We start from the raw sequence: 41,843 nt of genomic DNA, 5'->3' as shown, positions 1-41,843 counted from the left end.
GCCACCTTTCGGAAACCGTTGCTGCCATCCAGGTAGGCTGTAATCGCTGTGAGCTTGAATTGCTCGGTGTACTTACCCATAGATCCCCCAAGGGTTGGATTGGTGTCCAACTTCTTGGGGGCAGTCCACCAGGTGGGAGCCGGCTTGCCGGCGATTGGGCTGCGCAGCGGCCCCGGCCACTCAATCGCGGACCTGGTCCTTGACCCAGTCCAGCATCCCCCCCGGCACGATCAGCTCATGCCGCGCCCGCGAACACGCGGTGTACAGCCCCGCCAGCATCCGGGCCCGCTCGTTGCGATTACCGGCCGTTACCGGCGCAACCATCAGCTCCGGCGAGACCATCACCCGGGCGAACTCCATGTTCTTCACATCGCGCACGCGGCCAAGGAACAGCTTGGGCGCCTTGTCCCAGCGGTAGCGGCTCTTGGCCTTGGCGAAGTGCTCCGGGGTGTAACCCTTGCGCAGCATGTTGGCCACGGCAACGAACGCCTTGTCCTCACCCTTGTCTTGCTCGAGGGCCTGCCAGCTCGGGTAACGAAACAGCATCGGGTGACGCGGCCGCGTGCCGTAGCGGTACAACTCGATGCAATCCTCGACGAACAGCTCGAAATCCTTGCGTGCGCTTTGCAGCAGCACGAATGGCACGCCCTGATGGGTAAGGCGCTGGAACCAACCGAACAACCCCCACTCGTCATCGACGATCAACGCCGTGGGCTGCGCCGGTACCGTCACCGTGTCGAAGAAACTGACCCGCGTGTAATGCTCGGCACTGCCGCTGAAGGCTGCCTGGATGGCCGCCGGGTGGGCCTGGATCAACGGGTTGAGCACGCTGTCCATGGCAGGCCCTGCGCGCAATGAATGGTCGATGTAACGCTGGCGGATGAAGCCGCCATGGTGCGGGCTCAGGCCATTGAGGTTCTGCAACTCATCGCCCAGGGCAATGACCGACTGCGGGCTGCGATCCAGCACGGCGACCATGGGGGCAGACAACTCGTGGGCTTCATCGACGATCACATGGGTATAGCGGCTGTCGATAAGTTCGGCCGTCAGCGACAACAGTTTGACCCGATGATAATCACGCACCGGCAACTGGATCTCGCGCGACGATGGGCGAATCAGTTCCTGCCAGTACAGCCTGGCCTTTTCCAGCAGCACTTCCTGATCCAACGGCGAGGTTCCCGGGCCCGCCCAGGGCAGGTGATGCAGCTGCATCTGGCTGTCGCCGCTACGGCAAAAGCTGCGCACGGCCTTGATGCAAAGGGCGACCACGTCCCGGGCGGCCAAGGGGCCGATATCAGGGATGGCCAGCCATTTCACCACCTGCGCCTCCTGCGGGCGCCAGGACAACTTGGTCCGGTAAGGATCACGCAGGCGCCAACCGTTGCTGGTGAGGTCGCGGTTGAGAATCTCGTCGGCCAGTTGGCCAAAGGTCATCGCCGTGTACGCCTCAGCGTCCTTGACCCGTGCCCGCAGTGCCCTGAGCTGGCTTTCGGTGAGCGCCAGCAGCAACGTGCGTTGCGGGTCGAGCAGGCGCGCGAACTGGTGAATCAGGAAGGTTTTGCCAGTCCCGGCAAAGCCCTGCACCGCCACCGACTCGTCCACCCCGGACAAAAACTCGCGCAGCAGGCGGTTCTGCTGATCGCTGAGCATGAGGTCGCTGGCCAACGACGGCAGGTACACCGGGTGCAACGGCGTGACCCGTTGCCGGTAGCTGTCAGCGAACTGGAAGTTCCACTGGCCTTCGTCGTCCTGAAAATCCTCTGCAGCGTAGTCGACCTCGGGTGATACCAGCGCGACGCCGTTCTCACCCAGCATGCCAAGGCCCATGGCAAACGCTTCGCGGTCGAAATGCTGCGCTACCTGCCCCTGAAAACGGCCCGGTGCTGCCGCTTCGACCTCATTGGCGATGCGCACGATTTCAGCGAAGCGGCGTTCCTGTGCGTCCGCTGAAAGGCTGGCAGGCTGGCGCGGCAGGTTCTGCACGAACAGCACGGCGGCCGCCTGCAGCACGCTGGCGTCAGGGAAAAAGTCGGTGACAGGGGGCGCGCTGGCGAGGCGCTCGGCCTGATCGCTGGGCAAAGGCAGGTAGAACATCGGGACCTCGGGTGGAAACTGGCGGGCACGATAGCAACTTTGGCGAAGCAATGCTGGGTTTAACCGCGAACCGGCCGCCCCCGCTTGAGCGTCTCGCTGGGCAACTCCCGGAACAACTGTCGGTAGCTTTCGGAAAAGCGCCCCAAATGCCAGAACGACCAGCGCATGGCCACCTCGGCCACCGTCACCCCGCCCCTGCGCAATAGGTCACGCCGAGCCCCGTTGAGCCGGCGAAGCCGCAGCCAATGGGCCGGCGGCATACCGGTAAAGGCCTTGAATGCCTGCTGCAACTGGCGCAGGGAAACGCCGGCAACGTCCGCCAACTCCACCAGGTTGAGGGTTTCTTCCGGGCAGTCGGCCGCCCACTCGCTGACCCGCTGCATGATCGCCCGCTCCTCCCCACGCCGCCCCAGCGCCCCGCCCTGCAGCCGCTGGCAGGCGTTATCCAGGATGAACAGGCAGTCTTCGAGCAACTGCTCGGCCAACGCTTGCCCCGCCAGCGGGCAATCCGCTTCCCCCAGCCGGGTCAGGGTAGCGCTGAGCCAACTGCCGAACAGCGCATTCTGGCCGCTGCCCAGCGGCACCATGAACAAGCCGTCAAGGCGCTGCGGGTCGAGGCCGTGGCTGGCCAGGAAGGCCTGGTCGAACACCACCGCGACTTCCTGGTAGTTCTCCGGTGTGATCCAGATATTCCGGCTTTGTTCGTTGAGCAGGTACAGGCTGTTTTCGCTGCGATCGAAGCAGAACGCCAACGCGCCGCTGGGGGCACGGAAAAACTGCTCGACCCGCGTGTTCAGGCGCTCTTCGTACACCTGCACGCCATCCAGGCCCAGGCAACGCAGCTGGCCGCTGAAGTTGCCGGGTGACATCTGCCGGTACTGCTGCTGCCAACCGGGGGTGGCGCGCACCTGCTCGGTGACATCGGTGGTGTGGAAGGCCTGGACCTGCAAGGCATTGGGCGTTGTCACGCTGCGTCCTAATTGCACTCTTTTGGTGCATTCATTACCGAAGAAAGTGGATAGATTGCCCATGGGGGCTGCGCCCAAGATAGCCCTCAGCACGGCATGTGGGAAGGCTCCTGCACACCAGTGCCACAAAAACCCAACCAAGAGGTCTGTATGAACGCCCCCTTCGATCAGCTTTCCACCTGGCTGAAAGAACACCGGATCACCGAAGTCGAATGCGTGATCAGCGACCTGACCGGCATCGCCCGCGGCAAGATCGCGCCGACCGCCAAGTTTCTCCATGAGCGTGGCATGCGCCTGCCCGAGAGCGTGCTGCTGCAGACCGTCACCGGCGACTACGTAGACGATGACATCTACTACAGCCTGCTCGATGCCGCTGACATCGACATGGTCTGCCGCCCTGACCCGACTGCGGTGTACCAGATTCCCTGGGCCATCGAACCGACCGCCATCGTGATCCACGACACCTTCGACAAACAGGGCAACCCGATCGAACTGTCGCCGCGCAACGTGCTGAAGAAGGTGCTCAAGCTCTATGCCGACAAGGGCTGGCGGCCGATCGTCGCTCCGGAGATGGAGTTCTACCTGACCAAGCGTTGTGAAGACCCGGACTTGCCGCTGCAAGTGCCACTGGGCCGCTCCGGCCGCGCCGAAAGCGGGCGCCAGTCGTTCTCCATCGACGCCGCCAACGAATTCGACCCACTGTTCGAAGACGTCTATGACTGGTGCGAACTGCAAGGCCTGGACCTGGACACACTGATCCACGAAGACGGCCCGGCGCAGATGGAGATCAATTTCCGCCATGGCGATGCGCTGGACCTGGCCGACCAGATCACCGTGTTCAAGCGCACCATGCGCGAGGCAGCGCTCAAGCACAACGTCACGGCCACCTTCATGGCCAAGCCGATCACCGATGAACCGGGCAGTGCCATGCACCTGCACCAGAGCGTGGTCGATATCGCCAGCGGCAAACCGGTGTTCGCCAATGACGATGGCAGCATGAGCGAGCTGTTCCTGCACCATATCGGCGGCCTGCAGAAGTACATCCCCAAGCTGCTGCCGATGTTTGCGCCGAACGTCAACTCGTTCCGCCGCTTCCTGCCGGACACCTCGGCGCCGGTCAACGTCGAATGGGGCGAGGAAAACCGCACCGCTGGCCTGCGCGTGCCGACCTCCAGCCCGGACGCCATGCGCGTGGAAAACCGCCTGCCGGGCGCCGACGCCAACCCCTACCTGGCGATTGCCGCGAGCCTGCTGTGCGGCTACCTGGGCATGGTCGAAAAGGTTGAGCCCAGTGCGCCAGTACAGGGCCGCGCCTACGAGCGGCGCAACCTGCGCCTGCCGATCACCATCGAGGACGCGCTGCAGCACATGGAGGACTGCCAGACCGTACAGCGCTACCTGGGCAAGCAGTTCGTCCAGGGCTACGTGGCGGTCAAACGTGCCGAGCATGAAAACTTCAAACGTGTGATCAGTTCGTGGGAGCGTGAATTCCTGCTGCTCAGCGTCTGATCTTCGGGGCTGCTGTGCAGCCCCTACCACCCAACGCAAAGAACAAGACCAACGAGGTGTCGACATGCGTCATCTGCAAGCCCTGATTCCCGCAGCATTCACCCTGCTGTTCGGTGCAGCCGCCCAGGCTGAGCCCACGGTCAGCGTTTACAACTGGACCGACTACATTGGTGATACCACCCTGGCCGACTTCCAGGCCAAGACCGGGATCAAGGTGGTCTATGACGTATTCGACTCCAACGAAACCCTGGAGGGCAAACTGCTTGCCGGGCGCACCGGCTACGATGTGGTCGTGCCGTCCAACCACTTCCTCGCCCGCCAAGCGCAGGCCGGCGCCTTCTTGCCACTGGACCGCAGCAAGCTGCCGAACTGGAAGCACCTGGACCCCAAACTGCTCAAGCAACTCGAACAGAACGACCCCGGCAACCAGTACGCAGTGCCCTACCTGTGGGGCACCAACGGCATCGGCTACAACGTCGAAAAGGTCAAAGCTGCACTGGGCATCGAGCGTATCGATTCCTGGGCGGTGCTGTTCGAGCCCGAGAACCTCAAGAAACTCAAACAGTGCGGGGTGGCCTTCATGGACTCGCCCGATGAACTGTTCCCGGCCATGCTCAATTACCTGGGCATGGACCCGCGCAGCGAAAAGCCGGCTGACTACGCCAAGGCCGAAGCGCACCTGCTTGCACTGCGCCCTTACATCACCTACTTCCACTCGTCCAAATATGTCTCGGACCTGGCCAACGGCGACATCTGTATCGCGTTCGGCTATTCCGGCGACGTGTTCCAGGCGGCCCACCGCGCAGTCGAGGCGAAAAACGGCGTGAAGATCGCCTACAGCATCCCCAAGGAAGGCAGCAACCTGTGGTTCGACCTGCTGGCCATTCCCAAGGACGCCAGCAACCCCGAGCAGGCGCTTGCCTTCATCAACTACCTGCTCGAACCGCAGGTGATCGCCAAGGTCAGCGCCACGGTCGGCTATGCCAATGCCAACCCCGACGCCAAGGCCTACATGGATGAATCGCTGGTCAACAACCCCGAGATCTACCCGCCCCAGGAGGTGCTGGACAAACTGTACATTTCCAGCACGCCGAGCCCGAAGATCATGCGTGTCATGACCCGTTCCTGGAGCAAGATCAAGTCCAACCGCTGAGCCGAGAGCGCGCCATGCCATTCGATACCCAACACACTGCGTCTTACTACGCCGCCACCGCGCGCGATACCGCGCCCTACCCTAGCCTGGACGGCGAACTGACCGCAGATGTGTGCGTGGTCGGCGGTGGGCTGACCGGGGTTAATACCGCGCTGGAGCTGGCCGAGCGTGGCCTGTCGGTGATCCTGCTCGAAGGCCGGCGCGTCGGCTGGGGCGCCAGCGGGCGCAACGGTGGCCAGTTGATCCGCGGCATCGGCCATGACGTCAGCGGTTTTGCCCGCTACGTCGGCCAGGATGGCGTGCGCTACCTGAAACAGGCTGGCATCGACTCGGTGGCCCTGGTGGCCAGGCGCATCGAGCAGTACGGCATTGCCTGCGACCTGCGCTGGGGCTTCTGCGAGCTGGCCAATACACCTGCCCAGTTCGCGGCGTTCAAGGACGAGCAACGCGACCTGGCGGAGCTTGGCTATAGCCATGAAACGCGCCTGGTCGAGCATGAGCGGCTGCACGAAATCGTTGCCAGCGACCAGTACGCCGGCGGGCTGGTGGACATGGGGTCGGGCCATCTGCACCCGCTCGACCTGGTCCAGGGTGAAGCGCGCGCGGCGCACAGCCTGGGGGTACGCATTTTCGAGCAGAGCCCGGTACTGCGCATCGAGCACGGCGCCACGGTCACCCTGCACACCGCTCGGGGCAAGGTCAGGGCACACAGCCTGGTGCTCGGTTGCAACGCGCACCTCGACGAACTGGAGCCACGCCTGAGCGGTAAAGTGCTGCCTGCCGGCAGCTACGTGGTGGCCACCGAGCCACTGCCCGAGGCCGTGGCCAAGGCGCTGATACCGCAGAACATGGCGATCTGCGACCAGAAGGTCGGCCTGGATTACTACCGCCTCACCGCAGACCGTCGGCTGCTGTTCGGCGGGGCCTGTCATTATTCAGGGCGCGACCCGAAGGACATCGCCGCTTACATGCGGCCCAAAGTGCTCAAGGTGTTCCCGCAACTGGCCGAGGTACGCATCGATTACCAGTGGGGCGGGATGATCGGCATCACCGCCAACCGCTTCCCACAGGTCGGGCGGCTGAGCCAGTACCCGAATGTCTACTACGCCCAGGGCTACTCCGGGCATGGCCTGAACGTGACGCACTGGACGGCCAGGCTGCTGGCTGAAGGGATCGCGGTGGGGCACAGCCAGGGGCTGGATGTCTTCAGCGCCGTGCCCCACCTCACCTTCCCAGGCGGCAAGGCGTTGCGCTCGCCGCTGCTGGCATTGGGGATGCTGTGGTATCGGGTGCGCGAGGTGCTGGGCTGACTCAGCACTCGACGAACGCCACCGCCAGGCCACCGCGCGAGGTTTCCTTGTAGTTGGCATGCATGTCGGCGCCGGTATCACGCATTGTGCGAATCACCCGGTCCAGCGAGATGAAGTGCTCGCCATCACCGCGCAAGGCCATCTGCACAGCATTGATCGCCTTGACCGCGGCGATCGCATTGCGCTCGATGCACGGCACCTGGACCAGCCCGCCGACCGGGTCACAGGTCAAGCCCAGGTTGTGTTCCAGGGCGATCTCGGCGGCGTTTTCCAATTGCCCGGGTGTAGCGCCCAGCACTTGGGCAAGGCCCGCGGCAGCCATCGAGCATGCCGAACCCACCTCGCCCTGGCAGCCCACTTCGGCACCGGAGATCGATGCATTCTTCTTGCACAGGATACCGACAGCGGCAGCGGCCAGCAGGAACGCCACCACATCGTCGTCGCTGGCGGCGGGGTTGAACTTCATGTAGTAGTGCAACACCGCAGGGATGATACCCGCCGCGCCGTTGGTCGGCGCGGTGACCATGCGCCCGCCGGCGGCGTTCTCTTCATTGACCGCCAGGGCGAACAGGTTGACCCACTCCATCGCGCTCAAAGTCGAGCCGATCACATTGGGTTTGCCCAGTTCCTGCAGGCTGCGATGCAAGCGGGCAGCGCGGCGCTTGACGCCAAGCCCGCCAGGCAGAATGCCCTCGTTGCGCAGGCCGTTGTCGACGCACTCACGCATTGCGGCCCATATCCGCAGCAGCCCTTCGCGCACCTCGGCTTCGCTGCGCCACGCGCATTCATTGGCCAGCATCAACTGGGCAACGCTCAGCTGATGGGCCTTGCACAGCGCCAGCAACTGGGCCGCACTGGAGAATTCGTAGGGCAGCGTCACAGCAGCCGCTTGGTTGTGCGGCGCGTCGATTTCACCCTGTTCGACAATGAAGCCGCCGCCAACGGAATAGTAGGTTTGGCTGAGCAGGCTGCCCTGCTCGCCCATGGCCTCCAGGGTCATGGCATTGGGGTGATAGGGCAGGTTCTCGTCCAACAGCAGCATGTCGCGTGCATACATGAAGGTCAGCGGGTGGCTGGCGTCGAGCATCAGGCATTGCTCCTGCATCACCTGAGCGATACGTGAGTCGATCGTGGCCGGGTCGATGCGGTCCGGCCACTGCCCCATCAGGCCGAGCAGGCAGGCGCGGTCTGTGGCATGGCCCACGCCCGTAGCGGAAAGCGACCCATACAGGCGCACTTCGATACGCCGCACCTGGCCCAGCAAGCCTTGGCTGCGCAGTGCCTGGGCAAAGGTGGCAGCTGCCCGCATAGGGCCGACGGTGTGGGAGCTGGACGGGCCGATGCCGATTTTGAAAAGGTCGAAAACACTGATAGCCATGCTAATGCCTGACCGCGCCGGGCTGAAACACCGTTACGCGGCTGTCTGGATAAATTGAACGCTACTGCGAAGTTGGGCGATACTGCCGCGCTCATCTGTTGATGACCAACGAAGCTTTCTAAGCAAGCCTTTAGCAGAGCTAAACGATGCGACGACAAATGAACGGCCAGATGTTCGTCTGGCTGCATGTTTTTTCCTGTGCAGCCCGGCACCTCTCCTTCACCCGGTGCGCCGAGGAATTGCACATCACCCCCGGCGCGGTCAGCCAGCAGATGCGCCAACTGGAAGAGCGCCTTGGTTACCGCCTGTTCCTGCGGCGTGCGCGCGGGGTTGAGCTGAGCGCCGAGGGACAGCGCCTGGCGCAGACCGTGGCCGAGGCCTACGGCAGCATCGAAGCCGAACTGCTGCGCCTGGATGCAGGCGAAATCCGCGGCACCTTGCGCGTACGCTCGATTCCCTCGTTCCTGGCCAAGTGGCTGACACCGCGCCTGCCGCGCTTTCAGCAGCGGTATCCGGATATCGAGTTGCGTCTGGTGGCCGAAGACAGCGCGCAGGCGCTGAACCCAGGCGACTTCGACCTGGCCATTGACCTGAATGATGGCAGCTACCCGGGCATGCTCTCGACGCCGCTGCTGGATGAACAGGTCTTCCCCGTCTGCTCGCCAGCCCTGCTGCGCGGCCGCCCGCCCTTGCACGGGCCTGCGGACCTTGCCCACTATCCCCTGCTGCACGACATCACCGCCTGGCGCGGCAGTTCGGATTTTGCCGAATGGGAGTTCTACCTGGAGGGCATCGGTGCGCCAGGGCTGGACGTGCGACGCGGGCATACCTTCAACCGCAATCACTTGACGATCGAAGCGGCGATCGCCGGGATCGGCGTGGCCATAGCCCGCCGCACCTTGCTCAATGATGAGCTTGAACGGGGCGCATTGATCGTGCCGTTCGGTGTGCCGATCGCCAACCACAAGCGCTATGTGGTGCATTACCCGCCAGGCGGGCTGAACCAGCCGGGCGCTCGTGCGGTGCACGACTGGCTGGTGGAAGAGGCCAACAGCTTTCGCATGCAGCACCCTGTTCAAGCACGTGACGTGACCACCCGCACACCCGCGTGATCATTCCACTGCAACGCGCTTCACATCGAAATCAAACGAGGGAACGTACTCACCGGCCAGCACATGTGGGCATTTGGACGGGACGAAGTTGTCGCTCAACAGGTCTTGGGCGCTGTCATAACCCGGCATGGAAATGCCCGTGATGTTCAACAACGTATGGGCAAGGGAGGAAATGCTGACGGTCTGCCCTTCCCGCTGTTTGAGTTTGTGCAGCACGTGCGCCTGCCGCTGCAGCAGGCTGCCGGAAGCCCAGATGAACGCGGCCACCGAAAGGTCATACTCATTGCCCATGCCATGGCCCAACAGACCGCGGCTGTCATCCAGCAAATTCTCGCCATGGTCAGACGAATAGACCAACAACGCCTTGCGCTGGCTGCTTTTGAGTTGATCGATGATACGGCCCAACAGCCAGTCGGTGTACAGGATCGAGTTATCGTAATCTGCGGTGATCCGGTCCTTCGCGCTGTCGCTCGCCGGCTTGAACTTGCCGAACTCGCGTGGGTAGCGGCGGGCATAATCGAAATGGCTGCCCTTGATATGAATGAAGATGGCCTGTTTCTGCCTGCCGCCCTGCCGGATGATGTCTTCGTAGGCTTGCATCAAGGCGCCATCGTAGCTGCGCTCAAAGTATTGGCGGCTCTGTGCCTCAGCAGCAATCTGCGGAATGATCCCGCCAAAACTGTCAACTTCCTGGGAAGACAGCCAGTACGTTCTGTAGCCGGCAGCGCGATAGATGCCAACCAGGGATTTGGTCGAGGCGATCAGGTCCCAGTGCTTGATCGGCGCCAGGCTGAGCAATGAAGGCACGGCGACCGATGTATACGGCGCCGTGGTGCACATGCTGTCGAACTTGAACACCCCCGCCTCTTTGTCGAGGTTCGGCGTGGTGGGTTGGTGGTAACCATACAGCGACCAGTTGTGTGGCCGTGAGGACTCGCCGATGACGAACACGAGGGTCTCGACATCAGCGGCGTCCGACACTGCAGTTATCTTCACCTCGGACTCCAGGCGCTGTTTGATATAGCGCTTGGACTCGGCATACAACGTGACCGTCAAGCCGATTTGCGACAAATAACCTACCGGGGTACTTTGATCCTTGGCTGCCAGGTCCAGGACTGCACTCTTGCCCAGCGAATTGAGTTTGACGGTTTTGTAGAAATAGGCGCCATACCCGACCAACAAGGCACTTATCGTCAAGCCAAAAATCGCCTTGTTCTTGTAAAACGTGCGCCGGTACAAGCCAGCCAAGCCAACGCCATAACACAGCACGAATACCAGCAGTACCGCACTGATCGAATGCCAGTAGGTACTGAGAAAATCAGTCGCCTCTTTGTAATTGGTCAGCCCGATAAAAAGATAGGCTGCCGTCAAGCGCGAACCAAAGTTCAGAACCAGGAACAGATCGACACTGGCCGCCAGATAAAATGGCAACAACAGCAGATGCACCTTGAATTGATTGGCTGAAACGAACCGCGTGGCCAGCAGCCATAACACTGAAATGGCCAGTGTGTAGATGACCAGCAAATCCATTTTCGAGCAATTGCACTCGACCAACAGCTTGACGAACAACGGCGACAGCAGAAACGCCCATAACAGAAAAATCGGCCACTCGGCCTTCGCTACCCTCGACACAACCCCGCCCAGCCAAGACAACCTGTTCATGGATCCCTGCCCCTTTGGATGGCGCGTGGTCGAGTAGCGGCTTCAGTAGGCCTGCTTGCCGGTAAAGGCATTGAGCGTTCGAACCAGAATCACGAAGTCGAGCCAGAGCGACCAGTTATTGATGTACTCGATGTCCGAGTTCACCCGCTGGATCATCTGTTCGATGTCCTTGGTTTCCCCCCGGTAGCCACGCACCTGTGCCAGGCCTGTCATGCCGGGCTTGATATTGTGGCGGGCGAAGTAGTCGACGATGTCCTGGGAGTACAACGTATCGTGTTGCAGCGCATGCGGGCGTGGACCCACCAGCGACATCTCGCCCGTCAATACATTGAACAGCTGCGGCAACTCATCCAGGCTGGTGCGCCGGATGAAGGCGCCGACCCGGGTGAGCCTTGGGTCATTCTTCTGCGCCTGCTGGACCACACCAGCGTCGGGTTGGTGGACGCGCATGCTGCGAAACTTCCAGATGCGAAACGACTCCCCCGTCCACCCGGTACGTTCCTGGCGGAAAAACACCGGCCCCGGGCTATCGAACTTGATGATCGCGGCCACCACCAGCAGTACCGGCGAGGCACACAGCAGAATGAACGCAGCCAGCACGCGGTCTTCCAGGTTCTTCAGGAACAGGCTCATGCCGGTGAGCGGGGTTTCCGACAACGTCAATACCGGGATACCGGCAATTTCACGGACGCTGTGGTTGATCAGGCGCAGCGAGAAGATATCGGGCACCCAGTTGACCGCAATGCACTTGTCCAAGAGTTTCAGATAGACATCGTTGATCAGCTCAGAGCCGCCCAGCGGCGTCACCAGATAGACCGTGCGGATCGCGTGCTTGGCGATGAGATCGTCCAGGTCGGTAATACGGCCCAATACAGGCAGGCGCAACTTTGCATCGGCCGTGTCCGGCCCATCGAGTTGCTCATCGATCAGCACACAACCGACCACCCGCTCACCGAACCAGGGATTGTTACTGATTTTCTGGTAGAGGAAGTTCGCCAGATCGCCCCCGCCGATAATCAACGCGTTGTCCTGGCGAGCATGGGCAGTGAAGCGCTTTTGCAGTTCGCGCACCACAATATGCAGGAGCAACTGGGCGATGTAACCAAACACAAACAACTGCACCACCAACAGCCGCGAATAGGTTTCACTCTGTTTGGTGAGAAACGCGATAACCACTAAGAAACAAAACGTGGCAGACCACGCCTTGAACAACCGGAAGGCTTTGACGGACAGGCCAACGTTACTACGATAAATGGCATAGTGATCATAAATGACGGCCAGCGCACCTATCAGCAGCAACAGCATGATCACGTAGTCTGAAGTAATATACCCAAACTGGTCATAGATCAGATACCACGCAACACTGGTGACGGCGATGCCATCGAGGCCGGCCTGAATGGCGTTACTCACACTACTTCTTCGCTGCAGCAAAGAACGGCTGCTTCTAGGCTCGAATACCATTATGAGGCCTCTTTTTATGTGCGTGACCCACCTGTTGCCATTACACCCGTGCGATACAACCAACCTTAGATCCAACACCAGATCAGTCAAAAAAGCTGCGACGACCCCCTCGCCGCTTGATATCACTGTAGCAGTACCCAGCAGGGAGTGCGGGGCTCAATCCGCCTCGCTCACGGCCCTGTCAGGGTCGCTTTGCCGAACAGCAACGCCCGCAGCAGGAACAGCGGATTGCCGACCACATAGCGCACGAACAGCCGCTTGGGCTCCCTGCTCAGCCTGTATACCCATTCGCCGCCCAAGCGGCGTAACCAGTCCGGCGCCCGGGTGACCTTGCCGCCCATGAAATCCAGGATCGCTCCGCCACAGACGATCAGGCAGGGCCTGCCCAATTCAGCCAGGCGCGCTGCGACGTTCTCCTGCTTGGGCATGCCCATGCCCAGCACGATCAGTTCCGGCTGCTGCTGCCGCGCCAGGTCGATGTAGGTGTCGATACTGGCAAAGCCGTCATGCAGCGACACGACGTTTACCCCGTAAAGCGCTTCGGCCTGGTCGGCGGCCCGGCTCAGGTACGGCTCCTGGGTGCCCCAGAACGCTACCCGCCTGCCGTTGAACGCAGCCAGCAACTCGGGAATGAAATCGGTGCCGTTCATGTTCAGCCCGGGCGCCAGCCCCAGGCGCCGATACAGTATCGCGATGCCCGACCCGTCGCGCAGCAGCACGTCCGCTGCCGCCAGCGCGGTGCAGTAGTCGGCGTTGGCAGCCACCAGGTTCATGGCATGGGCATTGACGAAGCCCAACACCGTGGCCGTGCGCGGCGCGCTCAGTGCCTGCAGCACCTGCTGCTCATCAGCGGCGTCGTCGACCACGCGCAGCTTGTCGATGATCGTCTTCCAGCGTCGCACCCAGGGCCATGCGTCCATTCAGCTGTCATCCCGTTTCGAGCGCACCCATTCAACCTGGCGCTTGAGCAGAAAACCGAGGTACAGGGGAACCTTCTTCGCCGCGTAGAACGGCGCATACAGCAATACGGAAAACGGGATCACCTCACGCGAGAAGCGCCACCAGGCCAACACCACCGCGGCCAGCAACAGCGCAAGGTTGATGGTGGCAAGCACTGCCGGCAGTACAATGCCGAAGACCGCAAATGCCAGCCATGCCACGCTGAACACCACCACCATGGCCAAGGCCAGCAGCGCCAAGGGCGGTACCAGCAGGTCCACGGCCATGGCCAGCAAAGGCCAGTTACCCTGCGCCAGCGAGCGGCGGATCAACCCGGGGCCCTCCGTCAGCAGCAACCCCAAGTGGCCATGCTCCCAGCGGGTGCGTTGGCTGTTCAGGCCTTCCTGGCTGGTCGGGAACTGGCTGGTGACAGTGGCCGCCGGGCAGAACAGCGGGGGTTTGCCATCGCGGCACAGCTCCAGGCCCAGCTTGATGTCTTCGACCAGGTGGCCGGTCGCCAGGTTGGCCGCTGTGACGTCCTGCCAACTGAACGCCATGCCCGCCCCCATCAACTGGCACGGCAAGCCTGCCCGAGCCCATCCACGCGGGCGCACCAGATTTTTCACGCGCCAGGCGAATTCGGCGACCTGCACTTTCAGCCCGGCGCCTGCAGGTGCATGCATCAGGTACAAAGACTGCACCGGCCGGCCAGACTCGATGCAACTGTGCGCCAGGCGCTCGACGGCACCGGCGCTTACCTGGCAATCGGCGTCGATGATCAGCACCACCTGCGGCGGGTTGTGCGCCAGATGCCGTACGCCGTAGTCCAGCGCATAGCCTTTGCCACGCAGGTGCGGGTCCTGACGCTCGATCACCTGCGCGCCGGCAGCCCGCGCCAATGCGGCGGTATCGTCGCTGCAGTTGTCCGCCACCACCAGCAACTGGTCGCCCTCGCGCAATTGCCCGGCGATGCTTGCCAGTGCAGACGCGATGACCAGCGCCTCGTTGTGCGCCGGTACCAACACCGCCACCCGTGGCCGTGCGCCCTTGAGCTGTGGCACCGGCCGCGCCGGCAGGCAAGCCAACAGCACCTGGACCAACAGCACCAGCACCGGCAGCAGCACAAGCAATGCCACGATGCCTAACAGCCAACTCAATAAAGTAATCATGCAATTGCCTTGAAATAGCGAACCAGCCTGGCCGCTTCGGAATCGATATCGTGACGCTGGAGCACGCGCTCGTAGGCAGCCTGGCCCATCTGCTGCAGGACTTGGGCAGGCTGCGCCAGGCAATCCGCCATGGCCTCGGCCAACGCTTGCACTTCGCCTGCCGGGAACAGCCAACCGTTTTCCCCTTGCCGAACCAGCTCGGGGATGCCCGCGACAAAGGTCGTCAATACCGGACGACGCAAGGCCATGGCCTCCATGAGGACCACAGGCAGCCCTTCGGCAAAACTCGGCAGCACCAGCGCGCGGGCAGCTAGGATTTCTTCCCGGACCTGGGCGCTGCTGATCCAGCCAGTGACGCGCACCTGGCCCTGCAAACCATGGCGGGCGATCAACGCGTCGATCTGCTCACGCATTTCACCGTCGCCGGCCAGCACCAGTTCGAATGCCACCCCGTCAGCCAACAGGCGCCGGGCGGCTTCAAGCAGCAGCAGCTGGCCCTTCTGCTCGCACAGGCGCCCTACGCAAACCAGCCGCGGCGCTGCCGGGGGCGCGATGGCCGGGCCTTCATGGAAACTGCGCTCCAGGCCGCAATGCACCACCTTCACCTTGACCCAGTGCTCATGGGCCACCCAGCGAAACAACTGGCTGCGCCCGTACGAGCTCACCGCAGCGACGAATGCGGCGCGGCGCACCTTCTCTGCCATGTGCAGGAATTGCGGCTTGTCGAACTCCTCCGGCCCGTGCACGGTGAAGCTGTAGCGGGGGCCACCGAGGGTGTTGGCCAGCATGACCACCTCGGTGGAATTGGTGCCGAAATGCGCGTGCACGTGCTCAGCAGCAGCGCTTTTCAGCCACTGCACGACACGGCACGCTTCAGCCAGATAGACCAGGTGATAAGGCCAGGCTCGATCGGCGCGCAACCCCATGCTCAACGCCAGGCGCAACGCTGAAAGGAAACGCCGCGGCTCGGCGCGCGCTACCTGCAGCATCGGTTTGAGCAGGCTTTTGAGGCCCCCTTGCAGCACGTAGCGGGTCTTGCCCCGCTCGGCGATATCTTCATCGTCCTGCAACTCGGCGTCCCAACCCCGCAGGGCGATGCGTTGAACCTCCATGCCTTGACGTTCGAGCGCCAGAATTTCGCGACGAATGAAGCTGTGACTGACCTTGGGATACTGATTGATGAAATAAGCAATGCGCATACGCCCCCAAATCGAAATCCGTTTACTGATAGGGTCGGGCCGCTTCGGCGACGCCCTGACCTTTACCTCATGCTGTGGCTCACTGACTACAGGCTAGCTGAGGATGCAACGGCAGCGCTGTTTGCGCGGTGGTGCCGGGCAGTGCTGCTTCTATCTTGGCGAAAACGTCGTCCAGTAGCGCGTTGCGTCGTCTGTACATGGCGCGCTTCTTCGGCGCGATGTCCTCCAGATTACGCTTGGCAGGCGCCAGGGGGAGCTCGAAGAAGTCCTCACGCAGCGACGCCTCGGCACCGCTCTCCTGCCATATCACATCATAGTTGGCTGCCAGGTCCTGAGCCTTATCAACCCCGAAATAGGGGTGGCGGTGGTGCCGGCACTGATCACCGACAGCATGGATGCGCGCGACCCCGACCGTTCTGGCCAGGCACTTGAGGGCTTCGAGCAGAAAGCTTCGGGGGCGCAACCCTTCGAAATCCTTGGTCAGGTCGCGGTAGATGTTCAGGGAGGTTTCGCTGTCGATGCCTTTATGAATACCTTGCACGGCGCCAATGAACAGGCACAACTCGCCCTCTGTGCGGCACAGGGTGAACGCCAACGACGCCACGCGCAGGTCAGCCTGGAACAGGTTGATCACCAATTCCCCCTCACGCTTGAACCAGATCGGCCGATCCAGCACCAGAGCGCAATCCTTGGAGTAGGCCGATAGGTCACAGACCACTCGGCGTTCCTCGCGCCCCAACAGCAACAGTGCCGGCAACTGGCTGACGACCACCTCATAGTGAGAAGCCACCACATCGAGCCGCTCACGGGCATCCCAGCATTTGCTGATGTATGGCCACTGCACCACCCCGATGCAGTCCACGCCTAGCCTGGCAAAGCGCTCGTTGCCCAGCGCAGCGGACATGCGCTGCATGAAGGTGCGCAAGTCCGGCCACTGCCTGATCATGGCTGCGCCCAGCTTGTACTTGTTGTTGAGCGCCCGCAGCGAGTAGCCCGGTTGCAAGGTGAGGACGCTTTTGGCTAACGATCCGAGCATCTTAGGCATCTCATTTGTACTCGATCAACGCCGGGTTGCCGGCCGTGTACCTGTTCAGCACAAACTTCATCTGGCCCATCATCTCCGGGAATTTGCCCAGCACCAGAAAGGCCGCCTGCACTGCGTTTTCACGCGCCGACCTGCCGCCACGGCGCGCCAGGCGCAGCATCTGCAAGGGGTAGACCAGCAGCAACCACAGTGCCCACGGGCCCGCCAAGACGCTTGCCAGTGCAACCAGCAGTGGAATGCCCAGGCCCCACAACCAGGCACGGCGTGACTCTCGCAGCCAATGCCGTTCCGGGGGCGCCCCATGCAGGCAGGCACCCTCGGCATAGGCGTAGCCTGCGCGTACGCTGCGCCGCCACCACTGGCCGAAGCGTGTCATGGCGGCATCGTGCAACGTCATTTCAGCAGCCAGGCGCCAGACCTTCCACCCCGCCGCCCTGAGCCGCACGCACAGCTCGGGCTCCTCCCCGGCGATCAGCGCCGAGCGATAGCCAGCGACGGCCACGAAGGCATCCACACGCATCAGCGCATCACCGCCACAGGCCTTGGTTTCACCCACCGGGGTGTCCCACTCCAGGTCACACAGCCAGTTGTAGACCGAGTGCTGGGGAAAGCGCTCGCGGCGCCGCCCACACACCACCGCCACCTGCGGGTGGGCGTCGAGAAAGGCTTGCGCCGTGGCGAGCCAGCCGGCATCCACTTCGCAATCGCCATCGACGAACTGCACGAGGCGCACGGCAGGCAGGGCCCTTTGCAGGCAGGCGAAGCCCTCGTTGCGTGCACGCGCGGCCGTGAAAGGTCTGCTCATGTCCAACGTCAGCACCTCGACACCCAGGGCCGATGCCCGTTGCACGGAACCATCCGTGGAACCTGAGTCGACGTACACCACCTTGTCCGCACGACCTGCCAACGACGCCAGGCAGCGCTCCAGACGAAGGCCTTCGTTACGGCCGATAACCACTACGCCAATGCCTGTCACCCTGGACCTCACTCGCAACGCTTGATGAAACCACCCCGTGTACGGTCAGCCATTGCCTGGTTCATGTGAACTCCATCGCTTCGCTGGGTTTTCTCGCCTTGATGGTCGCGGGTACGCCCACGGCCAGTGAGTTGTCCGGCACATCGATCAGCACCACCGCGTTGGAGCCGATCGCGACGTTGTTGCCGATGCGGATGTTGCCCAGCACCTTGGCCCCGGCGCCGATATCGACGTTGTTGCCAAAGGTGGGTGCGATCGGTTCATTGACGTTCTTCAGGCCGACCACCACACCGTTGCGGATCCGGCAGTCATCGCCGAATCGCGCATAGCCGCTGATGACGATGCCGCCGAAATGATCGATGACGAAATTGCGGCCGATCACCACTTCACACGGCAATTCGACGCCGGTGATGATCTGCACGAATTTGAACAGCACCTTGTAGACAAACGACAGCAGCTTGCGCAGAAGCGCCGGCCGCACCCCGTAGCGCCAACGGCCAAAGCGATAGACCACCAGGACCCAGAAGCCCTGGGCACCCCAATCTCCACCGTGTGCACGCAAGTCCGCGCGGATGTTCTGGAACATGGCTTCACCTACCGTGTGGGTTGGCTGGCAAACTGGGTCCTGAGCAACAGCGACCAGGTGGCGCGCGTGTGCAGCCAACAGGCCTTTATCGCGCCCCAGCCTCGCCCCTTGAGCAGTGCCTTGAGCGCCAGCACCAGGTCACCCAGGCTCACCAGCACCATGTGCAGGGTCAGGCCCGGCACGCCATGGTGCTTGCGAAAGTACAGCAGCTCGCTCTCGATCTGGTAGCTGGAGATCTGCCGGCTCGCAGCCTCCAGCTCGGCGACCGACTTGGAGCTCTCCCCGCCGATGTGCACGACGGTGGTATGCGGGTAGAACACCACCTTCCAACCGGCATCCTTGACCCGCTTGCAATGGTCGACCTCCTCGTAATAAAGGAAGTAGCGCGGGTCGAACAGGCCCACTTGATCGAGCACTTCACGACGCACCAGGTAGAAACAGCCCGGCAACCAGTCGCATTCACGCACCGAGGCATGGTCCCAGGTCATCTCGTCGACCATCTTCACCCCGGGGAAAAAGCGCCCCAGCCCGGTACGCGCGACAAATACATTCAAGGGCGTGGGGAAGTACCTGCAACTGGGCTGCAGATCACCGTCGCGCCCCACCAGGCGCACGCCCAGCACGCCGCAGTCCGGGTGCGCGTCCATGTAATCGATGGTTTTCTGCAGGCTGTCGGCAGCGACGAAAGCGTCGGTGTTGAGCAGCAGCGCGTACTTGCCCTGCAGGTGCGCCAGCAACTGGTTGTTGGCGCGGCCAAAACCGACATTGTGCGTGTTGCTCAGCAGCACAGCTTCGGGGCAGACCTCGGCCAGGCGCTGCACCGAATCGTCGACGGATGCGTTGTCCACTACCAGATAGCTGGCCAACCGTTCACTGCCGGCTTGGCGCAGCGCATCGAACATCGGCTGCAACAACGATGCGGTATTGAAATTGACGACCATCACATCGACGGGTTTTCTATCCATTGCTGCCGTCTCCGAAGAAGTACTCGCTGCGTTGGCGCGCCAGTGCAGGTTCTACCGTCGGGTCGTAAGCGCCTTTGCGCTGCTTGACCGTTTCGATCCAGGGGTAGGCATTGCAGCGCGCTTCGACCCGGGTGATCAGCTCTTCAGTGGTGCAGATGACTTTGGCCGGGTTACCGCCGACCACCGTGCCAGGCGGTACATCCTTGGTGACGACTGCCCCGGCGGCAACCACCGAGTCAGGCCCGATGGTCACGCGCGGCATGACGATCGCGCCATGCCCGACGAAGCAGTTGTCCTTGATGTCGATGTAGCCGACCGAATCCAGTTGCTTGCCGTAACAGATCTCGATCAGCGCCACCACACCATCGTGGCCGATCAAGGTACAGTCCGACAGGCCCACATTGCTGCCGATACGCACCAGCGTGGGGTCGGTTACATTGCAGCCGCAGTTGATATAGACATTGCTGCCCACCGAGTGGAATTTGCCCCACCGTGCCAGGTAGGTGCCCCACTCCAAAGGAGTTGGGTTGCAGAATTTCTTGTAAGCCGAACCTCCCCGTCCTGTTGAGTAGACATACTGCGTCATGGCATTGCGAATCCATCCAATCATTCTGCTACCCTCGCACTTCAAGCGGTCCTGGACTGTCCCTGAGGCGAACCGGTCTCATTCTTGTTCATGCTGACCCTTTCGCACTCAACCCTTCCCCTCATTGCTCATCCGTTCAAGCCATCGCGCCACTGGCCGCCCTCATTTTCGCATCGAGGTGGTCGGCCAATCTGAGGGCGAATTGCAACAGCGGCATCGTCGGGTTCGAGGCGCCGCCCGTAGCAAAAATGCTGCTGCCCGCTACATAGAGGTTTTCACTGCCGAACACCTTGCAGTCGGCGTCGACCACGCCGAACTCGGGGGATGCCGCCATGCGTGTCGTGCCCATGTGATGGGCATGGGGCGACAGTTTCAAGGGCAGTTCGGTGTCATAGACGTAATCGTTGAGCTTGATAAAGCCGAGCCCCGCCTGGGCGAACTGCTTGGCCAGTTCAGCGCCGATGCACTTGATGGTATGCCTGTCGGTGGCACTGAGCACCCAATTGACATTGACCTTGGCAACGCCCAGTTCGTCTTTTTCGTCGAGCAGCGATATGCGGCTTTGCGCATCCGGAAACTGCTCGATCATCGTGGTCAGCACGCCATCGCCGGGGCAGCTGAACTTGGCGACGAACTCGATCTTGCTGGCCAGCCCCATCTGACACGCCAGGTTTTCCAGAAAGTATTTGACCTCAGCCGTTCTACCGTAGGTCTGCACATCGGCCAGTACCGTGGCAGAGACATTGCCCTTGCCGGCCTGGTACTCAGCGACGAATGCATCGGTGGTGTAATACTGGCGTTGCTCGGTGCCCACGCCATCTTTGAGAATGAAGGTGCCCAGGTCGATGTTCAGGTGTTCCATCAGGCAACGTCCGGTCAGGCCTTCTTTTTTCACGACGCCCGCCTTCACAAGCGAAGCGCTGTTGAGCAATTGCCTGGCGTTCTCGATCGCCCCCATCGCCAGAACGAACTGATTGGCCACGACACGCTCGCGCTGTTTGTCGTAATCGCACACAACCGCTGCCTGCAACTGCCCAGAGGCCTGATCGAATTCGAGGTCGACACAATTGCAGTTGATGAACACTTCCAGCCCAGGCGTTTCAGTGAGCGCCGACGCATACTTTTGCGCGAACCGTGTTGGCGGGCTCAGCAGAAAACAATCAGCGTCGAATTCGCCCCCGTTCAGGCCGGTGTTCTCGGGCTTGAAATCAGCCCCGTGCGGCAAGTCGACGATCGCCATGGCCGCCGGCAGGTAGTGCTCGATCTGCGCATAATCGATCGGCCAGCCCGGAAGGCCCACCGGCGGTGCTACGGCAAAATCCGAAGGCGTGAACGGGCGACAACGGCCTGCCCAATGATTGGAGGTGCCGCCCAGGTAACGCAGGCGCGTCTGTTCGGCATAAAGCTCAAGGCCGGTCGAGCTGCAGGCGTAGAGGTTCTGCGAGCGTGGTTCATACTCATGCCCTCCCCCTTCGAGCAGCGCCACGCTCCACCCCGCCTGCGCCAGTTGCAGGGCCAGGGTGATGCCGGCCGGGCCGGCACCGATGATGCACACGTCGTAGGCCTTGCGCAGGGTCTTCTCAGCCTGGAAGTCCTTGATCATGCTCGACTGTCCTTGAAGTATTCGCTAGGCAAGACCCACCCGTTGATCACGACGAACCCGCCCTTTTGCGCAGGTTCGCGCGCAACCCGGGCGCCGATACCGAAAACGGCCACGCCGGCCCCCAGCAATACCCCATTGCGAAGAAAGCCGCGACGACCCAATTGCCGATCAAGAAACTGTAGCTTCCCCATGATCACAAGACCTATGCCGTTGGTTTTATCTAGCCCGGTTTCTTATTGAGCAGCCTGCCGGGAAGGCTTCAGAGCCATTCGAAAAAGCGCGTGATCAGCAACCCACACGCTGCACCGACCGCCAACATCGGTAGCACTACCAGTTCACGCTTGAAACTCCAGATATTCAGCTTGGCATTGACATAGACAATCAGTACCAGCGTCGGGAAGGTATGCAGAGCGGCACCCCAAATGGCGTACTTCACTCCGCCCATGAACAGCAACAACGGTATCAGTGTCCACAACGAGACGAGCCGGATGATGTTGTCCATGGCCTGGTACTTGGTATGGCCCAAGGCTATCCACAACTGATGTGCCAAGGTATAGCGCAAGGTGAAGAACGACAGCGACAGAATAGCCAGCATTGGGCCTGCGCCGGCATAGCGATCATCGTACATCCAGCCGATCAGCAGTGGGCTGGCGGTCAGGAAGCCGCCACACAGGAACAGCATGACCAGATCGACCAGCAGCCTGAAGTGGAAGTAGAGTTTTTTCAGCCGCGCATGGTCACCTTCCCTGGCCGCCTCGCTGAAGGCCGGAAGCGCCACTGACGCAACCAGTTTGAGCAAGCCGGTCTGGATCGACCCCAGAATCAGCACGGCAATGGAATACACCCCAAGCTGCGCCACCGTCATCGTGCCGCCGAACCAGATGCGGTCGCCATACATCGCCAGCACCCCGACCATCGAAGACAGCAGTATCCAGCGGCCGAACACGATCAGTTCGGTCAGCGCTGCACGGTCCCATTGCAGCCGGTTCTGCGGGCCTTGCAAGGCGAAGTGGCCCAGCAGCGTGCCAACCAGTGCCGAGGCCAGCCCGGCGATCACCAGAGACCAGATGGACCGGGTGAAATACCCGATGACCAGCATCGTGATCAACCCGACGACCTGCGAGGCGAGTTCTATCAGCACCACGCGCTTTTGCTGGAAGGCGCGTACCGCGACGTCTATCTTGGTGGACTGGAACCCCCAAATGATCGCTGAAATGCCGGTCACCGCCAGCACCAGCGGTAGCTCTGGGGCAGCGTAGGTGGAATGCGCCGGCCACAGATCGGCCACTTGCGCCCACCAGGCGCCGAGGGCCAACAGCAGCGTCAGCGTGAACAGCGTGAAGCCGCGCACGATCTGCACCGTCCAGGCGGTGTTGAGGAACAAGGGGTCGTCGCCGCGGTGGCTTTGAATGATGTTCTGCCGCAGGCCGACATCGGACAGCAGGTGCAACAGCACAGAAACGGTCGTGGCAATGACCATGACCCCGAACATTTCCGGCAGCAGTATCCGCGCCATGATCAGGTTGCCGCCCAGGCGCAGCACCTGCGAGGCCACCAGCGAGACCAGGTTCCATGCGCCTGCGCCCATGGCACGCTTGCGCAGACTGGCAGGTGCTTGCACATCAATCGACGGCATGAGTTGAATCTCTGACTGAATGGCTAGAAGTCACTATAGTTTCAATTAGCCATGATGCTAGTGCCCATCCACCCAGGGACAGGTGAACTCTCCCATGCCCGAACATTTACGTGCGCTGATCGTCATTTTGTTCCTGGCTTGCGTGGTGTTCTTTCTCGCGCGCAGCCCGGCGACGGACCTGATTGCCGAGGGCGATTTCAAGCGCCGCCGCAACCTGTGGTTCGCCTTGACACTGGTGGCCTTCTTCGCGCACAGCTACTGGATCTACACCGCCGTTGCCGCCGTCATCCTGCTCACGGCCAGGCGCCGGGAGCGCAACCCCATGGCGCTGTTCTTCCTGTTGCTGTTCGTCATCCCGCCCGCTTCGAAAGAAGTGCCCGGGTTTGGCGTGGTCAACTACCTGATCGAGCTGAACCATCAACGCATCCTGACCCTGTGCGTGTTGCTTCCCGCCGCACTGGTGCTGAGCAAGCAGAGCGGCACGCTGCGTTTCGGCCGCCTGTGGGCCGACAAGCTGCTGGCCGCCAGCCTGTTGCTGATGGGGCTGCTGTACCTGCGCGAGACCACGATTACCGATACCCTGCGCCAGGCGGTGTACCTGTATGTCGACGTGTTCCTGCCCTACTACGTCGCCAGCCGTGGGCTGAGAGAGCTCAGTGACTTCAAGGACGCGATGCTGGCCTTTGTCATTGCGGCAATGGTCCTGTCGCTGCTGGCGGTGGCTGAGTACGCCCGCCACTGGCTGCTGTACAACGCCCTGCTCGATGCCCTGGGTGTGGAATGGAGCATGAAGGGCTACCTGAGCCGGGGCGGTTCCTTGCGTGCCAGCGTCACCGCCGGCCAGGCCATTGCCCTGGGCTATGTGATTACGGTTGCGATTGGCCTGTTCCTGTTCGTGCAGGGCTTTGTGCGCAGCCAGTTGCAACGCAACCTTGGGGCCTTGCTGCTGGCCGCCGGCCTGTTTGCCCCCCTGTCTCGCGGCCCCTGGGTGGGCGCGGCAGTGATGATTGTCGTGTATATCGCCATGGGCAAGCGTGCGGTCACGCGCCTGTCCCTGCTCGCCCTGGCAGGGGTGCTGAGCATTCCAGTGCTGACCGTCGTGCCTGGCGGCGACAAGATCCTCGACCTGCTGCCGTTCATCGGCAGCGTGGACAATGAGAACATCACCTACCGCGAGCGTTTGCTCGACAATTCGTGGATCGTCATTCAGCGCTACCCGTTGTTTGGTTCGTTCGATTTCCGCAACACGCCGGAAATGCAATCGATGATCCAGGGCGAAGGCATCATCGACATCGTCAACACCTACATCGGCCTGGCGCTGAGGATCGGCCTGGTTGGGCTGGGGCTGTTCGTAGGGTTCTTCGCCTGCGTGCTGATGGGCATCAACAAGAGCATGCGCACCTTCCCCGACAGGAATGATCCTTACCGTCAGCTCGGCCGGGTGCTGTTGGCGACATTGCTGGGCATTCTGGTAACCATTTTCACGGTCAGCAGCATCACGGTCATCCCGGTGGTGTACTGGTCGATTGCCGGGCTCGGCATCGCCTACATCCAGATGGTACGCAGGCACGCTTTTGCCGATGCCGAACACCCAGCCAACGCCACCCTGCAACCGAGGTAGTTCAATGACCGGCACTTCATTCTGCCCCTTGGCCCGGGCAACGGCACTGGTTGGCCTGCTGATGCTGCCGCTGGCCGGCATGGCGTCGGACTGGGTTGTCAGTGTCGACGAACAGAACGGCCTGCCCACCCTGACGCGCGGCGGCGGCCCGGCCTTTGTCTCAAGCTTCGACTTCTGGGGGCCAGACTGGAGCTGGACGGGCTTCTACCCCACACTCAAGGTTCAGGGACCTTACCGCTACACCCTGACGGGGCGGAACAAGGACCTTGATTTCGACCTCAAGGCCGATATCCAGAAGGACCAGGAGCAAACCTTGACCTGGCACTTCGACCTGCAGGCACAGAGCAAGCAAGACGATGTCATGGGCGGTGGCATCGTCTGGCGCTTCGACCCCGCGCTGATCGCCGGGGAAATGGGCGATCCGGTGCTGTTGCCCGGCAACCGTGGCTGGGCCTGGGGCAAGAACAGCGAAGGCCCGCACGTGGAAATGCGCTTCGATCCCCCGTTGGCCAAGGTCTACTTCGAGCGCGGCGACACCAGCCAGGTGCGAACCTTTTTCTACACCGACCCGATTCTGCCTGGCCGCCAACAGATCGAGGCGGCGCTGACCGTGACCGGGGACGTCGCCATCGGCCCCACGCCCAGCGAACGCTTCGGCCTGGCCGACCCCACGCAATGGCCGGACGACCAGCTGGACTGGCGCACGTCACCGGTGGACCTTTCGTTTCTCAACGCCGGGGAAAAACCAGCCGGCAAGCGTGGTTTCGTCAAAGCTTCGGGTGAACGACTGGTGTTTGCCGACAACACTCCGGCGCGTTTCTGGGGCACCAACCTGTCGGCCTATGCGCTGTTCAAAACGCCGGACGATGAAATCAAGGCGCAGGCCAAGCGGCTGTCGGCACTGGGGTTCAACCTGGTACGGCTGCACCACCATGACTCGCCGTGGGTGAGCCCGAACATCTTCGGCGACCTCACGCAGATCAAGAACACCGAGCAACTGGACGCCGAATCGCTGAGGAAGATCGACTGGTGGATCAAATGCCTCAAGGACGAAGGCGTGTATGTCTGGCTCGACATGAACGTCTCGCGCATCCTGACCGCCAACGACAACATCTACGCCTTCGATGAGCTGCCCAAAGAGCAAGGCGTCGCTGGCGTGAAGGGCTATGCCTACGTCAACGTCACCATTGCCCAGGCCATGAAGCGCTTCGCCGAACGCTACATGACCCACGTCAACCGCTATACCGGGCTTGCCTACAAGGACGACCCGGCCATCGCGGCCATTTTGCTCACCAACGAAAACGACATCACCCAGCACTTTGGCAACGCGCTGTTGCCGGACAAAGGCGTGCCCCGCCACAGCCGGCTGTACATGGACCAAGCCAAGGCGTTCGCCAGCCGCCAGGACCTGCCGGCGGATAAGACCTGGCGCGCCTGGGAGCACGGGCCCTCGAAGCTGTTCCTCAACGACCTGGAACACCGGGTCTTCGCCGACATGATCACTGACCTGCGCCACATCGGGGTCAAGGTCCCCATCTCCACCACCAGCACCTGGGGCGGCAACGGCTTGTCCTCGCTGCCGTCGCTGACCACCGGTGACGTGATCGATGCCCATAGCTATGGCGGCATCGGGCAGCTGGAGAAAAACCCGTTGACCAGCGATGGCTTGATCAACTGGCTCGGCGCCGCTCAGGTGGTGGGCCTGCCGATGACGGTCACTGAGTGGAACGCCGAACCCTTCCCGCTGCCTGATCGCCACTCGTTGCCGCTGTATGTGGCTGCCACGGCCAGCCACCAGGGCTGGGACGCCATCATGCAGTACGCCTACAGCCAGCAGGCCTTTTTCAGCCAGTGGCGCCGCGCAGACAACTGGAATGCCTACAACGACCCGGCGCTGATGGCTACCCTGCCCGCCGCCGCCCTGCTCTACCGCCGCGAGGACGTGCAGCTGGCGACAACCCGCTACGTCTTCGCACCCACTGCAGAGACCTTGTTCAACAGGGCGATCACACCCACTACCTCGGTGCTGCTGCGCACCGCCATGGAAAAGGGCCAACTGCAGATCGCCATGCCCCAAACGGCGCAACTGCCGTGGCTGCAGGCCAGTACCATTCCCGCCGATGCGCAGGTACTGCACGACCCGGACCAGTCACTGCTCGATGCCAACGCCCGCGAGTCGGTCACCGACACCGGGCAACTGCGGCGCAACTGGCAACGGGGCGTGTACACCATCGACACGCCCTCGACCCAGGCCGCGACCGGCTGGCTGGGTGGCCAGGCCATGGACCTTGGCGACATCCAGCTGCAGCTGAAAACCGCGTATGCCAGCGTGGTAGTACAAAGCCTCGATACCAAGCCGTTGAACCAGTCGCGCAGCCTGCTGATTTCACTGGGTACCCGTGCCGTGCCCCGGCCCGACGACATGACCCCGTTTCACGTCGAGCCGCTCGAAGGCACCCTGAGCGTCAAGGCACCAGCAGGCTTGAAACTCTACGGCCGCACGCCCGACGGCCAGGAGCAGGTGCTGGCGTCGAGCTACGAACAGGGGCGTTACATCATCCGTTTCAATGGCCGCAGCATGGCCAACTGGCTTTTCTTGAAATAGGGCATATCGCCATCTAGAGTCAATTCAGACCTGTATTCCAGGCATTCGACGCTGCTTCTGTTCCAGGAGGATTGGATGAAGTACTTGGTTGTCGGGGGTTCAGGCTACATCGGCTCACACATGGTCAAGCACCTGTTGGCCGCCGGGCATGAAGTGGTGGTAGCGGATACCGTGGCCACCGGCCCCGCTATCGAATGGGTCGAGCTGGATATCGCAGATACGCACGCGCTCGATGCCCTGTTCGACGACTGCCACTTCGATGCGGTTTTCCATTTTGCCTCGTTCATCCAGGTGGCCGAGTCGGTCAGCGACCCGTGCAAGTATTACCAGAACAACGTCGCTGCCACGCTGACCCTGCTCGATGCCATGGTGCGAGCGGGGATCGAGCACCTGGTGTTCTCCTCTACGGCAGCCGTTTACGGCGACCCACAGTACATCCCCATCGATGAGCAGCACCCCAAGGTGCCGATCAACCCCTACGGGCGCAGCAAGTGGATGGTGGAGCAGATCCTTCAGGACTTCGACCGCGCCTACGGGTTGCGCTCGGTGTGCCTGCGTTACTTCAATGCGGCGGGCGCCGACCCGGAAGGTTTGCTGGGCGAATGCCACGAACCGGAAACCCACCTGATCCCGTTGATCCTGCAGGCGGCCTCTGGCCGGCGCGAAGCGATCACTGTGTTCGGCCATGATTACGACACCCCCGACGGCAGCTGTATCCGTGATTACGTGCATGTGGCCGACCTGGCGTCGGCACACGCGCTGGCGGTGGATTACCTGTTGGCCGGTGGCGCAAGCACGGCGTTCAACCTGGGCAATGGCCTTGGGTTTTCGGTGCAGGAGGTGATCGACACCGCCCGGGTCGTGACCGGGCGGCAGATCAACGTGGTCGAGGCAGCCCGCCGCGATGGCGACCCCGCCAGGCTGGTGGCGGACGCTGCACGGGCCAGGGGGGTGCTGGGATGGCAACCACGCTTCGATTCACTGGAGCAGATCGTGCGGCACGCCTGGGAATGGGAGCTTCAATACCCCTGGCAATGAGGTGAGCGCAACGGCAAGCGCAAGCAAGGAGCAAGCCTGGTCAGCCAGCTCCTTGCTTCAGCAATCAAAGGCTCAGTAGTAAGGCCGCGGTTGCTCATCCGCCTTGTTCAATACCGCCCCGATCAGGTTCGCTGTCGCCAGATGATGCAGGCAATCTTCGATGTCCTTCTTGCTGTTCACCCCGTTGGCCACCACCAGCAGCACACAGTCGAACTTCGGCAAGACGGTCAATGCATCGTCGGAACTCAACAGCGGTGGCAGATCGAAAATGCAGATGCGCGAGTCGTAGCGGTCGCGCAGGTCGCTGATCAGGCTGTTGACCTTGGGCGATGACAACATCTCGGTGGACATCGGTATCGGTTCGCGCGTCGGCAACACCACGAACCGCGGCAAGGTCGGGTTGACCAGAACCTCTTCCAGCCAGGCCTCGCCTTTGAGGAGCTCGTTCAGCGCTTTGTCCATGGGCAGGCCAAGGCTGCTGCCAACCCTCGGTCGGCGCAGGTCGAAGTCCACCAGCAATGCGGTCTTGGTGGTGTGGTGGGCGATGCTCATGGCCAGGTTGACAGCCAGCACCGTCTTGCCCGCCTCGGGTGTCGGTGACGTGATCGCCAACGTCCGCCAGCCGTTTTCTTCCATGGCCTGCAACACTTGCGTGCGCAGCAGGTCGATGGCCCCGCTCATGTTCGAGTTCTTGTTGTAGGAGACGATCCGGTTGCGTTCCAGGTGCTCCGCCCGCAGCGGCACCACCTTGGTCTGCACGTAGTCGAATTGCCCCAAGGCTTCGGGCTGCTGCGGCACGAGCGGCGCCTTTGGCGTTTCAGCGGGAGAGGGAGAAACCTGATGAATGTTCTTTCCGATAGCCGGCGTAATTCTGTCCATCGCTGCGCTTCCCTATTCAAACCGAGCCATAGCTTTAAACAGCAAGAGGTCCAGTGGCATGTAGAACACATGGACGACCACCATCAGCATAGCAATCAGTAACAACCCGGCGATGGCCAGCAGCACCCGCCACTTGCGGCGCCTGGCTACATCGGCCTGGGTGGAAATGTACGGCACGGCCACCAGCACGCGCTTGCCCAGCACGCTTTCCAGGGCACCGACACCCCGGATACGCTGGTTGAGCATTTCCAACAGCATCACCAGCCCGCCACCCACTGCCGGCGCCAACACCAGGCCCAATGCGACAATTTTCTTGCGGTTGGGCTTGACCGGTTTTTCCGGCATCAAAGGCGGCTCCAGCAGCACGAAGCGCTCGGCCTTGTTTTCCTGCTCCAGGCTTTCGGTGATCTTCGCGCCCATTTCCTTGTTGCGGATTTCCTCGTACTTCTTGCGCGCGTTGTCATGGTCACGCATCAGCGTGACCAAGCCGCGCTCCACCTGCGGAGCCTCGAGAATATCGGCCTCATAGCCTTCCATCTTGGCCGTCAGCTGCCGTTTCTGTTCAGCAAGCGATGCGATGCGCGACTGAGTAGCCGCCATTTTGGTGCGTACCCTGGCAGCATCGAGATTCATGGCCGCCGCAGCGGCGATCCCCTTCTCGCCCGACGCCTTGAGCAGGTCGATCTTGCGTTTGACGGCCACCACATCGGGGTGCGCCGGGGTGTACCTGGTCAACAGCCGGGCATACTCAGCCTTGAGGCTGGCCAGGTCCTGGGGTTGGTCCGCCGCGGCAGGCCTGCCGCCAGCCGCCTGCGCGGGCACCCCCGCATTGGCGGCCGCCAGTTCCAGCTCCAGGTAACGCAGCTCTTCCTGGGCGGCCTTGTAGTCACGATCGACCTCGCGGAACTCCAGCTCCGAGCGCGACAACATGCTCATGCGCAACTGCTGGTTCTCAGGCAAGGCATTGGCGTGCGCCTGCTTGAAATCCGCCAGCTTGTTCTCGAGTGCAGCCAACTCGGCGCCCAGCTTGTTCGCCTCTTGGGTAAGGAATTCGGTGGTCTCGGTTGCCCGTTCGGTGCGCTGCTTCATGTTTTCGTTGAGAAACAGCGTCACCAGTTCGTCGGCCACTTCCTTGGCAACTTCAGGGCGCTTGTCCTCGTACGAAACCGTGAACGCGACCGTTGCCTCGCCGCGGCCTTTGACATAGGTACTGAGCGTGGCCACGGCGATCGCGCTGCGCATCTGCTCGATCTTGTCGGTTTCACTGAAGCGCCTGCCCTTGTCAGCGAACAGGTTGTACTTGTCGATGATCTTCAGCAGGTTTTCGCGGGTCATGACGCGCTGACGAATGACCTCGATACGCTCATCGGCAAAACTGTTGTTGTTGGCCGAGACCAGCTCCGGGGAAATCTGCTGCGACTCCACCAGGATGGTGCCGGTCGACTGGTAAAGGGGCGGCACCGTGACGGCCACCCCGATGGTTGCCGCAATCACGACCACGATGCTCACCCCCAGCAACAAGGCGCGGTCCTTGATGATGGCGATGTAATCTTTAAGGGAAAGCTCGTAGTCCGATTTCATGGTGGCCACCCGTGCGAGAGTCAGATGTCGGGATATCTGTACGTCAACGTCAATCCGGCAATGGTCGCGTCAGCATCGGGCAAGCCGTCTTGCTGGCGCTGCTTGTACATCAACGAAAAACGCAGGTCCCAGGCCGGTGAGAATGCGCGGCTGGCCCACACGCCATAGGTTTGCAAGGTGTTTGGCGACACCCCTTTGCTGTCCTGCCAGGAGGCATCCACACCTACGCGGTCGACCTCGGTGACCAGGTAGCTCCAGCTGCCGCGCACCATGTCGAGCTCGGCAAAGCCGCCCTCGGCGTTGGCTACGGTGCTGCGCTCAGCGCTGAAACTGGCGTCGGCACGTTCACCCCGGTAGAACAGCGACATGCCACCTTCACCACGGCGCCCGCCGCCAGACCCCGTGGTCTTGTTGACGCCGACATGCACCTCGCCTTCGAACCGTTCGGAAAAACGGTGCCTGACGCCGATGTTCGGGCTGTAGCTGTTGGAAGACACTGCGGTGGTATCGTCCTGCGGCTCATAACGCCTGGCGTCGAAACCGGTGATGATGTCGGTGCGCTCACTCCAGGCGTAGGTCCACGTCGATGTGTTGTACAGCTCGTCGTAACCGGTCAGCGAACTGATGTCATAACGGGCATGCGAATAGGTAAGGACGTTGGCCAGCGTGCTGCGCTCGGTCACCGCACTGCTCCAGTTACCCTCGAGCGTGGACATCTTCTGCGTGCCGTCGGTGGTGACCACACCGGTGTCCTGCACCGCACCGGACAGCGTGGAGCTTTCCTCGTAACGCGCCAGCAAACCGAAGCCTCCGGTCTGGGTTTCGCGCTGCCACCCCAGGCTCAACTTGGGGTCTTCTCGGTCATCGACGATCGACCGGTCGGATGAGCGCAGCACGTTGACACCCAGGCCCAGACGCAACTGGTCGCGGTCGAACTGACCGATCAGGCTGTAGTCGGGCGCAATGATGGTACGCGTCACACCTTCCTCCTCGGACGTCAGGAGCAATGGGTTGCTGTCGTACTCGACAGACGTGGGCACCACGACTGAAGACTGCCAAATGGCGGCGTGAACCACCCCAGACAACGGCAACATCATCATTGCCGTTGCAATATGCGTTGGTCTAAAAATAGGCACTAGAGGTTCTTATATATTGGAAGAGTCAAGGTACGACCAGCGTATCGCCAGCCTGAAGTTGGAAGTTGGTGGACATGTCGCGCCCAGAAACCAGATCCTTGTAGCGCACCGGCAATACCTTTTGTGAGGGGCCGCTGCCGCGGATGACCTTGATGGCACTTTCGTCGGCGAATTTGTCCATTCCACCCGACATGCTCAGCGCCTGAAGCACCGCCGTAGGGCCTGCCATGGGCACCGGCCCTGGCTTGATGACTTTGCCTTGCACATACACAAGGTTGCCCGCCGTGCCAGTGACGACGACGCTTACGTTGGGATCGGCCAGGTAGGGTTTCAGGCCGGCGGTGACCTTGGCGGCAACCGCCGTGACGTCCAGGCCGGCCACATCGATACGGCCTGCCAGTGGGAAGGTGATGCTGCCATCGGGCAGTACGACGGTTTCCTGGCGAAGGGTGTCCTCCTGCCAGACCGAAATCAGCACGCGGTCACCGGGGCTGAGCAGATACGCCGAATTGCCTTGATCAGCAACACTGCTGCCGGACCAAGCCACCAATACGCAGAAGATGGAAATCAGCAAACGCGCCATCAGGGATCCCTCCGGCCTTGCGGCCCAGGTTCAAGAGCACTGAATGAGAACGACACAAAACCTCTCGCTCCACTTCGCAGCCGTTATCGCGCTGCGACGGCCTCAAGCATCCAGGAGGCCCTGTTACCGCAATGCCGCTTCGCCTGCCACTGCCAATTTGCGCCTGGGGCGTCAGCTACTGGAATATAGCAACAGCTGTAAAATTGACAAGCGACTGATCCCGTATTTGACCTAAACATCCGTTATCTAGCGTCAATTCACTGGCACCACGGATAAGTACTTCGTATTTGTAATAACAACGTCCTCAAATTTTCTTTCTGTTGGCAACTGCGACAAACCCGATTACTGCAAAGGCGAACACCCAGCCTGCCGTCGACAGGGGAACAATGTTTGTCTGGCTCATATAAGAGTCAGCCGCCCGTGCCGCCCCACTCAATAACACCAACAAAAAGATGGATTTGATGAACAGTGTTGAGCGCATGGTCCCCTCCTACGAAGAGGAAAATTTATTATGGTTTTTTGGCGGAGGAATGAATCGCTGTTGATTTGAGCTTATGGGCACGATGCCATTACGTCAACGTTCCGACACCATAATAAATCTCAATCGACCACCCCCTGATTAGTCAAATTTTCGACATGCAGAAGATGCAGGCTCTTTTCAGGGTGGCTAACCTGTAGCAACGCATTGATATGGCGGAAAAAAAGGTTTTTCATCTGGGCTCCCAATGGCTCGCCTGCGGATAGACACACCCAGGCGCGGCTTGAACGATGTGTTTCAAAGACGAGAAACAGTGCGAATCATTGCGCTTCGCGTCACGCTTATGACGGGAAAAGATCGAGGGTACGTTCGACCTCATCGATAGCGATCGTGAAGCCATCGCCCTGCGGCATACCGACCACAAAGCCGAAATGCTGATGGTCACGGTCCGTCAGGTACTTGTAGTAGCTGACGAAGCGGTTGGGCGGCTGCAGCGTCAGCAGCGAGCCACCTGAGCGCAGTACGTTGACGCCGTGAACCAGCTGGCTGCCTTCCACGCCGATCACCGTCCTGGCCCCCGCGCACGCCGCAACGATGGTCGGCACATCGCATTTGAGTGGGTCGATGACTCGAAAGCCACGGTGCCTGCGCAGGTGTTCGGCGACCTCGAGTTCATTGCGCATGAACCGCAATTCCCCTTCACAGCCGCGCAGAATGAACACGCCGGGGTGCGTCACAGGGTCCACATGCGACAGCAACTTGTCGCCCATGGCGCGGTAGCGCCGATGCCGGCTGCTGTTGTTGCTCACGTCATCGAACAGCACCAGTTCCTTGAAAAAGGCGCTACGCAAGCGCAAGGGCTGCATGTCCAGCCACGCCTCGTAACCGGGGGCTTGAGTGAACAGTGGAAACCTGGCCGACGGTGCCGTGGTAACAGGGATGCCCTCGTTGCGCGCCAGTGCGTAGGTCGGGCAATTTTCCATCAACCAGGTGCCGAACCACGTGTTGCCGTTTTGCGTGCAATACACGGCACCGCGCTCGATTTCGTAGTCCACCGTTACCCGCGGAAAGGTGCTGGGCTTCAACGACAGCCAGTGGGTGGCATCGTCTTTGTACAAAGCCCCGTCAATCAGCCATACATCCTTCAGCAGGTAGCCCCGCGTCGGGCCTTGCTGCGTACGAATACCGCCTTGCATGGTGCTGGCGGGGTGAACATGAGGGAAAAACCGCTTGGCCTCCCAGCCGGTCACACGCTCCAACTGGTTGGGCAGGAAAAACGCCGGTGGGGAGACGGTGGTCTCACCGGGTGCAATGTCCCAGGTTTTAACCGCGCGCGTTTTTATGTCGATATCGGCTTTACGGGCAAGCCGCTTTCTCGCCATGTGTTTGTAGGCCGCCAGTGTCCAGGCAGTTTCGCTGGTGATCAGCGTCGAACTGAACTTAGAAATATCGCTACCCATGGAAAGCCCCTGTTATAAGAGCGCCAAAAAAGATCGAAAGTAACGTCCTTATCCAGGCCGGCCTTGACGCTAAGTTAGTTGGACAACACCCTTTCCATCGTGGGCGGTGATTTCAAGTTCGCATAGCGTTGACGCAAGTTCTCGAAGAACAATTCCCCCGAACTTTTAGCCCCATACAGGTATATCTTGTGCAAGCCGCCAAACACCATTTCGTGGTAGCGGCTGGCGAGCGCTTCATCACTGGACCCTTCCGGCAAACCGAGGTGCAGCGTCAACTTGTCGCCTTCGACCGCAAACAGCGGCGTGTCCCAAAGAAAACGCGCCACGCCCGTCTTGGGTAACCGGATGAACATGTAAGCGTGGTTGCCCAGTGAGTCGATATCCCCCCCGCGCCGGCGTTTCCACTTCAATAACCCATCGTCCGGGCGCGCCAGACAAAGGCCGATGTCGTAGTAGTCGAAGCCATTGGCCAAGGCCCACTCCAATGCCATGTAGGTGGTGATGGAGTTGACCTCACGCAGTTTCTTGGCATCGGAAAACACGGCTTCGCAGTAACCGAAACGTAATGTGCTCCAGTAGCGCTTGCCCGCCCGGGTTATCTCACAGCCAAGGTGGCAGGCAACCACCTCGCCGTTCAACGTGATCAAGTCCAGGCGGCCAACACCCTTGGCCAGGCGGAACACTTCCTCGGTGGGAAACTGCGCCGCATGGATGCCTTGCCGTGCGCTGGCATACGGCCGCAGCAGATCACGGTCGGCCATGGCGATTTCGTCATCAGCCAGCGTTTGCCTCATCTCATAGAGCGGTCGGTTCTTGCGGATACTGCGGCGCAATTCACTGTCATAGCGCGCGGTGATATCGTCCAGCGAGCGCCCCAGCGGTACAACGGCACTCAGGTAGTGGGGAACGGACAGCGCACCGAGGGTGGGTAACTCACTGACGACTACGCGGCTGGGCAAGCTGCCTGCCGAGCCCTCAGGTTGTGGTGCCTGCTGCTGCGCCTTGCCGCCTATCAACAGCTTGGCCATCTCACGCTGTTGCTTTCGGCCGATGTACAGAATCTCGTAGGGGCTTTCCTGCTGCAGCCTGAACCGGGCGACCTCCCAATGCCAGAAGCACGCCCGCCCCAGCATGTCGCGTAACACGTTTGATACGGTTCTGATCTCGTAACGCAGCGAAGGCGAGATGAGTTTTCGAGCTACGGCCATCATGTGCGCTTTCATTTCTTCTTCGACGTCCTTTGAATTCAAACGGCCTTATCGGAAGAGAAGCGGGTTATTGCTCAAGACAGTGACGTAAGCGACTGATATTCCGACAACATTGCCCCTTGCCGGCCTAACATTCAGTAACAATTTAAGATGCAAGCCCGCGCATTAGCAAGCGGCGTTTTGCAATCACCTGCCTTCATTTCATGACGTCAATTTTCTTTCTTGCACGGTTCTAGTCATTAATTACTGCAATGGGTAGTTAACTACCTCACCGCTGCGCTGCAAACGGTGCCTGCTACCGGCTCTTTCCCTCATGCAGGTACCGACGATGACTGATCTCGCCCCTCACAACCCTCATCAGCAACTGATTCAGGCACAGCTACCGGCATGGGCCAGAACCCTGCACCCTGAACACTGGCAGCGCTTGCGCGAGAGCATGCTGCCCGCACAAGGCCTGGATGAACAATTGCCATGGTTCGCCAATGCTGCACCTGATCTGCGCGAAGCAGTGCTTGCCAGCCAGCGCCGGCTGGACAACTCGCACTACCAGCTGGCGCGCGCCACGGCTGGGCTGCAGAACGTTGCCGAATTTGCCGAAGACTTGCTCGGACAACGACTCAAAACCGAGCACCAACTCTCGGTGCCGCTGCGCAGTACCCAGCTCATCCATATTCAACGCATCTTCACGTTCGGCACCTACGTCACTGGCCACACAGCCACCAGCCTGCTCGAAGCCGCCCTGCACAACTTTGAACAGCAGCCTACGTTCAGCCAGGACAGTGCCTTGGTACTGGCCGGTGATGCACAGTTCGAAGCAACCACGGTCGTCGGCCAGACCACCCTGGGCGACAGCGATACGTTGGTGGATATCGACCTGCCGTCCGAGTCATATCGCATCAAGCCGCTGCCGCTTTCCCCCAGCAGCTTCGCCAGCACTTGCCGGGACCTGGACATTGGGCAGCGGTATCAGGAACACCTGCAGACGATCTTCGAAACACCCTCGAGCCCAGTACGCGCAGCTTTCATGAACACCCTGCGCGATCGCCTGCGGCTTGCCGCCGACATGGCCTTGCTGCGCCACACCATCACCGGCACCGGCCGTGACGTCATCGAGGCGCTCCTGGGCGATACACCTCTGCCCTGCTGGCAGCCATCGCTGTTCGGCATCGCGCTGCACGAAGTCCTGATCATCGACGCTGGCAAGGCGGGGTTGCTGTTGTACCTGCCGGGTGATGAGCAGCGCCTGCTGCAGTTCCCTGGCCTTGCAGGGGTGCATGCGCATCTGGCCACCCACTTGCTGCAAGCGGGGTACCGACGCGCGTTCCAGCGCTACGTGTCATCGGTGCAGTGCTACCGCTTCTTCGACCTGCTGCAGCAGAACCTCGACGCCACAGGTACCAGTGCCTTGGATCAACAGTGGTCGATGCGCGAGGGCGCCGACCTGCACCTGACCCTTGCCCCCATCGAGGCGCCCCTGCTGAGGTTTCTCTACGACGACCATGTGGCACGCCTCAAGGCCGAGGCCGCAGCCCTGGCAGTGCCTAGCGCAGCGCTCGACCGGCAGGCGCACCAGCGGCGCATGGCCCAGTGGCAAAGCATCGGCCTGAACGCCCTGATGATTGCAGGTTTCTTCATACCCGGGGTCGGCACCCTGATGACAGGGGTAGTCGCCTGCCAATTGCTTGGGGAGGTGTTCGAGGGTTACCAGGCGTGGAGCATCGGCGACCGCCACCTGGCCTTGCAGCACATCGAGGCGGTCGGTTTGAACCTGGCTGTGATCGGCGGGTTGCATGCAGCAGGCAAGGTGCTGCCGAAGCTGTTCAACAGCGCGCTGATGGAAAGCCTCGAACCGGTGAAGCTGCAGGACGGCAGCAAGCGACTCTGGCGAGCGGACCTGACAGGCTACGCGCGTACCGAGCCGTTACCTGCAGAACCTGAAGCCGACCCGCAAGGGCTGCAAGCCTATCAGGGCAGGCAGTTCATCCGCATGGAGGGGCAACAGTATGAAGTAGCCCAGCGTGGTGCCGACCCGCGCTGGAGGGTAGTCCACCCGACTGACCCCAAGGCCTACCAACCGTTGCTGGAACACAACGGCGAGGGCGCCTGGCGGGGGGAGCACGAGGTGCCCCAGGGCTGGTCCGACAGCCAGTGCATACGGCGCCTGGGCTTGCCCGTGGATACCCTGGACGATGTGCAATTGCAGCAGGCCATGGTCATCAGTGGCGTGGACCGGGCACAGTTGCTGGCAGTCCACCTGGCCGGTGAGGCCACGCCTGCACTGCTCGCCGATAGTTTGGAGCGCCTTACGCTGGCCGAGCAGATGCCCGAGCTGGGCGGCGCGGCACTGACGCGCATTTACCAGCGTACGGCAAGCGCCGCCGAACAGCGGCTGTGCCAGGCCTATGCGCCGTTGACACCACCGCTGGCCAGGCGCCTGCTGGCGCGCCTCTCGCCAGAGGCATTGGCCGATTGGCACTCGCAGGGTACGCTCCCGGCCTGGCTGCAGCAGCAAGCCCAGCAGATCACCCGCGATCTACCCCTGGCCCGGGCCTTGGAGGGCCTGTACCAGCCACGCCTGGCCGACAGCGACAGCGAACGCTTGCTACTGGCCTGCATTGAACGGCATTCCGGCTGGCCAGACCCCGTGCGCCTGGAAATCCGCCAAACCCATCCCGATGGCCGCCTACTGGCGGCCATCGGCGCGCAACAGGCCAGCGAGCGTTGCGTGTTGCTCAGGTCTGACCTGGGGTACGAAGTGTTCAAGGGCGAGCGCCCGGTGGCCGGGCCCGTGTATCGCGACGCCTACCAAGCGCTGTACAGCGCAGCGCCAGCGAAACTGAAAGCGACCTGGGGCAGCGCACAAGCCTTGGCTGAGCATACGCAACACCTGGCCGCTGCCGAGCGGGAGAAATGGCCACTGCGCCTCTGGGGGCCCCAGGCCAAGCGCCCTGCCCTGCGTCACCGGTTGCGCGGTGGCGCACCGCTCTCCCCACAGGTACCCAGTTCACCGTTCTTCGATCGGAGCGTGCCGGCGCGCTTGCGCAGGCTTTACCCCAGCATCACCCAGGAGCAGGTCGAGCGCTTGCAGGCAGACTGGCGTAACACGATGCGCTCTGCGGAAACGGAACTGCAAATTCGCGAAGACGCCTTGAGGCAGGTACGCATCGACCTTGATCGATGGGCGGCGGCCGTTCCCAGGCGCCGGCCCGCCGTGCGCAAGATTCTCAACGCCTGGCAGCAGAATTCGATCCGTGTGCTGTCCACCGGCCAACGCATCCACGCCCTCGACCTGAAAAACTTCGAGCTTGAAAACAGCGACTTGGCGTCCCTCACGCTGCCAACGGGTTTGAGCCACATCGCCGACCTTGACCTCAGCGGTAACAACGCCCTGAGCGAGTTGCCCGCACACTGGCTGCAAAGCCTGCCCCAACTGCAGCGCCTGACCTTGAGCCGTTGCCGCTTCGACGCGGTTCCCGAGCTTCGGGTACCCGGCAACCTGCAATGGCTTGACCTTGAACATAACCGCATCAGCTGGGACGCCCGCGCACAGGCAGCGCTGGAGCGACTGACCGGGTTGAGGGTGCTGGACCTGTCTCAGAACCCCTTGCTCCAGGCGCCGAACCTGCAGCACCTGCCGGGGCTTGGCTCGGTGTTCATGGTCAATTGCGGCCTGACCGAACTCCCCCAAGGCCTTGAGCGCCTGGAGTCGGCGTTGATCATCGACCTGTCCGAGAACCAGTTCCAGCGCCTGGCGCCGGGCTTCACCCTGCCCGTTGACACCGCCAATGCCCTGACCCTGGAAAGCCCGGCGCTTGGGCCGCACATTCGCGAGCAGATTGAAGAGTATTACCAGCTGCAGGGTGCGGACCTGCTGGTGTCGGATATCGACTACCAGCCACTGCTGGCCGACGCCAGTGCAAGGCGGCTGCAGCTGTGGACGCGGGTGCCATTGCACTACCGACGCGCGCTGCGCCAACTGATCGACGACGCGGCCGATTACGATGACACCCTGACGGGCCTGGAATCACTGTGGCGCCGCCTGGAGCGGATGGATACAGACCCCGCCTTCCGCGAGCTGGCGCTGGACTCGCCAGCCAGCCTGCTGTTGGATCTCTGAGGCGGGTCAGGCGCTGCCCTGGCGGCCCCGCTCGGTACGGGTCGCCAGCCAGCGCGCAAGGTCCGCCGCCGGCATTGGCCGGGCCAGCAGATAGCCCTGCCCCTGGTCGCATCCGGCGTTGCGCAAGAAGTCATACTGCTCCTGGGTTTCAATGCCCTCGGCAGTGATCCGGAAGCCCAGCGCGTGGCCCAGGTCGATGATGGCCCGGGCCACGGCCACTGCATCGTCATCGTCCGGCAAGTCCTTGATGAACGCACGATCGATCTTCAGGTGATCGATCGGCAGCGCTCGCAAATACGCCAAGGAAGAATAGCCCGTGCCGAAGTCGTCCACGGCCGTGGTCACGCCCATGGCCTGCAATTGGGCCAGTACCTCACAGGCTTGTTGCTGGCTTTCCATCAGCAGACTTTCGGTGATTTCCACTTCCAGCAGGCTCGGCGCCAGGCCGTGACACTCCAGCGCCTGGGCCAGGCTGGAGACATAGTCGCTGCGCTCGATCTGCAGCGCCGCCACGTTGATCGCCATGGGCCCGGGTAGGCGGTCCTCGTCACGCCAGGCGGCCAGCTGAGCGCAGGCAAGGGCCAACACCCGCTCACCTAGCGGGATGATCAAGCCCGTACGCTCGGCCAACGGAATGAATTCGGCAGGTGACACCAGGCCATGGACCGGGTCGCGCCAGCGCAGCAATGCCTCGACACCCTGCACGCAGCCACTGAACAGGTCGACCTTGGGTTGATACCACAGCTCGAACTCGTTCGCCTGCAAGGCACGGCGCAGGTTGCGCTCAAGCTCCAGGCGCTGCTGCAGGCGGGCTGTCATATCCGTGTGGTAAGGGCGCCAGGCGTTGCGCCCGCTTTCTTTGGCTGCATACATCGCCGTATCGGCGTGACGCAGCAGGCTGCCGACATCCTCGCCATGCTGCGGGCACCTGGCCAGCCCGATACTGCCGGTCACCAGGGCGGTGCTGCCGTTGAGGTCGAACGGCCGCTGCAGGCAACGCAGCAGATGGCCCACTTGATGGCTGACCTGGCCCTGGGTGCCGCGCAGCATGAAAACGAACTCGTCGCCGCCCAGGCGACATACCCGGTCAGCCGCGTCCAGCTCCTGCAAAAAGCGTGCGGTGGCTTGCTGCAGCAACAGGTCACCCATGGCATGACCGAGGCTGTCGTTCACCTGTTTGAAGCCATCGATGTCCAGCATCAGCACAGCCAGGCCATCGCCCTTGAGAATGGCATCGGCCAGCTGTTGCTGGAACAGCACGCGGTTGGGCAAGCCAGTGATGGTGTCGTAATGGGCCAGCCGCTCAAGCTGCGCCTGGGAGCTACGCAGTTCGCGGTTGCGTTGCTGCAGCTGGCGTTGCTTGCGGTTGATCAACGCCAGGAACAGGCTGGTCAAACCCGTACAGGCCAGGGCGAACCAGAGCAGCGGCGAGACCAGAGGGCTGGCCATCAGGCCGCCAGGCTGGCGTTGCACGTCCAGGTTGCCCAGCAGCACCGACAGGGCGATGCCGGCCAGGGCAAAGCCCACCGGCATCAGGCTGCCAAGGGAGCGGCGCGGCAGGCCGGTGGGCGGCGGCTCATCAGGTAGTGGGGTATTGGACGGAGTCATAGGCCTTGGTATGCGCTCGATTAATTCTGTATCGGCGCACTGCGGGCAATATTGAGCCAGACTGGTATTTTTCTTTCGGCGGGTGCATCCTCGAAGCTGAAGCGATTCACCTACCCAGACTTGTGAGGTGCAGCACACATGGACCATCTGCTCGATTCGCTGTTTCCTGCTGCCGGGG

32 protein-coding genes (1 of these 32 only partly in view) are annotated in these 41,843 nt (G+C 61.7%); 9 read left to right on the top strand and 23 right to left on the bottom strand.

Features of this window, described 5'->3' with window-relative positions:
- Window positions 1-180: 180 nt before the first annotated feature.
- Entirely contained in the window at window positions 181-2,094 is a 1,914-nt protein-coding gene (locus tag ACIPZH_RS18425) for a hypothetical protein (protein ID WP_400637231.1), read from the bottom strand.
- Between the two features lie 59 nt (window positions 2,095-2,153).
- Window positions 2,154-3,062, bottom strand: coding sequence for a helix-turn-helix domain-containing protein (locus ACIPZH_RS18420; protein ID WP_400637229.1), 909 nt, complete (start codon window positions 3,060-3,062; stop codon window positions 2,154-2,156).
- Window positions 3,063-3,212: 150 nt separating this feature from the next.
- Between ACIPZH_RS18420 and ACIPZH_RS18415 the strand changes: the two genes are divergently transcribed.
- From ACIPZH_RS18415 to ACIPZH_RS18405, 3 genes are all read left to right on the top strand, one after another.
- Window positions 3,213-4,571 (top strand): glutamine synthetase family protein, encoded by a 1,359-nt coding sequence (locus tag ACIPZH_RS18415; RefSeq protein ID WP_012314747.1) that lies wholly within the window; start codon window positions 3,213-3,215, stop codon window positions 4,569-4,571.
- A 64-nt stretch (window positions 4,572-4,635) separates the two neighbouring features.
- Entirely contained in the window at window positions 4,636-5,724 is a 1,089-nt protein-coding gene (locus tag ACIPZH_RS18410; RefSeq protein ID WP_241803641.1) for a polyamine ABC transporter substrate-binding protein, read from the top strand.
- Window positions 5,725-5,738: 14 nt separating this feature from the next.
- Window positions 5,739-7,034, top strand: a complete 1,296-nt coding sequence (locus ACIPZH_RS18405; protein WP_400637227.1) for an NAD(P)/FAD-dependent oxidoreductase — start codon at window positions 5,739-5,741, stop codon at window positions 7,032-7,034.
- A gap of 1 nt (window position 7,035) precedes the next feature.
- On the opposite strand, the gene ACIPZH_RS18400 is transcribed toward ACIPZH_RS18405, so the two are convergent.
- Window positions 7,036-8,412, bottom strand: a complete 1,377-nt coding sequence (locus tag ACIPZH_RS18400) for an L-serine ammonia-lyase (RefSeq protein ID WP_400637225.1) — start codon at window positions 8,410-8,412, stop codon at window positions 7,036-7,038.
- A 146-nt stretch (window positions 8,413-8,558) separates the two neighbouring features.
- Here ACIPZH_RS18400 and ACIPZH_RS18395 point away from each other — a divergent pair, with 146 nt between their 5' ends.
- Complete coding sequence (locus tag ACIPZH_RS18395) at window positions 8,559-9,524, top strand: LysR substrate-binding domain-containing protein (protein ID WP_241803647.1); 966 nt, start codon at window positions 8,559-8,561, stop codon at window positions 9,522-9,524.
- On the opposite strand, the gene ACIPZH_RS18390 is transcribed toward ACIPZH_RS18395, so the two are convergent.
- The 12 genes from ACIPZH_RS18390 to ACIPZH_RS18335 form a co-directional block, all read right to left on the bottom strand.
- Window positions 9,525-11,186 (bottom strand): phosphoethanolamine transferase, encoded by a 1,662-nt coding sequence (locus ACIPZH_RS18390; RefSeq protein WP_400637224.1) that lies wholly within the window; start codon window positions 11,184-11,186, stop codon window positions 9,525-9,527.
- Between the two features lie 42 nt (window positions 11,187-11,228).
- A complete protein-coding gene (locus ACIPZH_RS18385) occupies window positions 11,229-12,647 on the bottom strand; it encodes an undecaprenyl-phosphate glucose phosphotransferase (RefSeq protein ID WP_400637223.1) in 1,419 nt (472 codons plus the stop codon).
- 170 nt (window positions 12,648-12,817) lie between these two features.
- Window positions 12,818-13,567 (bottom strand): WecB/TagA/CpsF family glycosyltransferase, encoded by a 750-nt coding sequence (locus ACIPZH_RS18380; protein WP_267816380.1) that lies wholly within the window; start codon window positions 13,565-13,567, stop codon window positions 12,818-12,820.
- Window positions 13,568-14,755: a glycosyltransferase family 2 protein gene (locus ACIPZH_RS18375; protein ID WP_400637222.1), complete on the bottom strand. Its 1,188-nt coding sequence runs from the start codon at window positions 14,753-14,755 to the stop codon at window positions 13,568-13,570.
- On the bottom strand, window positions 14,752-15,954 hold the full coding sequence (locus ACIPZH_RS18370; RefSeq protein WP_400637221.1) for a glycosyltransferase family 4 protein: 1,203 nt from the start codon (window positions 15,952-15,954) through the stop codon (window positions 14,752-14,754). Before ACIPZH_RS18370 ends, ACIPZH_RS18375 begins: the two co-directional genes overlap by 4 nt.
- 79 nt (window positions 15,955-16,033) lie before the next feature.
- Entirely contained in the window at window positions 16,034-16,990 is a 957-nt protein-coding gene (locus tag ACIPZH_RS18365) for a VirK/YbjX family protein (RefSeq protein ID WP_400637219.1), read from the bottom strand.
- A 10-nt stretch (window positions 16,991-17,000) separates the two neighbouring features.
- The gene (locus tag ACIPZH_RS18360) at window positions 17,001-17,975 is read right to left on the bottom strand and encodes a glycosyltransferase (RefSeq protein ID WP_400637217.1); all 975 of its coding nucleotides are present in this window, start codon (window positions 17,973-17,975) and stop codon (window positions 17,001-17,003) included.
- 61 nt (window positions 17,976-18,036) lie between these two features.
- A complete protein-coding gene (locus tag ACIPZH_RS18355) occupies window positions 18,037-18,561 on the bottom strand; it encodes a serine O-acetyltransferase (RefSeq protein WP_400637215.1) in 525 nt (174 codons plus the stop codon).
- Between the two features lie 8 nt (window positions 18,562-18,569).
- On the bottom strand, window positions 18,570-19,526 hold the full coding sequence (locus ACIPZH_RS18350) for a glycosyltransferase family 2 protein (protein WP_400637213.1): 957 nt from the start codon (window positions 19,524-19,526) through the stop codon (window positions 18,570-18,572).
- The gene (locus ACIPZH_RS18345) at window positions 19,519-20,136 is read right to left on the bottom strand and encodes an acyltransferase (RefSeq protein WP_400637212.1); all 618 of its coding nucleotides are present in this window, start codon (window positions 20,134-20,136) and stop codon (window positions 19,519-19,521) included. Before ACIPZH_RS18345 ends, ACIPZH_RS18350 begins: the two co-directional genes overlap by 8 nt.
- Before the next feature lie 112 nt (window positions 20,137-20,248).
- Complete coding sequence (locus tag ACIPZH_RS18340) at window positions 20,249-21,715, bottom strand: FAD-dependent oxidoreductase (RefSeq protein ID WP_400637210.1); 1,467 nt, start codon at window positions 21,713-21,715, stop codon at window positions 20,249-20,251.
- 259 nt (window positions 21,716-21,974) lie between these two features.
- Window positions 21,975-23,351, bottom strand: a complete 1,377-nt coding sequence (locus ACIPZH_RS18335) for an oligosaccharide flippase family protein (RefSeq protein WP_400626455.1) — start codon at window positions 23,349-23,351, stop codon at window positions 21,975-21,977.
- A 94-nt stretch (window positions 23,352-23,445) separates the two neighbouring features.
- On the opposite strand from ACIPZH_RS18335, the gene ACIPZH_RS18330 reads away from it, so the two are divergent.
- From ACIPZH_RS18330 to galE, 3 genes are all read left to right on the top strand, one after another.
- Window positions 23,446-24,972: an O-antigen ligase family protein gene (locus ACIPZH_RS18330; RefSeq protein ID WP_400626457.1), complete on the top strand. Its 1,527-nt coding sequence runs from the start codon at window positions 23,446-23,448 to the stop codon at window positions 24,970-24,972.
- Window positions 24,973-24,976: 4 nt separating this feature from the next.
- Window positions 24,977-27,577, top strand: coding sequence for a glycosyl hydrolase family 5 (locus ACIPZH_RS18325; protein ID WP_400637208.1), 2,601 nt, complete (start codon window positions 24,977-24,979; stop codon window positions 27,575-27,577).
- A 75-nt stretch (window positions 27,578-27,652) separates the two neighbouring features.
- Window positions 27,653-28,615 carry a UDP-glucose 4-epimerase GalE gene (gene galE / locus ACIPZH_RS18320; RefSeq protein WP_400637207.1) on the top strand — a complete coding sequence of 321 codons (963 nt, stop codon included), beginning with the start codon at window positions 27,653-27,655 and terminating at the stop codon, window positions 28,613-28,615.
- Window positions 28,616-28,687: 72 nt separating this feature from the next.
- On the opposite strand, the gene ACIPZH_RS18315 is transcribed toward galE, so the two are convergent.
- From ACIPZH_RS18315 to ACIPZH_RS18285, 7 genes are all read right to left on the bottom strand, one after another.
- Window positions 28,688-29,494 carry a CpsD/CapB family tyrosine-protein kinase gene (locus ACIPZH_RS18315; protein ID WP_241803674.1) on the bottom strand — a complete coding sequence of 269 codons (807 nt, stop codon included), beginning with the start codon at window positions 29,492-29,494 and terminating at the stop codon, window positions 28,688-28,690.
- A gap of 12 nt (window positions 29,495-29,506) precedes the next feature.
- The gene (locus tag ACIPZH_RS18310; RefSeq protein WP_400637206.1) at window positions 29,507-31,075 is read right to left on the bottom strand and encodes a GumC family protein; all 1,569 of its coding nucleotides are present in this window, start codon (window positions 31,073-31,075) and stop codon (window positions 29,507-29,509) included.
- Between the two features lie 20 nt (window positions 31,076-31,095).
- On the bottom strand, window positions 31,096-32,211 hold the full coding sequence (locus tag ACIPZH_RS18305) for a hypothetical protein (protein WP_400637204.1): 1,116 nt from the start codon (window positions 32,209-32,211) through the stop codon (window positions 31,096-31,098).
- 25 nt (window positions 32,212-32,236) lie between these two features.
- Window positions 32,237-32,794: a polysaccharide biosynthesis/export family protein gene (locus ACIPZH_RS18300; RefSeq protein WP_241803679.1), complete on the bottom strand. Its 558-nt coding sequence runs from the start codon at window positions 32,792-32,794 to the stop codon at window positions 32,237-32,239.
- A 304-nt stretch (window positions 32,795-33,098) separates the two neighbouring features.
- Window positions 33,099-33,275, bottom strand: a complete 177-nt coding sequence (eppA, locus tag ACIPZH_RS18295) for an EPS-associated small membrane protein EppA (RefSeq protein ID WP_241803681.1) — start codon at window positions 33,273-33,275, stop codon at window positions 33,099-33,101.
- A 338-nt stretch (window positions 33,276-33,613) separates the two neighbouring features.
- Window positions 33,614-34,732 carry a glycosyltransferase family 61 protein gene (locus ACIPZH_RS18290; protein WP_400637202.1) on the bottom strand — a complete coding sequence of 373 codons (1,119 nt, stop codon included), beginning with the start codon at window positions 34,730-34,732 and terminating at the stop codon, window positions 33,614-33,616.
- Between the two features lie 74 nt (window positions 34,733-34,806).
- Window positions 34,807-35,955, bottom strand: coding sequence for a GNAT family N-acetyltransferase (locus tag ACIPZH_RS18285; RefSeq protein WP_241803685.1), 1,149 nt, complete (start codon window positions 35,953-35,955; stop codon window positions 34,807-34,809).
- Window positions 35,956-36,268: 313 nt separating this feature from the next.
- Here ACIPZH_RS18285 and ACIPZH_RS18280 point away from each other — a divergent pair, with 313 nt between their 5' ends.
- Window positions 36,269-40,057, top strand: coding sequence for a dermonecrotic toxin domain-containing protein (locus ACIPZH_RS18280; RefSeq protein ID WP_400637201.1), 3,789 nt, complete (start codon window positions 36,269-36,271; stop codon window positions 40,055-40,057).
- Window positions 40,058-40,063: 6 nt separating this feature from the next.
- On the opposite strand, the gene ACIPZH_RS18275 is transcribed toward ACIPZH_RS18280, so the two are convergent.
- The gene (locus tag ACIPZH_RS18275) at window positions 40,064-41,665 is read right to left on the bottom strand and encodes a putative bifunctional diguanylate cyclase/phosphodiesterase (protein ID WP_400637199.1); all 1,602 of its coding nucleotides are present in this window, start codon (window positions 41,663-41,665) and stop codon (window positions 40,064-40,066) included.
- A gap of 138 nt (window positions 41,666-41,803) precedes the next feature.
- Here ACIPZH_RS18275 and ACIPZH_RS18270 point away from each other — a divergent pair, with 138 nt between their 5' ends.
- Window positions 41,804-41,843, top strand: partial view of an NADP-dependent glyceraldehyde-3-phosphate dehydrogenase gene (locus tag ACIPZH_RS18270; RefSeq protein ID WP_241803690.1) — the 5' portion only. Its footprint extends 1,580 nt past the window's final position; 40 of the gene's 1,620 nt are visible here — the first part of the coding sequence; the start codon lies at window positions 41,804-41,806; its stop codon lies off the right edge, out of view.

The sequence above is a fragment of the Pseudomonas sp. NPDC089758 genome (assembly GCF_044748705.1).
GTDB lineage: Bacteria > Pseudomonadota > Gammaproteobacteria > Pseudomonadales > Pseudomonadaceae > Aquipseudomonas > Aquipseudomonas putida_X.
The sequence above is the reverse complement of the archived record's forward strand: the minus strand, read 5'-3'. Positions and strand labels throughout refer to the sequence as shown.

Bases quoted from the DNA above. Each gene is read 5' to 3' on its own strand.
- ACIPZH_RS18425 (WP_400637231.1), bottom strand. From the start codon at position 2,094: ATGTTCTACCTGCCTTTGCCCAGCGATCAGGCCGAGCGCCTCGCCAGC.
- ACIPZH_RS18415 (WP_012314747.1), top strand. From the start codon at position 3,213: ATGAACGCCCCCTTCGATCAGCTTTCCACCTGGCTGAAAGAACACCGG.
- ACIPZH_RS18410 (WP_241803641.1), top strand. From the start codon at position 4,636: ATGCGTCATCTGCAAGCCCTGATTCCCGCAGCATTCACCCTGCTGTTC.
- ACIPZH_RS18405 (WP_400637227.1), top strand. From the start codon at position 5,739: ATGCCATTCGATACCCAACACACTGCGTCTTACTACGCCGCCACCGCG.
- ACIPZH_RS18400 (WP_400637225.1), bottom strand. From the start codon at position 8,412: ATGGCTATCAGTGTTTTCGACCTTTTCAAAATCGGCATCGGCCCGTCC.
- ACIPZH_RS18395 (WP_241803647.1), top strand. From the start codon at position 8,559: ATGCGACGACAAATGAACGGCCAGATGTTCGTCTGGCTGCATGTTTTT.
- ACIPZH_RS18390 (WP_400637224.1), bottom strand. From the start codon at position 11,186: ATGAACAGGTTGTCTTGGCTGGGCGGGGTTGTGTCGAGGGTAGCGAAG.
- ACIPZH_RS18385 (WP_400637223.1), bottom strand. From the start codon at position 12,647: ATGGTATTCGAGCCTAGAAGCAGCCGTTCTTTGCTGCAGCGAAGAAGT.
- ACIPZH_RS18380 (WP_267816380.1), bottom strand. From the start codon at position 13,567: ATGGACGCATGGCCCTGGGTGCGACGCTGGAAGACGATCATCGACAAG.
- ACIPZH_RS18375 (WP_400637222.1), bottom strand. From the start codon at position 14,755: ATGATTACTTTATTGAGTTGGCTGTTAGGCATCGTGGCATTGCTTGTG.
- ACIPZH_RS18370 (WP_400637221.1), bottom strand. From the start codon at position 15,954: ATGCGCATTGCTTATTTCATCAATCAGTATCCCAAGGTCAGTCACAGC.
- ACIPZH_RS18365 (WP_400637219.1), bottom strand. From the start codon at position 16,990: ATGCTCGGATCGTTAGCCAAAAGCGTCCTCACCTTGCAACCGGGCTAC.
- ACIPZH_RS18355 (WP_400637215.1), bottom strand. From the start codon at position 18,561: ATGTTCCAGAACATCCGCGCGGACTTGCGTGCACACGGTGGAGATTGG.
- ACIPZH_RS18350 (WP_400637213.1), bottom strand. From the start codon at position 19,526: ATGGATAGAAAACCCGTCGATGTGATGGTCGTCAATTTCAATACCGCA.
- ACIPZH_RS18345 (WP_400637212.1), bottom strand. From the start codon at position 20,136: ATGATTGGATGGATTCGCAATGCCATGACGCAGTATGTCTACTCAACA.
- ACIPZH_RS18340 (WP_400637210.1), bottom strand. From the start codon at position 21,715: ATGATCAAGGACTTCCAGGCTGAGAAGACCCTGCGCAAGGCCTACGAC.
- ACIPZH_RS18335 (WP_400626455.1), bottom strand. From the start codon at position 23,351: ATGCCGTCGATTGATGTGCAAGCACCTGCCAGTCTGCGCAAGCGTGCC.
- ACIPZH_RS18330 (WP_400626457.1), top strand. From the start codon at position 23,446: ATGCCCGAACATTTACGTGCGCTGATCGTCATTTTGTTCCTGGCTTGC.
- ACIPZH_RS18325 (WP_400637208.1), top strand. From the start codon at position 24,977: ATGACCGGCACTTCATTCTGCCCCTTGGCCCGGGCAACGGCACTGGTT.
- galE (WP_400637207.1), top strand. From the start codon at position 27,653: ATGAAGTACTTGGTTGTCGGGGGTTCAGGCTACATCGGCTCACACATG.
- ACIPZH_RS18315 (WP_241803674.1), bottom strand. From the start codon at position 29,494: ATGGACAGAATTACGCCGGCTATCGGAAAGAACATTCATCAGGTTTCT.
- ACIPZH_RS18310 (WP_400637206.1), bottom strand. From the start codon at position 31,075: ATGAAATCGGACTACGAGCTTTCCCTTAAAGATTACATCGCCATCATC.
- ACIPZH_RS18300 (WP_241803679.1), bottom strand. From the start codon at position 32,794: ATGGCGCGTTTGCTGATTTCCATCTTCTGCGTATTGGTGGCTTGGTCC.
- eppA (WP_241803681.1), bottom strand. From the start codon at position 33,275: ATGCGCTCAACACTGTTCATCAAATCCATCTTTTTGTTGGTGTTATTG.
- ACIPZH_RS18290 (WP_400637202.1), bottom strand. From the start codon at position 34,732: ATGGGTAGCGATATTTCTAAGTTCAGTTCGACGCTGATCACCAGCGAA.
- ACIPZH_RS18285 (WP_241803685.1), bottom strand. From the start codon at position 35,955: ATGAAAGCGCACATGATGGCCGTAGCTCGAAAACTCATCTCGCCTTCG.
- ACIPZH_RS18280 (WP_400637201.1), top strand. From the start codon at position 36,269: ATGACTGATCTCGCCCCTCACAACCCTCATCAGCAACTGATTCAGGCA.
- ACIPZH_RS18275 (WP_400637199.1), bottom strand. From the start codon at position 41,665: ATGACTCCGTCCAATACCCCACTACCTGATGAGCCGCCGCCCACCGGC.